This window comes from Microcystis sp. 0824 (assembly GCF_003112475.1).
Classification (GTDB): Bacteria; Cyanobacteriota; Cyanobacteriia; order Cyanobacteriales; family Microcystaceae; genus Microcystis; species Microcystis aeruginosa_C.
The window spans coordinates 57672-113974 of sequence record NZ_BDSM01000050.1; the positions used below are offsets into that span (position 1 = coordinate 57672).

The 56303-nt window shown below is 44.1% G+C and carries 59 protein-coding genes, 1 tRNA gene and 3 pseudogenes (1 of these 63 only partly in view); 38 read left to right on the forward strand and 25 right to left on the reverse strand.

Annotation, left to right across the window (positions count from 1 at the left end):
- Positions 1–177 precede the first annotated feature (177 nt).
- The 8 genes and pseudogenes from N0824_RS16460 to N0824_RS16495 all read left to right on the forward strand — a co-directional run bounded on the left by N0824_RS16460 (position 178) and on the right by N0824_RS16495 (position 7240).
- Entirely contained in the window at positions 178–1863 is a 1686-nt protein-coding gene (locus N0824_RS16460) for an iron uptake porin (RefSeq protein WP_108937533.1), read from the forward strand.
- Between the two features lie 151 nt (positions 1864–2014).
- Complete coding sequence (gene pyk, locus N0824_RS16465) at positions 2015–3790, forward strand: pyruvate kinase (RefSeq protein ID WP_069474005.1); 1776 nt, start codon at positions 2015–2017, stop codon at positions 3788–3790.
- Positions 3791–4096: 306 nt separating this feature from the next.
- Positions 4097–4909: a HEAT repeat domain-containing protein gene (locus N0824_RS16470; protein ID WP_108937534.1), complete on the forward strand. Its 813-nt coding sequence runs from the start codon at positions 4097–4099 to the stop codon at positions 4907–4909.
- Positions 4910–4922: 13 nt separating this feature from the next.
- Positions 4923–5039 (forward strand): annotated as a pseudogene (locus N0824_RS16475) (DUF29 family protein); the annotation flags it as partial.
- 917 nt (positions 5040–5956) lie between these two features.
- A complete protein-coding gene (locus tag N0824_RS16480; RefSeq protein ID WP_233256470.1) occupies positions 5957–6193 on the forward strand; it encodes a BrnT family toxin in 237 nt (78 codons plus the stop codon).
- Complete coding sequence (locus N0824_RS16485) at positions 6174–6461, forward strand: BrnA antitoxin family protein (RefSeq protein ID WP_108937536.1); 288 nt, start codon at positions 6174–6176, stop codon at positions 6459–6461. Before N0824_RS16480 ends, N0824_RS16485 begins: the two co-directional genes overlap by 20 nt.
- Positions 6462–6549: 88 nt before the next feature.
- Complete coding sequence (locus N0824_RS16490; RefSeq protein ID WP_108937537.1) at positions 6550–6888, forward strand: UPF0175 family protein; 339 nt, start codon at positions 6550–6552, stop codon at positions 6886–6888.
- Complete coding sequence (locus N0824_RS16495; protein ID WP_108937538.1) at positions 6881–7240, forward strand: type II toxin-antitoxin system RelE/ParE family toxin; 360 nt, start codon at positions 6881–6883, stop codon at positions 7238–7240. Before N0824_RS16490 ends, N0824_RS16495 begins: the two co-directional genes overlap by 8 nt.
- 119 nt (positions 7241–7359) lie before the next feature.
- Here N0824_RS16495 and N0824_RS16500 read toward each other — a convergent pair whose 3' ends face one another.
- The 3 genes from N0824_RS16500 to N0824_RS21465 all read right to left on the reverse strand — a co-directional run bounded on the left by N0824_RS16500 (position 7360) and on the right by N0824_RS21465 (position 8689).
- A complete protein-coding gene (locus N0824_RS16500) occupies positions 7360–7599 on the reverse strand; it encodes a hypothetical protein (protein ID WP_002751846.1) in 240 nt (79 codons plus the stop codon).
- Between the two features lie 2 nt (positions 7600–7601).
- Entirely contained in the window at positions 7602–7838 is a 237-nt protein-coding gene (locus tag N0824_RS16505) for a hypothetical protein (protein ID WP_004161776.1), read from the reverse strand.
- Positions 7839–7963: 125 nt separating this feature from the next.
- Complete coding sequence (locus N0824_RS21465) at positions 7964–8689, reverse strand: PEP-CTERM sorting domain-containing protein (RefSeq protein ID WP_233256471.1); 726 nt, start codon at positions 8687–8689, stop codon at positions 7964–7966.
- Positions 8690–8933: 244 nt separating this feature from the next.
- Here N0824_RS21465 and N0824_RS16515 point away from each other — a divergent pair, with 244 nt between their 5' ends.
- Together N0824_RS16515 and N0824_RS16520 are read left to right on the forward strand one after the other, a co-directional pair.
- Positions 8934–9218 (forward strand): type II toxin-antitoxin system Phd/YefM family antitoxin, encoded by a 285-nt coding sequence (locus tag N0824_RS16515; RefSeq protein WP_002771558.1) that lies wholly within the window; start codon positions 8934–8936, stop codon positions 9216–9218.
- Positions 9208–9531 carry a Txe/YoeB family addiction module toxin gene (locus N0824_RS16520; protein WP_108937539.1) on the forward strand — a complete coding sequence of 108 codons (324 nt, stop codon included), beginning with the start codon at positions 9208–9210 and terminating at the stop codon, positions 9529–9531. The genes N0824_RS16515 and N0824_RS16520 overlap by 11 nt, the downstream gene beginning before the upstream one ends.
- Positions 9532–9693: 162 nt before the next feature.
- On the opposite strand, the gene asnS is transcribed toward N0824_RS16520, so the two are convergent.
- Entirely contained in the window at positions 9694–11058 is a 1365-nt protein-coding gene (gene asnS, locus N0824_RS16525) for an asparagine--tRNA ligase (protein WP_108937540.1), read from the reverse strand.
- Positions 11059–11259: 201 nt separating this feature from the next.
- Here asnS and N0824_RS16530 point away from each other — a divergent pair, with 201 nt between their 5' ends.
- Positions 11260–11655, forward strand: a complete 396-nt coding sequence (locus tag N0824_RS16530) for an NINE protein (RefSeq protein ID WP_002777830.1) — start codon at positions 11260–11262, stop codon at positions 11653–11655.
- Positions 11655–12185: a ComEA family DNA-binding protein gene (locus tag N0824_RS16535; protein WP_108937541.1), complete on the forward strand. Its 531-nt coding sequence runs from the start codon at positions 11655–11657 to the stop codon at positions 12183–12185. The genes N0824_RS16530 and N0824_RS16535 overlap by 1 nt, the downstream gene beginning before the upstream one ends.
- A gap of 219 nt (positions 12186–12404) precedes the next feature.
- Here N0824_RS16535 and gyrA read toward each other — a convergent pair whose 3' ends face one another.
- Positions 12405–14957 carry a DNA gyrase subunit A gene (gene gyrA, locus N0824_RS16545; RefSeq protein ID WP_108937542.1) on the reverse strand — a complete coding sequence of 851 codons (2553 nt, stop codon included), beginning with the start codon at positions 14955–14957 and terminating at the stop codon, positions 12405–12407.
- Between the two features lie 367 nt (positions 14958–15324).
- On the opposite strand from gyrA, the gene N0824_RS16550 reads away from it, so the two are divergent.
- Both N0824_RS16550 and N0824_RS16555 read left to right on the forward strand, forming a co-directional pair.
- A complete protein-coding gene (locus N0824_RS16550; protein ID WP_108937543.1) occupies positions 15325–15849 on the forward strand; it encodes a hypothetical protein in 525 nt (174 codons plus the stop codon).
- Entirely contained in the window at positions 15849–16661 is an 813-nt protein-coding gene (locus N0824_RS16555; protein ID WP_108937544.1) for an urease accessory protein UreD, read from the forward strand. The genes N0824_RS16550 and N0824_RS16555 overlap by 1 nt, the downstream gene beginning before the upstream one ends.
- A 204-nt stretch (positions 16662–16865) precedes the next feature.
- On the opposite strand, the gene ispE is transcribed toward N0824_RS16555, so the two are convergent.
- A complete protein-coding gene (ispE, locus tag N0824_RS16560) occupies positions 16866–17807 on the reverse strand; it encodes a 4-(cytidine 5'-diphospho)-2-C-methyl-D-erythritol kinase (RefSeq protein WP_016516845.1) in 942 nt (313 codons plus the stop codon).
- 17 nt (positions 17808–17824) lie between these two features.
- Positions 17825–18631: a 16S rRNA (adenine(1518)-N(6)/adenine(1519)-N(6))-dimethyltransferase RsmA gene (rsmA, locus tag N0824_RS16565; RefSeq protein WP_108937545.1), complete on the reverse strand. Its 807-nt coding sequence runs from the start codon at positions 18629–18631 to the stop codon at positions 17825–17827.
- A gap of 124 nt (positions 18632–18755) precedes the next feature.
- On the opposite strand from rsmA, the gene crcB (N0824_RS16570) reads away from it, so the two are divergent.
- A complete protein-coding gene (crcB, locus tag N0824_RS16570; protein ID WP_108937546.1) occupies positions 18756–19145 on the forward strand; it encodes a fluoride efflux transporter CrcB in 390 nt (129 codons plus the stop codon).
- Between the two features lie 40 nt (positions 19146–19185).
- The gene (gene crcB, locus N0824_RS16575; RefSeq protein ID WP_108937547.1) at positions 19186–19590 is read left to right on the forward strand and encodes a fluoride efflux transporter CrcB; all 405 of its coding nucleotides are present in this window, start codon (positions 19186–19188) and stop codon (positions 19588–19590) included.
- Positions 19591–19661: 71 nt separating this feature from the next.
- Here the strand turns inward: crcB (N0824_RS16575) and N0824_RS21775 are convergent.
- Positions 19662–19836: pseudogene (locus N0824_RS21775) on the reverse strand (dihydroflavonol 4-reductase); the annotation flags it as partial.
- Between the two features lie 215 nt (positions 19837–20051).
- On the opposite strand from N0824_RS21775, the gene N0824_RS16585 reads away from it, so the two are divergent.
- The gene (locus N0824_RS16585) at positions 20052–22586 is read left to right on the forward strand and encodes a glycogen/starch/alpha-glucan phosphorylase (RefSeq protein WP_108937548.1); all 2535 of its coding nucleotides are present in this window, start codon (positions 20052–20054) and stop codon (positions 22584–22586) included.
- Between the two features lie 268 nt (positions 22587–22854).
- Here N0824_RS16585 and N0824_RS16590 read toward each other — a convergent pair.
- A tRNA-Asp gene (locus tag N0824_RS16590) sits at positions 22855–22928 on the reverse strand.
- Between the two features lie 349 nt (positions 22929–23277).
- Between N0824_RS16590 and N0824_RS16600 the strand changes: the two genes are divergently transcribed.
- Positions 23278–23493, forward strand: coding sequence for a hypothetical protein (locus tag N0824_RS16600; RefSeq protein ID WP_108937550.1), 216 nt, complete (start codon positions 23278–23280; stop codon positions 23491–23493).
- A gap of 23 nt (positions 23494–23516) precedes the next feature.
- A complete protein-coding gene (locus N0824_RS16605) occupies positions 23517–24029 on the forward strand; it encodes a TolB family protein (RefSeq protein ID WP_108937551.1) in 513 nt (170 codons plus the stop codon).
- A 7-nt stretch (positions 24030–24036) separates the two neighbouring features.
- Here N0824_RS16605 and N0824_RS16610 read toward each other — a convergent pair whose 3' ends face one another.
- The gene (locus N0824_RS16610; RefSeq protein ID WP_108937552.1) at positions 24037–25380 is read right to left on the reverse strand and encodes a DUF3370 domain-containing protein; all 1344 of its coding nucleotides are present in this window, start codon (positions 25378–25380) and stop codon (positions 24037–24039) included.
- Between the two features lie 312 nt (positions 25381–25692).
- Here N0824_RS16610 and moaA point away from each other — a divergent pair, with 312 nt between their 5' ends.
- The gene (moaA, locus tag N0824_RS16615) at positions 25693–26688 is read left to right on the forward strand and encodes a GTP 3',8-cyclase MoaA (RefSeq protein ID WP_108937553.1); all 996 of its coding nucleotides are present in this window, start codon (positions 25693–25695) and stop codon (positions 26686–26688) included.
- A gap of 4 nt (positions 26689–26692) precedes the next feature.
- Here moaA and N0824_RS16620 read toward each other — a convergent pair whose 3' ends face one another.
- A complete protein-coding gene (locus tag N0824_RS16620) occupies positions 26693–26878 on the reverse strand; it encodes a PCP reductase family protein (protein ID WP_002771508.1) in 186 nt (61 codons plus the stop codon).
- 240 nt (positions 26879–27118) lie between these two features.
- Positions 27119–27706, reverse strand: coding sequence for a Uma2 family endonuclease (locus N0824_RS16625; RefSeq protein ID WP_108937554.1), 588 nt, complete (start codon positions 27704–27706; stop codon positions 27119–27121).
- A gap of 225 nt (positions 27707–27931) precedes the next feature.
- Between N0824_RS16625 and ftsY the strand changes: the two genes are divergently transcribed.
- The 4 genes from ftsY to N0824_RS16645 all read left to right on the forward strand — a co-directional run bounded on the left by ftsY (position 27932) and on the right by N0824_RS16645 (position 32123).
- Positions 27932–29287 carry a signal recognition particle-docking protein FtsY gene (gene ftsY / locus N0824_RS16630; protein ID WP_108937555.1) on the forward strand — a complete coding sequence of 452 codons (1356 nt, stop codon included), beginning with the start codon at positions 27932–27934 and terminating at the stop codon, positions 29285–29287.
- Positions 29288–29381: 94 nt separating this feature from the next.
- Positions 29382–30182, forward strand: a complete 801-nt coding sequence (locus N0824_RS16635; protein ID WP_108937556.1) for a metal ABC transporter ATP-binding protein — start codon at positions 29382–29384, stop codon at positions 30180–30182.
- 39 nt (positions 30183–30221) lie between these two features.
- Entirely contained in the window at positions 30222–30638 is a 417-nt protein-coding gene (locus tag N0824_RS16640) for a DUF3119 family protein (RefSeq protein ID WP_108937557.1), read from the forward strand.
- A gap of 201 nt (positions 30639–30839) precedes the next feature.
- Complete coding sequence (locus N0824_RS16645) at positions 30840–32123, forward strand: DUF3086 domain-containing protein (protein WP_108937558.1); 1284 nt, start codon at positions 30840–30842, stop codon at positions 32121–32123.
- Between the two features lie 4 nt (positions 32124–32127).
- Here N0824_RS16645 and N0824_RS16650 read toward each other — a convergent pair whose 3' ends face one another.
- Both N0824_RS16650 and tsaE read right to left on the reverse strand, forming a co-directional pair.
- Positions 32128–33213, reverse strand: coding sequence for a tRNA (guanine-N1)-methyltransferase (locus N0824_RS16650; RefSeq protein WP_108937559.1), 1086 nt, complete (start codon positions 33211–33213; stop codon positions 32128–32130).
- Between the two features lie 358 nt (positions 33214–33571).
- Positions 33572–34042 (reverse strand): tRNA (adenosine(37)-N6)-threonylcarbamoyltransferase complex ATPase subunit type 1 TsaE, encoded by a 471-nt coding sequence (gene tsaE / locus N0824_RS16655; protein WP_108937560.1) that lies wholly within the window; start codon positions 34040–34042, stop codon positions 33572–33574.
- A 339-nt stretch (positions 34043–34381) separates the two neighbouring features.
- Between tsaE and N0824_RS16660 the strand changes: the two genes are divergently transcribed.
- Positions 34382–35581 (forward strand): lipid-A-disaccharide synthase-related protein, encoded by a 1200-nt coding sequence (locus N0824_RS16660; protein ID WP_108937561.1) that lies wholly within the window; start codon positions 34382–34384, stop codon positions 35579–35581.
- Here the strand turns inward: N0824_RS16660 and N0824_RS16665 are convergent.
- The 4 genes from N0824_RS16665 to N0824_RS16680 all read right to left on the reverse strand — a co-directional run bounded on the left by N0824_RS16665 (position 35578) and on the right by N0824_RS16680 (position 38874).
- A complete protein-coding gene (locus tag N0824_RS16665) occupies positions 35578–37158 on the reverse strand; it encodes a glycoside hydrolase family 3 N-terminal domain-containing protein (protein WP_108937562.1) in 1581 nt (526 codons plus the stop codon). The two genes, N0824_RS16660 and N0824_RS16665, sit on opposite strands and share 4 nt — an antisense overlap.
- Positions 37159–37251: 93 nt before the next feature.
- Positions 37252–37644: a 30S ribosome-binding factor RbfA gene (gene rbfA / locus N0824_RS16670; protein WP_002751761.1), complete on the reverse strand. Its 393-nt coding sequence runs from the start codon at positions 37642–37644 to the stop codon at positions 37252–37254.
- Between the two features lie 41 nt (positions 37645–37685).
- A complete protein-coding gene (locus N0824_RS16675) occupies positions 37686–37883 on the reverse strand; it encodes a DUF751 family protein (RefSeq protein WP_002737592.1) in 198 nt (65 codons plus the stop codon).
- 88 nt (positions 37884–37971) lie between these two features.
- Positions 37972–38874, reverse strand: coding sequence for a hypothetical protein (locus N0824_RS16680; RefSeq protein ID WP_108937563.1), 903 nt, complete (start codon positions 38872–38874; stop codon positions 37972–37974).
- A gap of 12 nt (positions 38875–38886) precedes the next feature.
- On the opposite strand from N0824_RS16680, the gene N0824_RS16685 reads away from it, so the two are divergent.
- Together N0824_RS16685 and N0824_RS16690 are read left to right on the forward strand one after the other, a co-directional pair.
- Positions 38887–39279 carry a hypothetical protein gene (locus N0824_RS16685; protein WP_108937564.1) on the forward strand — a complete coding sequence of 131 codons (393 nt, stop codon included), beginning with the start codon at positions 38887–38889 and terminating at the stop codon, positions 39277–39279.
- A 107-nt stretch (positions 39280–39386) separates the two neighbouring features.
- The gene (locus N0824_RS16690; RefSeq protein ID WP_108937565.1) at positions 39387–39926 is read left to right on the forward strand and encodes a hypothetical protein; all 540 of its coding nucleotides are present in this window, start codon (positions 39387–39389) and stop codon (positions 39924–39926) included.
- A 25-nt stretch (positions 39927–39951) separates the two neighbouring features.
- Here N0824_RS16690 and N0824_RS21780 read toward each other — a convergent pair whose 3' ends face one another.
- A complete protein-coding gene (locus tag N0824_RS21780; RefSeq protein ID WP_306438776.1) occupies positions 39952–40257 on the reverse strand; it encodes a hypothetical protein in 306 nt (101 codons plus the stop codon).
- Between the two features lie 13 nt (positions 40258–40270).
- On the opposite strand from N0824_RS21780, the pseudogene N0824_RS21785 reads away from it, so the two are divergent.
- From N0824_RS21785 to N0824_RS16715, 4 genes and pseudogenes are all read left to right on the forward strand, one after another.
- Positions 40271–40342: pseudogene (locus N0824_RS21785) on the forward strand (DUF2283 domain-containing protein); the annotation flags it as partial.
- 66 nt (positions 40343–40408) lie between these two features.
- Entirely contained in the window at positions 40409–40633 is a 225-nt protein-coding gene (locus N0824_RS16700; RefSeq protein ID WP_080600713.1) for an AbrB/MazE/SpoVT family DNA-binding domain-containing protein, read from the forward strand.
- Between the two features lie 4 nt (positions 40634–40637).
- Positions 40638–40853 (forward strand): type II toxin-antitoxin system death-on-curing family toxin, encoded by a 216-nt coding sequence (locus N0824_RS16705; RefSeq protein ID WP_233256472.1) that lies wholly within the window; start codon positions 40638–40640, stop codon positions 40851–40853.
- A 170-nt stretch (positions 40854–41023) separates the two neighbouring features.
- Positions 41024–44230: a tetratricopeptide repeat protein gene (locus N0824_RS16715; protein ID WP_108937567.1), complete on the forward strand. Its 3207-nt coding sequence runs from the start codon at positions 41024–41026 to the stop codon at positions 44228–44230.
- A gap of 380 nt (positions 44231–44610) precedes the next feature.
- Here the strand turns inward: N0824_RS16715 and mnmG are convergent, their stop codons facing one another.
- Positions 44611–46518 carry a tRNA uridine-5-carboxymethylaminomethyl(34) synthesis enzyme MnmG gene (gene mnmG, locus N0824_RS16720; protein WP_108937568.1) on the reverse strand — a complete coding sequence of 636 codons (1908 nt, stop codon included), beginning with the start codon at positions 46516–46518 and terminating at the stop codon, positions 44611–44613.
- A gap of 232 nt (positions 46519–46750) precedes the next feature.
- On the opposite strand from mnmG, the gene N0824_RS16725 reads away from it, so the two are divergent.
- Together N0824_RS16725 and cydB are read left to right on the forward strand one after the other, a co-directional pair.
- Complete coding sequence (locus N0824_RS16725) at positions 46751–48178, forward strand: cytochrome ubiquinol oxidase subunit I (RefSeq protein ID WP_108937569.1); 1428 nt, start codon at positions 46751–46753, stop codon at positions 48176–48178.
- 8 nt (positions 48179–48186) lie between these two features.
- Complete coding sequence (cydB, locus tag N0824_RS16730) at positions 48187–49200, forward strand: cytochrome d ubiquinol oxidase subunit II (protein ID WP_002792975.1); 1014 nt, start codon at positions 48187–48189, stop codon at positions 49198–49200.
- A gap of 82 nt (positions 49201–49282) precedes the next feature.
- Here cydB and N0824_RS16735 read toward each other — a convergent pair whose 3' ends face one another.
- Complete coding sequence (locus N0824_RS16735) at positions 49283–49777, reverse strand: phosphoribosyltransferase (protein ID WP_043998939.1); 495 nt, start codon at positions 49775–49777, stop codon at positions 49283–49285.
- A 22-nt stretch (positions 49778–49799) separates the two neighbouring features.
- Positions 49800–50033: a hypothetical protein gene (locus N0824_RS16740; RefSeq protein WP_002771307.1), complete on the reverse strand. Its 234-nt coding sequence runs from the start codon at positions 50031–50033 to the stop codon at positions 49800–49802.
- Positions 50034–50113: 80 nt separating this feature from the next.
- On the opposite strand from N0824_RS16740, the gene N0824_RS16745 reads away from it, so the two are divergent.
- From N0824_RS16745 to N0824_RS16760, 4 genes are all read left to right on the forward strand, one after another.
- Entirely contained in the window at positions 50114–50803 is a 690-nt protein-coding gene (locus tag N0824_RS16745) for a lecithin retinol acyltransferase family protein (protein WP_108937570.1), read from the forward strand.
- Between the two features lie 90 nt (positions 50804–50893).
- Positions 50894–51130, forward strand: a complete 237-nt coding sequence (locus N0824_RS16750) for a hypothetical protein (RefSeq protein ID WP_108937571.1) — start codon at positions 50894–50896, stop codon at positions 51128–51130.
- 82 nt (positions 51131–51212) lie between these two features.
- Positions 51213–52376, forward strand: a complete 1164-nt coding sequence (locus tag N0824_RS16755; protein WP_045359907.1) for a GuaB3 family IMP dehydrogenase-related protein — start codon at positions 51213–51215, stop codon at positions 52374–52376.
- A 188-nt stretch (positions 52377–52564) separates the two neighbouring features.
- Positions 52565–52906 (forward strand): DUF760 domain-containing protein, encoded by a 342-nt coding sequence (locus N0824_RS16760; protein WP_108937572.1) that lies wholly within the window; start codon positions 52565–52567, stop codon positions 52904–52906.
- Positions 52907–53252: 346 nt separating this feature from the next.
- On the opposite strand, the gene N0824_RS16770 is transcribed toward N0824_RS16760, so the two are convergent.
- On the reverse strand, positions 53253–53804 hold the full coding sequence (locus tag N0824_RS16770; RefSeq protein WP_108937574.1) for a TolB family protein: 552 nt from the start codon (positions 53802–53804) through the stop codon (positions 53253–53255).
- A complete protein-coding gene (locus N0824_RS16775; RefSeq protein WP_108937575.1) occupies positions 53788–54069 on the reverse strand; it encodes a helix-turn-helix transcriptional regulator in 282 nt (93 codons plus the stop codon). Before N0824_RS16775 ends, N0824_RS16770 begins: the two co-directional genes overlap by 17 nt.
- Positions 54070–54605: 536 nt before the next feature.
- Here N0824_RS16775 and hisA point away from each other — a divergent pair.
- Complete coding sequence (hisA, locus tag N0824_RS16780) at positions 54606–55367, forward strand: 1-(5-phosphoribosyl)-5-[(5-phosphoribosylamino)methylideneamino]imidazole-4-carboxamide isomerase (protein WP_108937576.1); 762 nt, start codon at positions 54606–54608, stop codon at positions 55365–55367.
- Here hisA and N0824_RS16785 read toward each other — a convergent pair.
- On the reverse strand, positions 55364–56303 hold the 3' portion of the coding sequence (locus tag N0824_RS16785; RefSeq protein ID WP_108937577.1) for an HlyD family efflux transporter periplasmic adaptor subunit. The gene runs 830 nt beyond the window's last position; only the last 940 of its 1770 coding nucleotides appear in the window; the start codon falls outside the window, past its right edge; the stop codon is at positions 55364–55366. The genes hisA and N0824_RS16785 overlap by 4 nt on opposite strands.

Consider the following 56303-nt stretch of genomic DNA (forward strand, 5'->3'; position numbering starts at 1 on the left):
TGCGTAAGTTCCAATTCTAATAAGCTGAGACAGAAATTTTTCTGTCATATCATAAAGTTAACTTAACCTAGGCAAGAGGGAATTAGCATAAAATGTGAGTATAATACAGGCTAAACACATAGTCTGTTTGTATTCATAGTCCATTCAATCCATAGAATAAGGTGTGAGGATTGACCCATGTCAAAACTATTCAAGAATTTAGCAAAGGTAACTCCTTTAGTATTAGGTGCTTCCGTAGCGGCTGCTGGCAGCGCAGTGGCTCAAACTATGCCGGGGACACCTCAACTTAAAATTGATCCAGCTGCGCAACAGCAACTTGATCGTATTCAACGGGGCCAAAGTAGTCAGCAGATTAATACGGGTGTCTATCAAGGTTCCATGTCCCAGGTGACTAGCGTTAACCAACTGCGGGACGTATCTCCCACCGCTTGGGCCTACGAGGCATTAAGAAGCCTTGTAGAACGTTACGGTTGTATCGTTGGTTATCCCGACCGTACCTTCCGCGGTGATCGCGCCACCACTCGTTGGGAATTTGCCGCAGGTTTAAACGCTTGTTTAAACGTCATGGAACGTTTAATTCAAGATGGTGTCGGGGTACTCAGAGAAGATATCGATAAATTAAAACGTCTTGTTCAAGAATTTGAAAGCGAACTAGCGGCCTTAGGGGCTAGAGTAGATAACTTGGAACAGCGCGTTGCTTTCTTGGAAAACAATCAATTTTCCACCACCACCAAACTCAGAGGTGAGGTAATCTTCAGTATCGCCGATAGCTGGGGTGGTCAAGCTTCCGTTACCAATACCGACGGTACGGTGACTGAGGGCAGCAATCAAGATCAGACCCAAGCAGTGTTTAATAATCGGGTACGACTCAACTTTGAAACCAGCTTCACCGGTAAAGATTTGTTGAGAACCCGTTTACAAGCAGGTAACTTTAACACCACTTTCAACCAAAACGGTCCGACGAGAACCAACATGACCCGTCTAGCATACGATGATGGCCGGGACAATGACGTAACCATCGATGACTTGTTCTACCGCGCTCCCATCGGTACTCCCTTCGGTAACATCACCGTTTGGGTTGGTGCTAACGCCCTTAACCTTGATGACGTTTTCCTCACTGCTAACCCCTTCCTCGCCGATAGCGGCACCGGTGCTTTATCTCGCGGTCAACGTTATAACAACATCGTCTTCCGCGGTCCTTCTGGCACGGGTGCAGGGGTTCGATTCAAGATCGGTGATGTTTTCCAAGTTACAGGGGCTTATCTGGCGGGCAGTGGTGCCTCTAATCCTAGCGAAGGAAACGGTTTGTTCAATGGTTCCTTCAGTACTGGCGCGCAAGTAGGTTTCTCCTTCATCAAATTTGCCGATATTAACTTCGTTTACGTTCACAGTTATCAAACTGCTGCCGATATTCGCTCTGGTTTATTCGGTAACGTCAGTAGCCCTCTGACGGAACGTCCCTTCGGTAACGTTGGTACTACTGCTAACCGTTTCGGTTTGCAGGGTAGCGCCCAGGTTATCCCAGGAGTCTTAAATATAGCGGCATGGGGTGGTTATGCTGATGCCTCGGCCACGGGAGTTAATGATGCGATCGGAGACAATAACACTGGTATCTGGTCTTGGAACCTGAATCTTTCTGTCCTCGATCTCTTTGCCGAAGGTGCGGCCTTGTCCATCGGTGGTGGTCAAGTACCCCGTTCCGACAAGGAAGATGGCACTTCCTACATGGTAGAAGCTCAGTATAAGTTCCCAGTCACCAAAAACATCCTGATTACCCCTGGTGCCTATGCGATCTTCAATGCTAACAACCGTAATAACGACACCATTTTTGTCGGTGTCCTCCGGACAACTTTCCGTTTCTAAGCTGAGTTGACGGACTTGAAAAAACGGTGGGATTTGTAGATCTCACCGTTTTTTTACTTTGAACTTTTCACTGGATATAACCATTTATGAGAAGATGATCGGAGCGTCCCAAACGCTGCTATATTTACTTCGCCTATTTAGTTGCTTATCTATGCACTCTCTGTCTTTCCCCCGTCGCACTAAAATTGTGGCCACGATTGGCCCAGCCTCGCAAAATAAGGAAACATTACGTCAGATGATCAAGGCGGGGGCGACGACATTTAGATTAAACTTTTCCCATGGCGATCACGATTACCATCGTCACAGCATTAACCTGATCCGTCAGTTAGCCTTTGAACTCAATCAACCGATTGGCATCCTTCAGGATCTGCAGGGACCAAAAATTCGTTTAGGTAAATTTGCCTGTGGGTCGATTACCCTGAAACCCGGGGAACCCTTTATCCTGACTTCTCGGGATGTGGAATGTAATCAGGAAATCAGTTCCATTAGCTATCCCTCTCTGGCGCAAGAAGTCCCAGAAGGTTCGAGAATTCTCCTCGATGATGGTAAGGTCGAAATGCGGGTGGAATCAGTGGATCGTTTGAAAGGAGACCTGTCCTGTCGCGTGGTGGTTGGGGGTGTCTTATCCAGTAATAAAGGGGTAAATTTTCCCAACGTTTATCTGTCGGTGAAAGCTTTAACCGATAAGGACAAAAAAGATTTAATGTTCGGACTGCTGTGGGATGTGGATTGGATCGCCCTTAGTTTTGTGCGTAATCCCCAAGATATACTCGAAATTAAAGAATTAATCGCCAGCGCGGGTAAATCTATCCCCGTGATCGCTAAAATTGAAAAACACGAAGCGATCGAGGAAATGGAGGCAATTTTATCCCTCTGTGATGGTGTTATGGTGGCCAGGGGAGATTTAGGAGTAGAATTACCAGCCGAAGACGTGCCAATCCTGCAAAAACGCCTGATTAATACTGCTAATCAGCTAGGCATCCCGATTATCACCGCCACTCAAATGCTTGACAGTATGGCCAGTAATCCTCGTCCCACCCGCGCCGAGGTTTCGGACGTGGCTAATGCGATTTTAGATGGCACTGATGCGGTCATGCTTTCCAATGAAACGGCTGTGGGTCATTATCCCATCGAAGCGGTGGCAACCATGGCCCGCATTGCCGAAAGGATCGAACGGGAACAGATCAATAGTGCCGCTCGCTCTAACAATAAACAATCGATTCCTAACGCTATTTCCTCGGCAGTTAGTCAAATTGCCGAACAATTGGGGGCAGCGGCAATTATTACCCTGACAAAAACCGGCTCTACTGCCCGTAATGTCTCCCGATTTCGCCCCAAAACCCCGATTTTAGCCGTTACTCCCCATCGAGAAGTGGCACAGCAGTTACAGCTAGTTTGGGGCGTAAAACCGATGTTATTACTCGATTTACCCTCCACCAGCCAAACTTTTCAAGTGGCGATGAATCTTGCCCAGGAAAATAACCTCCTCGCAGATGGTGATTTAGTGGTGATGACGGCGGGAACTCTGCAAGGGGTGGCCGGTTCCACGGATTTAATTAAGGTGGAAGTGGTAAAATCCCTTTTGGGCAAGGGTACAGGTATCGGCCAGGGTGTGGCTAGTGGCCGGGCGCGAGTGGCCCATAATGCCCGGGAAGTGGGTAGTTTTAGCAGCGGGGAGATTTTAGTCGTTCCCACCACCAGCGCCGAATATGTGGATATGATGCGGAAAGCTGGCGGAATTATCACCGAAGATACGGCGATGAATAATCACGCCGCTACTATCGGTTTAAAATTGGGTATTCCGGTTATTGTCGGGGTTAAAGATGCCACGAAAATTATCCGCGAAGGGGTGATCATTAGTCTCGATGCTCAACGGGGTTTAATTTATTCTGGTATTGGCAAGGGTGCGGCAACTATGAAAAACTGAGTCGGTCGTCAGGAGTCGGTAGTCAGGAGATTATTTTTATTTATTCTACCTACTCCCTGCTCCCCACTTCATTAGAGTTCTTGCATAATTAATTTTTGAGAGGGCAAAAATGAGAAAAATAGACATAAAATTGCATAAAAGCCCTAAATAGAGCATTTAATTGATTAATGCTCATTCTTAATTCTCCTGACTCCTGAATACTGGCTCGGAGACTCCTCACCTAAGGTCAGATTTTTGATTTTTGCAAGAGGTCTATAATTCATAATTCATAATTCACAATTCCCCAAAACCCATTTTCACTTGTCTATGAGCGATTCTTACTCTCCTCCCGTCGATAATCCGGCCTATACTGTTGAACAAGCGATCGCTAATATCCAGCAAAGAGAAGACCTAGGAGCGCGTTATTATGCCGCTTGGTGGTTGGGTAGATTTCGTGTTCGTCAACCGGAGGCGATTTCGGCGTTAATTGCCGCTTTAGAGGACGAAAGCGATCGCACTCCCGACGGCGGTTATCCCCTGCGACGCAATGCCGCCAGCGCTTTAGGGAAATTAGATGATCTCAGTTGTGTTCCCGCCTTGATTGCCTGTCTCGACTGCGAAGATTATTATGTGCGCGAATCCGCTGCCCAGGCATTGGAAATGCTTCAGGATCAAAAAGCGATCGCACCTTTAAGGAAACTATTAGAGGGCGGCATCGAAGGGGCTGTTTTAGTGGCGGGAAAACCCCATTTAGTCCAACCCTACGAGGCGATTATCGAAGCCTTGGGAACCCTGCAAGCGACGGAAGCGATTCCCCTGATCGAACCATTTTTAAAGCATTTCGTCGAAAAAGTCCGTTATGCGGCTGCTCGCGCCCTCTATCAACTCACAGCTAACTCCTACTATGGCGATATTCTGATTAAGGCTTTGCAAAGGGAAGAATTACAGCTGCGTCGTTCTGCTTTAATGGATTTGGGCGCTACGGGTTATCTGCCGGCTGCTCCTGCGATCGCTAATACTTTGGCGGAAAATAGTCTGAAACTGGTTGCTCTCAAGGAACTTTTAGAAAACCATCTAAAAACCAATTCTAGCGGCGAAAATATCTCCGGAATTCTCACTTTAATGGATAGTTTATTGTAATCAATAATTGCTTATTTTTTATCTAATTCAAACCGATTATGTTGGGTGGCTGAACGAAACAATCACTCTGTTAAAACCAAAAAACTTTGATAAAGTTGACTGGGAAAACTTGATCGAGGAGATAGAAAGTTGGGTAGTCTTAGGCTAAGTTTCTACAGGGCAAGCGCATCTTAACAATCCTTGACAAAATAAACTTTGTGTGAGCTGCTTACCCAGAGGGCGATTCTGGCATATTTGAGGATAATTTGCTATCTCAATTGTTAAGCAAAAATCGACCAAATGTTAAGATTTCGTAACTATTCTGATTGACTGGTATCATCTGAAATGCCCATGCGGATCACAAAATTAGCCAATTGTCAATAGCTTTTGAGATGCTCTCACCCTGCATCCAAGACAAAGACATCATTAATAAGTTTGACAATTTTTAGAAGTATTAATAGATGCCAAAAATACACCCCCTCAAGATTGAATGAAGGGGCATTGATGGTATTTTTAGAGGCAATTTAGCCGACTTTTGTGGTTTCTTTTTCGATGAATTGGCAGGGTTTTAGTTGGTGCTTGAGGGGTGAAGCTGTGGCGGAGCCGAAAGGGATGATAATTAACACATACCGCTCAAACTGTTATCTTTTGATGATGACTAATTTGTTTAGCTTGCTCTTGCTGCTAAATCGGTAGTGATACTGGCATTATATCTGGATAATGTTATCATCTCGACAGGGGTAAATTTTATTGCGATTGCGTTAGCGCAAATACAATGTTGATAAAAATTAATGTAGTAACCATAATAGACCTCTTGCAAAAATCAAAAATCTGACCTTAGGTGAGGAGTCTCCGAGCCAGTATTCAGGAGTCAGGAGAATTAAGAATGAGCATTAATCAATTAAATGCTCTATTTAGGGCTTTTATGCAATTTTATGTCTATTTTTCTCATTTTTGCCCTCTCAAAAATTAATTATGCAAGAACTCTAATATAGCTACATTTGGAGAGTAAAATTGAAATGGACATGGGACGACAACAAAAATCGGACAAACAAGCGCGATCACGGCTTGAGCTTTGAAGCCGCTCAATATGTTTTTACCGCTCCTCTCGCTGTCAGCCGTCCTGATCCATACCCAGAGGAAGAACGCTGGCAGACTATCGGACTGATCGGTAAATTGACTGTGTTTGTGGTGCATACTTGGCCGGAGTCTGATTCAGTGACCGGAGAGGAAACGGGACGAATTATTAGCGCACCCAGGGCAACAGCCCATGAAAGGAGGGCTTATGAAGAAGGGAGATTCTAATCCAGTACCGCCAGAGATACAGGCTGAAATTGACGCTCTAGACGCATCACAAGAGCCTATCCGCACAGATCTGATCCCAGAGGCTACGGGAGATTGGAGCAGGGCGCGGCGTGGTGTATTTTGTCGTCCGCTCAAACAGCAGATCACTCTAAGCCTTGATGCTGACCTGATAGACTGGTTCAAAACCCAGGCCACACAAGAGGAGGGGTATCAGACCAGTATTAATCGCGTCCTGCGAGAATATGTGGAAACACGGGCAAAAAAATAAACCCCTTCAAGATTGATTGAAGGGGCATTGATGGTATTTTTAGAGGCAATTTAGCCTACTTTTGTGGTTTCTTTTTAATGGCGATACAATGAAGTTACTGCCACTTAATGAAACCTCTATGAGCCTCATCCTTCCCGCTGAACTTCTGCAAACAGTCCAAATGACTGAAGCTCAAATGCTCACGGAAATCGCTATCATGCTCTATCAGCAGCAACGCCTTCAATTTGAACAAGCAGCCGAACTAACGGGAATGGCGCTCGATGATTTCTACCAATTGCTAGTATCGCGTAATATCCTCACTCCACCCACAGATCCCGACGACGAACCAAAAGAACTCATCCTCACCAGTCTTCGTATTTCTCTTCAGCAAGCTAAAGAGGGCAAAGTACATCCCATCTCTGAACTGTGGGATGGCATAGATGACTGAAAAAATTCCCCCCATTAAGCTTCTTTTCTCCGATCAATTCAAGGATCGACTTCGCATCCTCGCCAAACGCTATCGGAGCATTCGTACTGATATACAACCCCTAATTGATGACCTTCAGATAGGCAAATTCATCGGCGATAAAATACCAGGAATAGGCTACACTGTCTTTAAAGTTCGCCTCAAAAACAGCGATATTCAAAAGGGCAAAAGTAGCGGCTATCGTGTTATCTATCAACTTAAAGACAATAGTTGTGTTTTGATGCTCCTCATCTATGCCAAATCTGACCAAACAGACATCACAGCGCAGCAAATTCAAGACATCATTAATAAGTTTGACAATTTTTATTTTTAGAAGTATTAATAGATGCCAAAAATAAACCCCCTCAAGATTGATTGAAGGGGCATTGATGGTATTTTTAGAGGCAATTTATACTATTTTTGTGGTTTCTTTTTCGGTGAATTTAGAGGGTTTTAGTTGGCAACTGATAATAAAGCCTCTTCTATTGGCTTTGGTAACTCAATAGCATGAAACCGATTCACAGAAAAAGCGTAATCTTCACCACTTTCATCAATAACCCGAATTAGACTGTTTATTTCTGCTGTCTCATCAGGGATAACGCGGTATATTTTGCCAACTTCTAGTGAAGCTTCGTAGCCTTCATTATTGAGACAAACTGCGAACTTATTTGTGGGAGATGACTCTATTTTCATGGTCAATCTAGAAACGGTAACTTGAGCTTAAATTCTTTTTTGCCGATGCCATGAGCTTCATACCAATGGACTTCAGCTAACCTTACTATACCATTGGGAAGCTGAACTTGGGCTATGCCCTTTAATTTTCTCCATTTACCTTTGCCATACTGTTTTTGCAACCGTTCCCGATTACGAATTCCTGTTCCTGTGGCAATAATCTCGATATTCGTAATATCGCTGATAATCTCAAAGTCCACGATCGATCAATCAATCTTAAAGAGTGGCCTTTCATTATAGCATCTATTGCCAAAAAAGAGATATAAAAAAACAAAACCCCCTCAAGATTGAATCAAGGGGTATTGATGGTATTTTTAGAAGCCATTTAGCCTACTTTTGTGGTTTCTTTTTCAGTGGATTTAGGGGGTTTTAGTTTGCGCTTGAGGGTTGAAGCTGCGCCGAGAGTGCCGAGGGCTGCAAGACCAATAATAGAACTGGGTTCGGGAACTGTGGCAGTAACTTCATATAAAGAACTTACCGTTACTGTATCGCCATGATTTCCCCCTTCCCATTGAAAAAATAACACCTTCGACAATCTGTGATCACCCTTTGCAAGATTTTTTATGATTTTGCTCTCATCCCATTTGACATTCTGAAAGTCAGGGGGATCTGAAGCTTTTATCTCCTTTGTAAAATTTGCACCATTATCAGTGTCGGCGTCGATATTGCCGCTCATTATCAGCGTTACTGTTCCGTTTGGTACTTTTACTTTTGTTTCCCCAGAAATCCTAACTAACACATCCCCCATAGCACCGTGATTAAACTCTCGGTGAAAGCCCCACGGTATTTGGATTGGACCCACACCCGTCCTTTTCACGGTATATTCTAGTCCGATTATTTGTTGGCCATTCTTCAGTTTTTGTCGTTTAGGTTCCTTTGAGACTGCGACCTCGGCTGGTACTAAAGTCATATCTCTGGGTTTCTGAAAATCAATAGGATTATCACCAAAATCTATTCTAGCTGCCTGAGCCGAAGAAGTGAACCCAACAGCGAGGGCCAAGTAGCAGATAGAAACTGTTCCTAAAGGTACAGCTAAATTAAAATTTTTCATTTCTTGTTACCTCTTCCATAAGTGCGATCGCCCTCTCGCAGCTAGGTAAAGCAACAACCCAACCCAGTACAGAAGGCGGATAGTAAGACAATACACATTCCCCCCCCCATAACTGTATCAAAAGCTACATTTTAATAAATCTTTATATTTCTCTCCCTAACTAGCGATCGATATTTTGGGGTTTTTGGGGAGTTCAAGAGCTTGGACTTGTACAATAAGGTTGTACAAGTCTCCCCTAAAAATCATGTTAAGCAAAGAAACCACCTACTCTCAGGCGAGAATGAATTTAGCCAGTATCTTAGATCAGGTGTGTGACGAATCTCAAATTATCGTCATTAAGCGTCGCAATCAGAAAAATGTGGCGTTAATTGCTGAAGATGAGCTTTCCAGTTTATTAGAGTGTGTTTATTTATTGCGATCGCCAGAAAATGCCCAACGCTTATTTCGCTCTTTAGCATGGACCCAGACAGAAGATGCAACTCCTCAAACATTAGCTGAATTGAAAGGAGAGTTAGGAATTGAGTCCTAAAAGAGAAAATAAGCCAGATAAACCTAAAAAAAATCCTATTCATGGTTATTTGCCCGTTTTTAGTCCTGATTTCAAAGCAGATTTAGCTTGGTGGTATCGAAACGAACCGAAAAAAGGCGATAAAATTTTAGACTTAGTGGCAGATATTTTGGATGGCGATCCGTTTACAGGATTGGGTAAACCCGAACCTCTTAAGTATATTGCTGCCGACACTTGGTCACGACGGATCGATTTAGAGCATCGTTTGGTTTATAAAGTCACAGGAAATAAGGTTTATTTTTTACAAGCTCGCTATCATTATCAATCAGGCTAAACTCAGACAAACCCATTAAGAACTGTTACAGGAGAAAGGGGACAAAGAACGTAGAGGGGGACAGTGAAACAACAAACATTTTCTACTCCAAGTCTGTAGCCTAAGCTACAATTTAATAAATATCTACATTCCTCCTTTCTCCCGTCGATCCTAGACATCATTCTAAAAGTCGGCACTTAAAGGGGTACGGGGGAAAGGAATCACATCGCGAATATTGGTCATTCCCGTCATGAATTGTACCAGACGCTCGAATCCTAAACCAAAACCGGCGTGGGGAACGGAACCGTAGCGACGCAGGTCTAAATACCACCACAAATCATCGGGATTCATTCCCTGTTCCTGCATTCTTTGGATTAATACATCTAATCGCTCTTCCCGTTGGGAACCGCCGATAATTTCGCCGATCTTGGGTGCTAAAATATCCATAGCGGAAACGGTTTTATTACTGTCATCTAGACGCATATAAAAAGCTTTGATTGTCTTGGGATAATTAGTGACAATCACGGGTTTTTTAAATAGTTCCTCCGCTAGATAACGTTCGTGTTCTGACTGTAAATCTACGCCCCATTCTACCGGAAACTCGAACTGACGATCGGCTTTTTCTAATAACTCGATCGCTTCGCTGTAGGTAATCCGGCCAAACTCGCTATTAACGATATTCTCGGCCGTACTTAACACCGTTTTATCGATACGTTCGTTAAAAAACTGCAAATCTTCGGGACAATTTTCTAAGACGAATTTAAAGATATATTTCAGAAAAGCTTCTGCTAAATCCTGATCCCCTTCCAGATCACAAAAAGCCATTTCCGGTTCCACCATCCAAAACTCGGCCAGATGACGGGAAGTATTAGAATTTTCAGCGCGAAAAGTCGGGCCAAAAGTGTAAACATTAGATAAAGCCATGGCCATTACTTCCGCTTGTAATTGTCCACTGACGGTTAAATAGGCCCGTTTACCAAAGAAATCCTCGGCAAAATTGGCGGGTTTTTTTAAATCTAAACTGGTGACAGTAAATAATTCTCCCGCACCTTCGCAGTCGTTAGCGGTAATAATGGGAGTATGTACCCAAATAAAGCCCTTTTCTTGGAAAAAAGTGTGTATAGCGGTAGCGCAAGCGTTTCTAACCCGCATTACTGCTCCTAGGGTGTTAGTTCTTGCTCGCAGATGGGCAATGGTTCTTAGGAATTCAAAGGAATGACGTTTTTTTTGTAGGGGATAATCCGCAGGACAGTCACCATAAAGGGTGATTTCGGCCGCTTTTAACTCGATATTTTGCCCTTTACCCGGGGAAGGAACCAAATTTCCCGAAACAGCGATCGCCGCTCCTGTACTAATTGTTTTTAGTACATTTTCATAGTCGGGTAAAGTCGGTTCGAGGATAACTTGTAAGTTGGCCAGGGATGAGCCATCATTAACTTCCAGGAAAGTAAATTCTTTTAATTCTCGTTTTGTTCTCACCCAACCCTGCACGGTGACGGATTGATCCGGTTGTCCTGTCTGAAAGATTTCCTTGATTCTGCTAGTCATTGCTTATCCCTATGTTAAGTGGCTGAGTGGAATTAAATATAAGATGAACGTAGGTTGGGTTGAAGCATGAAACCCAACGCCAGATTATGTTACGCTACCGCTAACCCATCCTACAAATAATTGTGTCTCCCTACTTAGAACCAAAGAGTATTTTAGGATAGAAGGTTCAGATCAGGCTAAAATCAATCTCGAACAGGTCTCATGCTTCTGGTGGAAAAATTATTAAGTAAGCCCAAAAGCCGTAAATTAGCGATTTTTTTGGCTTTTATCGGCAGCATTCTCGCTTTACCCTTTCCTATCGCCGGTATTCATAAATTCTATCTCGGTCAACCTCTCTGGGGAATTATTTATCTTCTCCTTTGGCAAACTCCGATTCCCCGGGTGGCTTGCGCGATCGATGCGGTGTGGTATTTAATCCAAGATAACCAATTTTTCGCTAACTATTTTCCCACTGCCACCGCTGCTGCCACTGTCCCCAGTTTAGAGCCTAAACAAGTAGAGGCGATCGGGGCAGCTTTAAGGGAATTAGAGCGCCTCCGGCAAGAAGGATTAATTTCTGAGTACGAATTTGAAGAAAAACGGCGACAACTACTATAATGACACCGCAAAACTGGTTAGGGCGCACTTTTAACCCTTTAAAAGCCAAAATTAGCAATGATCCCTATTATCGCTTTCGTTCCCTCGATGAGATCGCTATGGCGGCGCAATTGGGCATTAAAATTAATGTCAGTCAAGCGGGTGTGGATGATTGGCTGCGATTGCCGGGGATATCCATCCATCAAGCGCGGATGTTGGTGGAATTGCTGGGTATGGGGGTAGAATTGCTTTGTCTTGAAGATATAGCCGCTGCTTTGAGTGTTCCTGTGGCTAGATTGAAAGCTTGGGAGCCGATTCTAGAATTTGCCTATTATAGTCCCGAAAGTCACCTCGCACCCCCTAAAATCAATCCTAACACTGCTTCGATCGAGCAGTTAACCACCCTGCCCCTGATCGGCGATAATTTGGCAGCTGCCATTATTAAAAATAGAGAAGAACAGGGATTATTTAAGAATATTGTGGATTTTAAAGGGCGTTTATCCCTAGACGCTCAGGAAATCTCCCAATTAATGCACTTTTTTCAGTTTTAATCCCAAATACTCAGGAAAGGAGATAGGAGTCAGGAGTCAGGAGATAGGAGACAGGAGACAGGAGACAGGAGTCAGGAGTCAGGAGTCAGGAGTCAGAAGGCAGAAGATTATTTTTATTTATTCTTCCCACTTCATAATTCATAATTCATAATTCATAATTCCCACACCCCACACCCTACACCCCACTCCCCACTTCCCACACCCCACTTCCCAGCAAATCTAAATGTCTTCAGATTCCTCGCCATCACTAGGGGGAACTAGGGCGACAGCAGCGATCGCATCGTCCTCATCGAGTTTTTGCACCCGGATGCCTCCGGCCGATCGCGATTGGGGAGTAATAGCATCGACGGATTGACGGATAATAATACCCCGTTCGGTGATAATCATAAATTCCTCGTGGGGGTTAACAACGTGCAGAGCCGCTAATTTATCGTTCTTTTTGCGGAATTTAATCACTCTGACTCCTAATCCCGCCCGATTTTGCAGACGTAGGAGGGTAACGGGAACCCGTTTTCCTAGTCCTGCCATGGTAATCGCTAACACCCAGGGGCCATTATTAGCCACTTCGGGGTTAATTTCTTCGCTTTCGTCCTCGGTTTCTTCTTCGTTAGATTCAGCGATTTGGGCGACAATTTGACTAGGCAGGATGTCCATACTAATTAATTCGTCACCTGAGCGCAATTTCATCGATTTTACGCCTTTAGTTGCCCTTCCCAAGGAGCGCAATTGTTGACTATCGGCCTTAAAATGAATGGCCATCCCCTGACGAGAACCGATAATGACGCTATCTTCCTCTTTAGCCAAGCGAACCCAACGTAGTTGATCACCGTCTTCGAGAGAAATGGCGATTAAACCGTTCGATCGAATATTACTAAAGGCAGCGAGGGCGGTTTTCTTGATAAATCCCTTTTGTGTGAGCATAATCAGGTAATTATCCTCGCTGAACTCGCTGACTGCCACCACCGAGGTAATTTTCTCCCCTTTGGGAATCTCTAACAGTTGCACGATGGGAACCCCGCGAGCGGTACGCGAACCGGTGGGGATATGATAGGCATTGAGACTATAGACAACCCCGCGATCGGTGAAAAAGAGGACGCTATCGTGATCGCGGCAGGTGATAAAGTGATCGATGCCGTCGTCGTCTTTCATTTTTGCGCCAGCTTTGCCCCTTGTTGCCCGATTTTGGGACTCAAAGGTATTAACGGGCATTCTTTTGATGTAACCCTGTTCGGTGACGAGAATTAAGGCCTGTTCGTTGGCAATCAGGTCAGTTTCGGCGATTTCTCCTTCCCGTTGTTCAATATGAGTGCGACGGGGGGTAGAGTGAATCGTTTTGATCTGTTGCAGTTCTTCCTCGATAATGCTGTCGATGCGTTCTTTTCTGGCTAAAATATCCTGAAGATCGCCGATTTTTGTCAGTAATTCCCCGTGTTCTTGCTGAATTTTCTCCGATTCTAGGGCGGTTAACCGTCGCAGCTGCATTTGTAGGATTGCGTCCGCTTGCACCTCTGAAAGACCAAAATTCTGCACTAATCCCTCTTTTGCACTAGCTGTGTCGGCAGCACTGCGAATCAGGGCAATGACTGCATCGAGACTAGCGAGGGCAATTAGTAAACCCTGAAGGAGATGATCCCTTTCCTCGGCCTTGCGGAGTTCATAACGGGTGCGACGGGTGATAACTTCTAGGCGAAAATCGAGGAAAACCCGGAGAAACTCCCTTAAAGTCAGTAATCTCGGTTCATTATCGACTAATGCCAACATATTCGCCCCAAAATTGGACTGGAGGGGCGTTTGTTTATAAAGATTGTTGAGGACGACGCGGGGATAGGCATCTCGTTTCAGTTCGATCACCACCCGGATGCCGTCGCGATCGCTTTCGTCCCGCACATCGGAAATACCGTCTATTTTGCGATCATTGACCAAATCGGCGATTTTTTCGATTAATGCCGCTTTATTGGTTTGATAGGGCAGTTCGGTGATGATAATAGCATCTCGATCGGGTCTTCCCCTTTGTTCGATGGTTTCAATGGTGGCCACTCCCCGCAGGGTAATGGAACCGCGGCCGGTGGTGTAAGCTTCCTGAATACCGTCTCTACCAAGGATATGCCCCCCGGTGGGAAAGTCCGGCCCCGGGATATAACGCTGTAATTCCGTATCGGTGAGATCGGGGTTATGGATGAGGGCAACGGTTCCATCGATAATCTCGGCCAGGTTGTGGGGGGGGATATTGGTGGCCATCCCGACGGCGATGCCCGATGAGCCATTAATTAGCAGTTGCGGGACTCTAGAGGGTAAAACCACGGGTTCCTGTTGGGAACCATCGAAGTTATCGGCAAAATCGACGGTTTCTGACTCTATATCCTGTAGTAGGGCGTTGGTGGCCAGGGTGTGCAGACGACACTCGGTATAACGCATGGCCGCTGGGGGATCGTTATCGATCGATCCGAAGTTACCATGGCCGTTAATCAGGGGATCGCGCATGGAGAAATCCTGGGCCATGCGGACGAGGGCATCGTAAACGGCAGTATCCCCGTGGGGGTGGTATTTTCCTAATACTTCCCCGACGACTCTAGCGCATTTCCGGAAGGGGCGATCGGGGGTTAATCCTAGTTCGTACATCGCATAAAGAATGCGCCGGTGTACGGGTTTCAGTCCGTCCCTAGCGTCGGGCAAGGCTCGCCCAACGATGACGCTCATGGCGTATTCTAGGTAGGAACGGGACATTTCATTGCTTAAGTCTGTGGGGACGACATGATCCTGGGCGGCGGTCATAGGGGGGTTAACTCCAATAACGAGGCAAAAAAAGCGTTTTTGTGATTAAATTCGCTAAAAATCGGGCTTTTACCCTTTTGATGTGCAGAATATGCCCATTTGTACGTCTATTTTACCATAAAATCCCTCTTTTTTGGGGTTTAGAATAGTGTCAAGTTAGCAGCGATCACAAGAGGAAAAAGCAAATGGTGAAGACTACTTTTAGCAGTTTTTCCCTCGATAATTTAGGATAAAATAAAAATGCGATCGAGAGTTAATATTATGGACTGATCGGCAGCTCAAGAATCGATGATAATTGAGATTAATGATCCCTTAACTCCAGCGAAGACTATTAACCTGATTTTCCCAGCGCAAAAATTCCCCGAAAATGCTTACTCCTCTCCTCTGGCAAAGTGCCAATCCCCACCCCGATAATCTGGAGAATTTCCAAATTATTAGCCAATGGTGGCAAGATTTAAATCTTAAGGAAGTCTTCTGGCAACAGCGTTTAATTCCCGATACTGGCTCTCTGGAAGATATTAATTGGGAGCAGCAAGGTTTTGATGAAAAATTTAGCCTCCAAATGCCTCAAATTCGGGGTATTACCCTCTATTGGCATAAATCAACTTTTGCTGACGAAAGAAGCATGACACCTAAACAATTAATTTTAGATCGGGAACAGGAGCAATTATACATTTATCCCCAATCCCAACCTAGTTTAGTTGTTCGGGTGACGAAACCCCATCTGGTTTATCAAAAATTCGAGCTAAAAAATCCTCTCCTGGTCGGCAAAAAAGCGGAAAGTGAATATATTTTACTGATCAGGGATAAAGAACAGCAAATAGAAGTTAAAATTAATCTCAGTCCCGAAAATTATCGGCAATTTCTAGAAACCATGACTGAGGAACAATAATGTGGCAGGGAAACCTAGAACTAATTTACAAGCAAAAAAATCTCGCAACCGAGATTAATCACGTCTATGCTACCGCCCCTTTAAAAGTACAAAGACCTTTTTATCCGGAGGGAAAAAACCTTTGTCATACGGTGATTTTACACACTGCGGGGGGAATAGTTGGTGGTGATGTTCTTCAACAAAAAATTCATCTCCAAGCCGCTACTAATGCCCTGATTACCACTGCTTCTGCTGGAAAAGTTTACCAGAGTAACGGTCAGATGGCACAGCAATTAATCGAGATTAAAATCGATGACAATGCCAGTTTAGAATGGCTACCCCAAGAAACAATTATCTTTAATGGTGCGGTATTTCGCCAACATTTACGAGTGGATTTAGGGGAAAATAGCAGTTGGTTGGGATGGGAAATTACCCGTTTTGGCCGCAGTGCGCGAGGCGAGAAATTTTTAGCGGGAGAATGGCATTCTAATTGGGAAATTTGGCGATCGGGACAACCTTTATGGCTTGATCGCTCCTTCCTGTTAGGTGGTAAAATGATCGAGGGATTTTCTGGTTTAAATAATAGCGCCATGATCGGTACTTTAGTTTATATCGGTCAACCGGTGGGCAGAAATTTAATCGAGAAAGTGAGAGATTTTTCCCTAGAAGGAGAGATGGGAGTTACTAGCACTTTAGGAGATGGTCTTTTATGTCGTTATCGGGGCAATTCTAGCGGTGAAGTGCGACAATGGTTTCAGCAGGTTTGGCAAATTTTAAGGCGAGAAATGAGCGATCGAGAGGCAATTATTCCGCGAGTTTGGTTATCTTGGTAAAGGCGGTCAATTAAACCTCTTGCATAATTAATTTTTGAGGGTTCAAAAACCTCAAAAATAAGGATTAAATCGCATAAAATCTGTAAATAGACCATTTAACTGATTATCATTCATTCTTAATTCTCCTGACTACTGACTACTGGCTACTGACTCCTAACCCTAACAACAATTTTTGATTTTTACAAGAGGTCAATTTTAATTTTTTCAAGTCACTTGAATGCCTGTATCGGTGATTGGGGCTATCCAAAATTGTAGATCGGGAGCGACGAGAATTTCCCGGGCCTCTTTAACGATAGTTTCCGCCACTTCCTGAGATGAACAGAGAGTAAAAACCGTCGGGCCAGAGCCTGACATCATCGTTCCCAAGCCGCCTAAATCGCCCAGAACCTGTCTTAACTCGGCTACGAGGGGAAATTCGGGTAAAACCACCTTTTCGAGGTCATTGTGGATAAATTTGCCGATAGCGGCTGGTTTTTTTTGGGCGATCGCTTGTACCAAAGCCCCGGAACTCACCTGCTGACGGCGGTGATGAAAGTCCTCTGGAGAAGACAGATAGGTATCTTGAAATTTTTGCCGATAGCTTTGGTAGGCCCAGGGTGTAGAAACGGATAAATGATCGTATTTAGCTAAAATCACCCATAATCCGGTTAGAGGAGCGATAGGATCGAGAATTTCTCCCCTTCCCGTACAGATAACCGTTCCTCCTGTCACACAAAAGGAAGTATCGGACCCCAATCTTGCCGCTAAAGTTTCTAATTCCGGACGGGTTAAGCCTAATTCCCAGATTAAATCGATGCCAACTAACACCGCCGCCGCGTTGGTGGAACCCCCCGCTAAACCAGCAGCCACGGGAATATGTTTCTCGATGGTGATATCGATACCGCCGTAATTGGCAAAGAGGCGGGGGAATTCCTTCGCCATCAAAGTGGCGGCCCGATGGGCGAGATTACTGCTATCTTGGGGGACGAGGGGATGAGAGCAAAAGAGACGGAATTCCTGCAATCCATTGGGCCGGAGAGTGATGCGATCGCATAATGCCACCGTCTGCATCACCATCACTAACTCGTGGAACCCATCAGGGCGATCGCCAACGATTTCTAGATATAAATTAATTTTAGCGGGGGCTAGAAGGGTATAACTGTGCATTTGTCAAGGAAAAAAATCTAAAATTTTGGCAATTGACCTAATTTTTCCGCCAAGTCAATCCATTGCGATAAACTGAGATCTTCGGCGCGAGCGAGGGGATTAATTTCTAATTGTGTCAGGATTTGGCTTAATCGATCGCTATCTAGACAATTTTTTAGATTATTGCGTAACATTTTGCGCCGGTTGGCAAAACCCCAGCTAATTAAAGTGGACAAAAAGGCTGGATTACTGACATTATTCGGCAAAACACGGGGTAAAAGCTGAATTACCGCCGAATCTACCCGGGGAGAGGGGGAAAAGGCCCGCCGGGGTACGTCACAAATCCATTGACAATCGGCAAGGTATTGAATGCGGACGCTGAGAGCGCTGTAAGCTTTGGTGGAGGGGACAGCGACTAATCTTTCGGCGACTTCTTTCTGTACTAAGAGGGTAATACTCTGATAAGGGGGGGTGAAGGGATGGGCGATCGAACCGAGCAGCTTTTCGAGGATCGGACCGGTGATATTATAGGGAATATTAGCCACTACTTTATTAACCGGCGGCAGTTGCTCCAGTTTAAGGCTAAGAAAGTCGCCCGGGATGAGATGAAAGTTATCTTGTTGGCCAAATTTTTTATTTAAAATTGTCCATAGATCTCGATCGATTTCTACAGCGACAACCAATTGAGCGCCATCGAGAAGACGACGGGTTAAAATGCCTGTACCAGGGCCGATTTCTAATACCCGATCCTCTGATTGTAAATTAGCGGCTCCGATGATGCGATCGAGTATCGATTCATCTTTTAACCAATGTTGTCCAAAACGTTTACGCGGTTGAATTTTCATACCTCTATTTTAAAATCAGAGGGTTGTTCTCGACAATAACACCCCTGAAAATATGGGCAATGCGATCGATAACCGCATCAATTATGATAGAGCCTAGGCAAAGATAGCAAAAAAATTAGAGACAATGTCAGATTTGAACGATGTTTTCGCAATTGTAGCCGGAGCGGTTCCGGGGGCGTTATCTCGTTATCATATTACCGAATGGACAAAAGCAAAATTCGGCTTGCGCTTTCCCTATGGAACCTTTATTATTAACTTAACCGGCTGTCTAGCTATCGGTTTCTTTTTGGCTATTTTACCCAGTGTTCCCTTTTATTCCCACGCACTAGATTTAATGGTTAGAACGGGATTTTTAGGAGCCTATACCACCTTTTCTACCTATAGTTTAGATATCTTGCTCCTCTGGCGCAATCAACAAAATTTTCTCAGTCTTTTTTTTGCCGTTGCTAGTATCATTTTCGGATTGATTGCCGTGAGAATCGGGGCAGCTATTGCCCAAGTTTTTCTAGGTTAATTCTCTAATTTATTGACTATTTAAGGCTAGGAAAGACAGCATGGATTTTTTCAGGGGTCGTTATGGTTTATTCGTGGCAATTGGGGCTATTTTTGGCGCTTTAAGTCGTTTTTATATCGCAGAATTAATTGACAGCATCTTCGGTCAAGAATGGGGATTTTTGGGAACATTTTTTGTTAATATTTCTGGCTGTTTAATTATTGCATATATTTTTACTATGGTTAAGGAAAATATTCGCATAATTGCCCCAGAATTAGGATTGATGCTTGCCACGGGTTTTTGTGGTTCCTATACAACTTTTTCCACCTATAGTTTGGAGGTTAACAAATTTTTAGATCAGGGAAACTTAACTTTCGGTTTAATTTATTGGTTGGGCAGTGTTTTTGGGGGAATGATTGCACTTAAAATTGGAGTTATTTTAGCAAGAACAGGTTTTCCTAGATGAGTTATTAAGGGCGCAAAAATAGATAAGTATCTAAGCACAATTGAGGACATTTTTTCCTTTCCTACCCAGTCTTAATAAGTAATGTCTCCATTGGTTTGAAACCAATTGATGGCATCGGCTAAAGCTTGTCTAATCGGCGATTGCGGTAAGCCCAGTTTCTTGCACTGCCTTCGAGTAATCTTAGTATATGGACTGTTTTGACATTTTCACGCCATCAAGGGGTATAGAGGGCAATTTTCCCAAGATTATCGCCCCGATAAAACCCGCTCCACCCGTCATAAAAGCACCCATTGCTCAAACTTTTCCCTGTCCTGACTTCCCCTCGGTAATTGAAATTTAATCACCTTAACTCTGTCATTACTATACCTTAAATCTTAGTCAAGATTTAAGCTTTTCTTGATAAAATTTGAAGACAGATTATTTTAGACTAGGAGCAGTCAATCTTCAGTAAAAACACTCCTATGGATCCATCTACAGAGTCAACTTTTGTTTGTCCGATTATCATCGAAGATGATAGAACAGGATTAGACACAGAAACTATCCGACGGGCTTTAAGGGATAATTTACTCTATATTCAAGCTAAATTACCGGAATTAGCCAGCAAAAACGATCTTTACATGGCCTTAGCTTATACCATCCGCGATCGTTTATTGCAGCGTTGGTTAACCACCCAACAAACCTATCTAAAAAAAGATGTCAGAACCGTTTGTTATCTCTCGGCCGAATTTTTAGTCGGTCCCCATTTGGCCAATAATTTAATTAATCTCGGCATCTACGAACAAGTCCAGAAAGCTGTCAGCGAATCGGGATTAAAACTAGAAGAATTAATTGCCCAGGAAGAAGAACCGGGGTTAGGAAATGGTGGTTTAGGTCGTTTAGCTGCCTGTTATTTAGATTCCCTTTCTACCCTAGAAATTCCGGCTATTGGTTACGGTATTCGCTACGAATTTGGTATCTTTGATCAAGAAATTCACGACGGTTGGCAGGTGGAAATAACCGATAAGTGGTTACAGTATGGAAATCCCTGGGAAATTGCCCGACCGGAATCATCGGTAGAGGTAAAATTTGGCGGTTATACCGAATCCTATACCGACGAAAATGGTAATTATCGCAGTCGTTGGATTCCCGATTATGTAGTCAAAGGAATTCCCTACGATACCCCAATTCTCGGCTATCGAGTTAACACCGCTAATACCATGCGTTTATGGAAATCAGAAGCTTGCGAATCTTTTGATTTTGGTCGCTTTAATCGTGGCGATTATTATGGTGCGGTGGATAATAAAGTTCACTCGGAAAATATCAGTAAAGTTCTCTATCCTAACGATGAACCAATTCAAGGCAAAGAACTACGTTTAGAACAGCAATATTTCTTTGTTTCCTGTTCCCTACAGGATATGATTCGTATTCACTTACATGAAAACCCCAGTCTCAATAATTTTCATCAAAAATGGTCAGTACAATTGAATGATACTCACCCTTCCGTCGGGGTAGCTGAGTTAATGCGCTTGTTAATTGATGTGCATCATTTCGATTGGGATAAAGCTTGGTTTATCACTCAAAATACCTTCGCTTATACCAATCATACTCTTTTGCCAGAAGCTTTAGAAAAATGGCCTTTGAGTATTTTTGGTCGTCTTTTACCCCGATTAATGGAAATTATCTACGAAATTAACCATCGTTTCTTGGATAAAATTCGCATTATTTATCCCCATGATGACGGCAAAATGTCCCGTTTGTCTATAATCGATGAAAGCGGCGAAAAATACGTCCGTATGGCTCACCTCGCCTGTGTGGGTTCCCAGGCAATTAATGGGGTGGCAGCCCTCCATACAGAATTACTGAAAAAAGATGTTCTGCGCGACTTCTATGAACTCTTTCCCGAAAAGTTTAGCAACAAAACCAATGGAGTTACTCCCCGGCGCTGGATAGTTTCTAGTAATCCCCGCTTGACTTTTGCAATTACCGAAAAAATTGGCGAAAATTGGATTAAACATCTGGAGGATTTACGCGGTTTAGAAAACTATGTGGATGATGGGGGATTTCGGGACTCTTGGCGACGAATTAAATACGATATTAAGGCAGATTTAGCTAATTATATCGATAAAAAAGTCGGCATTAAAGTTGATCCTAGTACCCTCTTTGATGTGCAGGTAAAACGCATTCATGAATATAAACGGCAACATCTCAACGTTTTACATATCGTTACTCTCTATCATCGCCTCAAAAATAACCCCAATCTTGATATTACCCCCCGTACCTTTATTTTTGGTGGTAAGGCAGCCCCGGGTTATTTTATGGCGAAATTAATCATTAAATTGATTAATTCTGTGGCAGAAGTGATCGACAATGATCCGACAATTGGAGGAATTTTAAAAGTGGTTTTCCTGCCTGATTATAATGTCACCTTCGGTCAACGGGTTTATCCAGCTGCCGACTTGTCCGAACAAATTTCCACGGCTGGGAAAGAAGCTTCGGGAACTGGTAATATGAAATTCTCTATGAATGGGGCCTTAACTATCGGTACTCTCGATGGGGCAAATATCGAAATTCGTGAAGAGGTGGGGGCGGAAAATTTCTTTCTTTTTGGCTTGACAACTGAGGAGGTTTATGCTAAGAAGGCCGCCGGTTATAATCCCCAAGAATACTATTACCATAACGAAGAATTGCGGGCAGTATTAGACCTCATTGGTTCGGGATTTTTTAGCCGGGGTGATAGTAGTTTATTCCGCCCGCTTGTGGATAATCTTATCTACAATGATCCCTATATGTTACTGGCCGATTATCAATCCTATATCGACTGTCAGGAAGGAGTCGGTCACGCTTATAAAGATCAAGAACATTGGAGTCGTTTAGCGATTCTTAATCTGGCCCGCATGGGAAAATTCTCTAGCGATCGATCGATTCGGGAATACTGCGAGGAAATCTGGCGGGTACAACCGGTAAAAATTGAATTACCCGATTATATTCAAGCTAATGCTGGTTTATCGGTAAATTAGAACAAATCTAGGCAGTAGGATCGTGTTTATTTATCCTACTGCCCACAGGATGGAACTCTTGTAAAAATCAAAAATTGCTGTTAGGTTTAGGAGTCAGTAGCCAGGAGCCAGTAGTCAGGAGAATTAAGAATGAATAATAATCAATTAAATGGTCTATTTACAGATTTTATGGCATTTAATCCTTATTTTCGCCATTTTTGAACCCTGAAAAATTAACCATGCCAGAGGTTTACTAACTGGCCTTGGGTGACTTTAACCTAAATTTCTACGGGATTGACGGGGCTCGAACCCGCAACTTCCGCCGTGACAGGGCGGTGCTCTAACCAATTGAACTACAATCCCATTTTTGCGACAATTCTAATTGTAACTTCATCATCAGGGTTATGTCAAGCACCTCTGGGAAAATTTTTTTGAGGGAGAGGGAATTATGAATTATGAATGATGAATTATGAAGTGGGGAGAGGAGGAATTATGAATTGGGGAGTGGGGGGAGACCACTGCGAGCCGTTGCGGGGGGAGTGGGGAGAATAAATAAAAATAATCTCCGGCCTCCTGCCGACCGCCTGATCTCAACAAGCAATTTAAATTACGAACAGCTTATCAATCCTGAATTAAAGCCAAAAAATCCCCAATTAGGGACCGGACCCTCTTTACAATGGGATTGTAATTAAGCTTGTTGGGAGCCTGAGCTATGACTAACCCGAATTCGATCGAACAGCTATCGCAGGAATTACTCGATCTAGACCAAGTAGATGCCGATACCGGGGCAGATTTGCGGCAAAAAGCCCAAGAAATCCTCGCTGAAACCAGTATTGACCTCCTGATTCGAGAAGCGATCGCCGATAGTCTCAGTCAAGGCAATCAACTACTTACCCTCAAAACCGTCGGCAAGGAAGAAAGTTACTAGCACATTTGGGGTCAAAAGTCAAGATGAAAGAAAAAATTTTTTTTATCTGGCTGGGGCGGTTTTTGGCCTCTTTTGGGCTGTTATCGGGGATAAGTGCCTGTAATTCCCCTCTTTTGATCACTCCTCAAGTTCCCGTCGGTGGTTTAAATAGTTTTGCCCCCGATCAATTTCCCAGTTATAGTGCTGATGGTCGCTATTTAGCCTTCGCTTCCGATCGCTCCGGTCGTCGTAGTATATATTTATTCGATCTGCAAGAAAAGCGCTTAGTTAATCTCCCTAACCTAAATCGTGGCGATTCTAGCCAAGATCAGCCATCTCTAAATGCTGACGGTCGTTTAATTGCCTATATCTCCAGCGAACGCGGTAAAAGTGATGTCATGGTTTATGATCGTTCCCAGTCCCGTGCAACCCTATTAACCGCTAACCTGCGGGGAAGCGTCCGCAATCCCACCATTAGCGGTGATGGTCGCCAAATTGCCTTTGAAACCAACCAAGACGGTCAATGGAATATTGCGATCGTTAACGGACAATTTTAAACTTGTTCTACTCGGTCTTAATCGTTAAAACCTGCGGAGGAGTTGCATCGGGTGGATATAAAAAATTTACCTGTACTATATGCCAATCCCCGGGAGGAATAGTCAGAGTCACTAAAGGTTGCCCCTCTTGTCCGCGTCTTTGGACGAGATGGAAAAATCTGCTTTGTGCCTGTCCCTGGTCATCGCTATAATTGACGGCTACTGTTCCCCGAAAAAACACTTGTGGGGCAGCCGGATCGAGAAAACGCAAACCCTGCCCAATAATATCCTCTTTAATCGGTGTTTCTAGCGCAATAGTCACCGTTTTCGCCTCATCACTTCGATTAAATAGAGGTAAACTTAACCTATATTCCACACCGTAATTACCATGAGCTTGATAGGCCGTATCGGGATAGCGAACTAACATACTAGCACTTTGATTTTGTTCTGTTCCCAATTTGCCCCCGGGTAGGGTGCTAATCCCATAGGCTATAGATTGACCAGAATCAGGAATATTTAACCATAAAGAAGCTCGATCGACCAATCGGGCTGGCCAAGCTGAACCTTGGGACACCCCCGCTACCCGTCCATAAATTATCTGTCCTTGACTATGGGGAGGAGTGGGCGATCGATCGCGCGGAGTCGATAAATCGCCTTTTTCCAGCAAATTTTGCCACTCTGTCAGATTTGGGGGTCTTTCCTGCCCATTTTCGTCTAGGGCTGCATAAAGAGCTAAACTAGCAGCGTAGAGAAGACCGTCACTTTCCAGACGGAGATAACTGGATCTACCGTTTAAAGGGGGAGTTAAATCGCGGACGGGAATCGCCGCATTTAAGACCATAAAACTCTCCCCCGCCGGAATAATAATCCTATCGGGAAAAATATCCTGACGCTGCCCCATTAAAATATCCCCCATTACCCGACTTCCCGGCCCAGCAAAAACCGTCCCCTGATTATTTTCCACTTGTGCGGGTAAATCGATAAAAGCTGCATCGGGTTGACTCAAATAACTGGCCCCTTGCAGAATTTTAACGGTCACGGGATTAGAACTAGGATTGTGGAGTAATATACCCAGATAAAGGGTGCGTAAATTATCGGGAAAATTCCCCCTGGCTACATGGTGGGCAAAAATATCAAAGCGTCCCTGAAAAGCATAATTTAAATGGGCCGAGGGAAAACTTTTCTCTTGGGGGGGAAAAGTGGAAAGCAAAATCCCTTCTCCTAGCAATAATTCGGGACTATTGCTATTAAAAACGGGAACTTTATCTAGTTGATTCGGCAAAGGACGCACCTGCGCCGGTCGAATTATTTCTACAATAGGGGGAGTTTGGGCAATGGGTAGTAAAAAAGGTAACATCACACAAATTACCATCTCAAGATAATTAATTTTTGATCATAGCATTACTGGCTCGCTCAATTTAGATAGTATTCTGTTTGTCCATATCTAGAGGATTGGTTAATATTTCTTTCTGGTGTTAGCTGACCTTTTTAGTTAAGTACAATCAAGAAAAATTATCAAATTTCCCAATCGTTATTGGCTCTTGCCATTGACCAAATCTATTGTCATCATAGACTAAAATCTAGATTTAACCGTGGTTTTCTGGAAACTTAGCCCGATGTCTAGATATCGATCGAGCCGGAATTGTTATGATAAATTCATGAAGTTTTATAACAGTGTTTGCCCGTGAACAGGAACCAAATCGACTATCTCAGGATTAGTTTAATCGATCGCTGTAACTTTCGCTGTCAGTATTGTCTGCCTGAGGATGCAGAATTGGCCTATGTTCGACCGCAAGATTTACTCACCCGGGAGGAAATTCTTACTTTAGTCAAAAATGTCTTTATTCCCCTCGGTTTCCGCAAATTTCGCCTTACTGGTGGGGAACCTCTCTTACATCCCGAAGTAGTGGAGATTGTGCGCGATATCGCCTCTTTATCTGCCACTAGCGATTTAGCCTTGACCACTAATGGCTATTTACTTGACAATTTAGCCGAAATGTTGTATGAAGCCGGACTAAGACGGATTAATATCAGTTTGGACTCCCTCGACCCCGACACTTTCGATAAGATTATCGGTAATCGCGGCCGGAGTCGTTGGCAAAAAACTTGGGCAGGTATTCAAGCAGCCCAGAGGGTGGGTTTTGACCCCTTAAAATTGAATGTGGTGGTGATTCCGGGGATAAATGAGGCAGAAGTGGAAGATTTAGCGGCTTTGACCATCGATAAGCGTTGGCACGTCCGTTTTATCGAGTTTATGCCCATCGGTAACGGTGATTTATTTCAAGAAAAAGCTTGGATTGCGAACGAGGAATTAAGGGGGCGAATTCGGGCAAAATGGGGCTTAAATGAGGGTCAAGTGCGGGGAAATGGTCCGGCCGATGTTTTTCAAATTCCGGGGGCTAAGGGTACAATCGGCTTTATCAGTCAGATGTCGGAGTGTTTTTGCGATCGCTGCAACCGCCTACGTCTCTCGGCCGATGGTTGGTTGCGTCCCTGTCTCCTCAACGAAACTGGACAAATCGACCTAAAAACTGCCCTCCGTCAGGGAATTTCGCCGGCAGAAATCCGGGAAAAAGTCTGGGAATTAATAGAACTGAAAGCAGAAATAAACTTTAAACTGCGTGATTCCGGCACATCAAGTGGCATTTATACCCGTACTATGTCCCAAATTGGCGGCTAAAAATCTACTGTCCGAATTCTACTCTAGCCTGTTCCACCATTTCCACGGTAACTCGATCGGAACCGGCATGACGAGCTAATTCTTCTATCCTTTGACGCGCTTGGGAACGAACAAAATAGGGAATATTTTTCAGCTTTGCTTTTGCTTCTGCGGTCCATTGTAGTTGATCGGAAAAATCTAGAGCTTCCATAGATTTAACAATAGTAGTCCGTCCATTATACCAAAAAAGATTAGCTATTTATTGGAAAGCTGATTAAATGATGAGTTTCTTGATAGTGACTTTTTCCTGTCTGCTCAATTAGTTAGGGGCGATAATAGGCAATAAGCTAAGACTCATTTTACTGTTGCCTCTTGCCTTATCTCAACAAGTAATTTAAATGCACGGGCAGCTTATTTTTGCCAATCTCTCTTTTTTGAATTTCTTTTAATTTTAGGTTTCTGCTAGGTTGAAATTGACTCTTTGATATAAATCTTGCAAAGAAATCTGCCAATCCACCGACAGCAATTGTAAAACCGCATTTTGCCCCGTGACGAAATCAACTAACCATTGATCATCTTTTTGTTTATAGTAACGTTCCACACTATAACTAGATTGTTCGATCAGAATATATTCCTGAAAAGTTGCCAGAGAACGATAGAATTTAAACTTATCCCCTCGATCATAAGCTTGGGTGGAATTAGAGAGAACTTCGACAATAATTAAAGGATTGATCACGTTAGATTGACTACTCCCTTGATAGAGAGGTTGACCTTTAATCACCATCACATCGGGATAGGTGTAAATGCTATAATCTGACAGCCATAAACGCACCGTTTCCATATAGGTATAGTAATCTTGATTATTGATATTTAAGGGAAAATTACGGCAAAAATTTAGACAAATCTGATTGTGATTAGTTGTTGCTCCTACCATTGGGATAATTTCTCCTTGACGATATTCATTTTTATCTTCGGATGTTTCCTCCAGAGCTAGATATTCTTCGGGAGTATAATATTTAGTTTCGGTAGTGCTTAACATTTTTGACTCTCCTTCCTATTCTATTTTCTAGGATACAGCATTTCTCTAAAAAGAGACAAAGTTATCCTTGAGCAAGGTTATCAATTGAGTGACTCGGATCATATTTTTCCCTTAATCTCCGGCAAAAAATGCTGAGAAATCCACAATTAAAAATCTAACTATCAAAATTGCTCACGCCAAGGGTTAAGATAAACTAGATAAATAGTTTTATGTTTAGTTTCTCCTATGTTTAACTGGTTCCGTCGTCAGAAAGTCCAACCCGAACAAGAACAAGCACCCCCCGCACCCGTAGAGGAAACCCCCAGCGAGGCAACCCCGACGACTAGCGAGGCAACCAGTCAGGAAGAGTATTTAGATTGGGCCAAAAAAGCCTTTAAAAATATTCAAGAGAAAAAAGCCACGGCCGAGGCCGTCGTGAGCGAAACCCCTGAAACATCCATTGCTGAAACAGAACCTCCGCAAGAGGAAGAACCAGTTAAAGAAGAAGAAACCGAGGATAATACCCCCGCCTGGCTGAAAAAATCCGATCGCCTCGAAATTCTCAAAGAAACCGCCATCGAAACCCCTACAGAACCAGATGAGGATTTTATCTGGTCGGCCAAAGTTTTAGCCAATCAGGGACGACAAGCAGAGGACGTTTCCGAAGAAGAAATCACCTGGTTAAAAAAATTGCGTCAGGGTTTAGGCAAAACGCGCCGCAGCTTGGTCAATCAGCTTAAGGCCGTGGTCGGTCAGGGTCCCCTCAATCAAGATGCGGTGGAGGAAATCGAAGCTTTATTGCTTCAGGCCGATGTGGGGGTAGATGCCACCGATTATATTATCACTACCCTCCAAAATAAGCTAAAACAGGAAGCTTTGCCCCCCGAAAAAGCGATCGAATATCTCAAAGAAATTATCCGCGAGATTTTAGATGCACCTTTAGCCAATTATAGCAACCCCGGTTTTGAGCCAGAAAAAGGTAAATTAAATATCTGGATGCTCACAGGAGTTAACGGAGTCGGTAAAACGACGACTATCGGCAAATTAGCTCATTTATCTAAACAATCTGGCTATAGTTGTATAATTGCCGCTGCCGACACCTTTCGCGCTGCCGCCGTGGAACAGGTGAAAGTTTGGGGAGAGCGATCGCAAGTCGAAGTAATTGCCAACCCGGGCAAAAATACCGACCCAGCCGCCGTGGTGTACGATGGCATCGAAGCCGCTAAATCCAGGGAGGTAGAATTACTCTTAGTGGATACGGCGGGAAGATTGCAGAATAAAAAGAACTTAATGGCAGAATTAAGCAAAATTCGCCGTATTATCGACAAAAAAGCCGAGAGTGCCGTGGTGGAATCCCTTCTAGTTCTCGATGCCACTTTAGGACAAAACGGGCTGCGACAGGCAGAAGTTTTCTCGGAAGCTGCCCAATTAAGCGGCGTGATCCTGACTAAAATCGATGGTACAGCTAAAGGGGGTGTTGCCCTTGCCGTAGCGCGTCAGCTTAACCTACCGATTCGCTTTGTTGGCGCTGGGGAAGGAATCGAGGATCTGCGGCCTTTTTCCAGTTACGAATTCGTGGAAGCTTTACTAAGTGGCGATTAATCTCACCCTAGCTATCTTTCATAATCTTTTCATGGTTGCTTCATAATTGTCTCATTTTTAGTTATTCTAGAAATGGAGACTCAGGGTAACAACTATGCAAAGGACAATTACAGTTAGTCATCTAGGAGTATATTATCGCGGCGTGGAAGCCCTGCGGGATATCACCCTGAAAATTTATCCCGGACGATTAACCGGTATTATCGGTCCCAACGGCGCGGGCAAAAGTACCCTGATCAAAGCCATGCTAGGATTAATTCGCGTACAACAGGGAAGCGTTAACTATCAAGGGCAATCTCTACAGGAACAACTGGATAAAGTCGCTTATGTTCCCCAAAGATCTCAAATCGACTGGACCTATCCCGTCACCGCTTGGGATGTGGTGATGATGGGGAGAGTCAGGAAAACGGGTTGGTTTCGCCCTTTTTCCCATATTAGTCGTCAACAGGCTTTAAATGCCCTAGAACGGGTGGAAATGGCTGATTTACGCCATCGTCCCCTCGGTCAGTTGTCGGGAGGACAACAGCAAAGAGTCTTTTTAGCCAGATCTTTGGCCCAAGAAGCGGAGATTTTCTGTTTTGATGAACCTTTCGTTGGGGTAGATCAAAAAACCGAGGGGATTCTTTTTAATATCTTTGGTGAGTTAGCCCAAAAAAATAAAATTGTCCTGGTGGTTAACCATGATTTAGGCGAATCTATCACCCATTTTACTGATTTAATCCTCTTAAATAAAGAATTGATCCTCGCCGATCAACGATCTAAGGTCTTAACCGATTTTAATCTCCGGCGTGCCTACGGGGGTAAAGTCTCTTTCTACGATGCCATGACACCACCAGATTATCTCCGATCGAGTCTCGATTATCTCGATCGCTTCTCGAAAAACAATGCGATAAACTAGAAGCGAAGATATTTTGGCTGACTGCCGATAGGGACACCAATGACAACTATTTCCCCGCAAGAAGTAACAGGAACGATCGAACTGGCTCCTAACTATCGAATTCCCCTGTTTTTGGTAATTTTATCGCTGCCTTTACTCTTTTTACAGGTCTGGCTCGGAATAATTTTCTCCCTGTTAGGCCTATTCTTGATGTTCCAGACTACCCGCATTCGTCTCCAGTTTACCCCCACCTCCTTAGATGTCTATCTGTCCGGGCAACAAATTCGCTCCTTTCCCTACCAAGAATGGCAAAATTGGCGGATTTTCTGGAATAAAGTCCCGATACTATTTTATTTCAAAGAAATTAACAGCATTCATTTTTTGCCCATTATCTTTGACAGCGCAACCCTGAGACTGTGCCTCGAAAAATACTATCCTTTAGCAGCATCGCCAGCGATCGACTCAGAAGCGAACTAAGATTGAGTTAAAATTAAATCTAGCAATTAATAGCGTCTTAAGTGGGTAGGTGTTAAAAATTGTCAGATCCCCCCGCCTATCGGCACCCCCCTTATTAAGGGGGGCAGGGGGGATCAAAGGCAATATCTATCGTCTATTAATCAGAACCACTTACTTAATTGCCTGCCTTGGCCCTCTGTTCGCTCTGCATTTCTAAAGCCGATGACTTCAGAAGATTTTAATGTTTTACCCCTTGACAAAATGACAGACTTACCCAATGAATCTGTCGAAGAATTTAGTTTTGATGATCTCTGGAACGATCGCCCGGTAGAGAATTCCCTGCCATCGGAAACCGCCCCCGAAGGCGAATTAGTTCCCACAGCGCACGCGCAACCCCTACGAGCAGAAATCGAGGCTCTAGAACGGCAAAAACAGAGCCTAGCGGCAGAAATCTCGGCGTTAAAAGCGGAAAAAGAACGCTTGATCGCCGAGGAACTAGGGGATATCAAAGCTCAAATCGAAAGAATGCTCAAGGAAGGCGTAAAAGACCTAGAACAACGCAAACAGGCTTTAGAATTGGCGATCGAACAGTTAGAACGCCGTCGTGAGCGCATTCGGCAGGAAATGCGGAGTAATTTCGCCGGAGTCTCCCAGGATCTAGCCGTGCGGGTTCAGGGATTTAAAGACTATCTGGTGGGCAGTTTACAGGATTTGGCCGCGGCTGCCGAACAGTTGGAATTACCCCGTTTTGAAACCCCCGAAAAATCCCCCCGACCTGTGGAACCTCCCCTGCGGACCGAACGGGAGGAAACCCCGCGTCCATCCCGTGGCAGTCAAGGCCGGGATTATCGCGAAGAAAGTCCCCGTCCCCCCCGTACCAGTAACCAGGGCCGGGATAATTGGCAAGAACCCCGTCGTTCTAACCGTTCGGGTTATGAATCGGAACCGGTGGGGCAATCCACCCCTAGACAGGGCTTTTCTGACCAAAATCAGCGCATACAAACTCTTTTAGACCGTTATCGCAGTCGCCCTGACTATTACGGTCCGCCTTGGCAATTACGGCGCACTTTTGAACCAATTCACGCCGAACGGGTGCAACAGTGGTTCTTTAAACAGGGGGGCCGGGGTACTGTTCGCGGTATGGGTAGCCGTCTCCAAAATATTCTGGTGGCTTCGGCAATTATCTCGATTATGGCGGAATTACAGGGCGATCGCTTCCGTTCTCTCGTTCTGGCTAATAGTCCCGAACGTTTAGGCGAATGGCGGCGCGGTCTCCAAGATTGTCTCGGCATTTCCCGCGCCGATTTTGGACCGGACCGCGGCATCGTTCTCTTTGAGTCTCCCGAAGCTTTAATTCAAAAAGCGGAACGTTTAATCGAGGATAAGTATTCACCGCTCATTATCATCGATGATACCGAAGAAAGGCTGAATTTCGCTCTTTTACAATTCCCCTACTGGTTAGCTTTTGCCCCTGAACCCCAACAAACTTCTAGTTATTGGTATTAACTAATTAGTCCTTGAGTATTGCGATACATTGGGCTAAAGAAGCGTTAGTTTTCACCGCTTGCGGGTTAATATGGGTGGCAGCGGCTCGATAACCTTGTTCTAAGAGAGCCGCAATTAAATCTTCTCTTTTGGGTAGATCTAATTTGCCCCTTCTCCCAATTTCCCGAAAGCTATAAAAATAGGGAGGAAAATCGTTTTCTTCCCTCATTATTTCTAACAATTTGACTACCTTTTTCCACTGCCATTGTTCGGCTAAATCTGCCATTTTTTCTAGATAAAAGCGATCGTGTAAACTGCCTAACCACAAGGGTCCGGTTAAGGTTAAAGGTTGCCCGTCCCCAGAACAAACCATCTTGCCTAACTTCGGCCAAGGCACTGATTGATATTCCCCGCAGCTATGACAATAACCGAGAAAACCGTAGTTATGACTATTTAATTGTCTATTAGCTGTTAACCGCACCATCACCCGATAACTTTGACCAAAAAAGAAGGAAAAAATCGGCGTAATTCCTAAACCTAACCGGGCCGATTCTAATTGCAAACCGCCGATAATTAATCTTAATCCCTGTTCGTGGGCAGCTGGATGATTGCGAGCATAGGCTCCATAATCAGCTAAACTATTTTCTAGATTATGACCCGTCAGCGTTCGTCCATCGGTATTAGTCAGATAAATTAAACCACCGATTTTAGTGGCTAAAGGAATAGCACTAAACAGAGATGCAGGAGAACCAAAAGCATCAATATCAACTAGATCATAATAGTCTTTTTCAAGATAACATTCTAGGAGAACTTCTTGAGCAGATTTATAGGTTATTTTGCCTTGTTTCTGTTGTAATAAACTCTCTAAATTAGCCGCTAAAGTTGGCTTAATTTCTGGATTACCATCATTAACCCACAGCCAATCCGCACCACTTTCTAACCAATACCTGAGCGCTCGCACACCAGAGCCGCTCATCACCTCTAAAACCCGCAAACTTCCCCGCTCTTTTTGGGCAATTGCCGCCCCTAAAACTCCTAAATCTCGGACGATTTTACTCTCCGGTCGATAAAAAGTATTGTTGATATTAAATATCGCTTTTTCTTCCTGCATCGCTCATCTCATAATTAGCACTCGATCGCTACTTTTTTTCTTTCCACGATTCCCTAGGAGAGGAAAGGGTCAACCACTGCCAAAACCGATCAGACATCAAGATAGAGGATAAATCTAAAGATAGTGTGAAATTAGCAAAAATTGCCGATTTTTTTAGTATTATATCTCTGAAAAGCTGATATTTTCTCCGTGGGAAGGGCAAATTAAAGGTGAAAAAATAGTTATTTTTTTACATCTTATAAGTAGTTAGGTGTTAAAAACTATCAGTTCCCTTATCAAGGGGGGATTAAGGGGGGATCGACCCCAACATCTATCTTAGATGCCCAGAGTTACCGCTGAAGTTTGATTGCTTAAAGAGTCAAGTGCCGATAGCGATTCCTGTGGGGTCGTTATTTTTTTCGTCCCCACCGACAAAATTGAGCAGCGCTCGTCGTCCCTGCTCACCTCGATCGAGTAAAGTAATCTCTAGATAATTTTCCGGCAAAAAAGTTAAACGTTCCGACCATTCGATCGCCACTATCCCTAAATCTACCTCGATTCCCTGCCAATAATTTTCTAGGTACAGCGCCTCGATATCTTGACCCTGCAAACGATACAAATCCAAATGATACAAAGGAAGGCGGCCTTCGTTATATTCGTTAACGAGGGTGAAGGTAGGACTAGCTATCGGCTCTTGAATACCCAATCCTAAGCCAATTCCCTGTACTAAGGTGGTTTTTCCCGCTCCCAAATCGCCTTTTAATAAAATTACACTGCCAGAGGCCAAGGTTTGCCCCAGTTTTTCGCCTAAATTGACAGTAGCTTCTCGATCGGGTAAGTCGATAATCATTTTTTCCCGTTAGGATGCCCATTAACCACTGATTTTAATATAGCGATCAGAGCAGGTTTCTGACCTTCTTGGCTCTGGGGGGCAAAATTTGGTCTTTATGATCGAGAAAAATAAAAGCAGTTAAACTCATCTCTTATCTCTTAGTCTTGCCTTGGGTCAAATGGTCGTTATCAAGACAGAGATAAGCGATCGGCGAAACCTTCCGGTAGATTAGACTAAATGGGAGTTGGTTAACTGCTTTTATAAAATTGATTGTTCCCTAACCATCAGCATTGTCTAGGGTCGAAGGGAATAAAACAACCGAAGTTTAGGACTTTAAGCCAGAAGTTAAGGGGAACAGTGAAATTATTATTTTTGAGTAATGGCCACGGTGAAGACGAGATCGCGATCCGGATTATCAAAAGACTGCAATCATCTCCCCACTGTCCCGGTATTACTGCTTTACCCCTAGTGGGTAACGGTTATGCTTATACTCGTCTGGGGATTCCCCTTCTCGATCGAGGTCAAAAAATGCCCTCTGGGGGTTTTATCACCGGGGATGCCAAACAATTATGGCGAGATCTACGGGAGGGATTATTAGGATTAACCTCCCGTCAATACCGTCTGGTCAGAAATTGGGGCCAAGAAAAGGGAAAAATTGTCGCGGTGGGAGATATCTTACCCCTTGCCCTTGCTTGGTTGAGTGGGACAGATTATGCTTTTGTGGGAACGGCTAAATCGGAATACTATCTCCGGGATGAGCAGGGATGGTTAGATAGTAGCTCGATGATCGATCGCCTCTGGGGTTCCTACTATTATCCCTGGGAACGCTGGTTAATGGCTCATCCTCGCTGTCGGGGAGTTTTTCCCCGGGATAGTTTAACTAGCAAAATTTTACAACAGTGGTCAATTCCCGTTGTCGATGGGGGTAATCCGATGATGGATGACCTTTTACCCTCGATAACGGGCGATTTTCCCCAAGATTGCCTAAATATTCTGCTGCTACCCGGTTCGCGCTTTCCCGAATCTCTCCACAATTGGCAGAAAATTATCGAGGCTGTGGCGGCCATGATTGGACGTTTTCCCGATTATAAGCTGGAATTTTTGGCAGCGATCGCTCCTTCTCTCCCCCTAGAATCTTTTACGGCTGCTTTAACTTCCCAGGGTTGGGGAGAACATAGCATAAATAAGTTTATTTGTCAAGAAGTATTTATAACTATTTCTCAAAGGGATTACGCCGAATATTTAGGCCGTTGCCATTTAGCGATCGCCATGGCGGGAACTGCCACGGAACAGTTCGTCGGTTTGGGTAAACCGGCGATCACAATTGCGGGATCTGGACCACAGTTTACTGCTCATTTTGCCACACTGCAACAGCGTTTATTAGGCTGTTCAATTCTCTTAGGCGATAGTGCCGAGTCAGTGCCAGACAAGTTAGAATATTTATTACAAAATCCCCCAAAGTGGCAAGAAATCGCCTTTAATGGTCGTCAGAGAATGGGTTCAGCCGGGGCCTCCGATCGCATTGCCCAATGGTTACTAGGCAATTTTTGCCCTTAAACGAAAGTATCGGTCTGATTTTCGCCGCTAGTGGTCCCCTCAAAAATAGTTTCTAGGGCAATTTTTTGGGCGCTTGGTTGTTGTCCGTAGCTGAAAAGATGGGGAATTTCTCCGCTTTGTTGACGAAACCACTGGAAAACGTAGGGACTACCATAAACAATCAATGCTTGAATTTGTCCGGTTTTCAGCAAAGCTTGATAGATAGCTTTCGTTTCCTCCCCTAATCCGGCACTACCCCGAAAAGGATTACCACGGATAAATACTTGTAGGAGAGTCGTTTCTGGGGAGACGAGGGACTGATTAAAGGTGCTACGGTCGATTATTTGGGTTTGATAACCCCATTGTCGGGGAATTGTCACCGCCGGACAAGAGCGATCAAGAAAGTCACAGTTGAGCAAATCATCGATAATGATTAAATTGCGGCCTTGAGTGGCTTTAATGGGTAAATTAGCGCTAACTGTTTGGGAATCTTTTAAAATATCCCTGACAATCTCTAGAGCTTGCGGTGCCGCTAAACTGCTTAAGGATTCTAAGGATGGCTGTCTTTGCCCTAATTTCTCTTTTGCTCGTTGAATACGTTGCCAAGAATTATTAATTCTCGCTTCGCTAATTGTACCCGCTTGCACGGCACTATACACCGCTTCGATCGCTTCGATCGGATCGGGAGGCATTAACAGTATATCAGCCCCCGCCTGTACCGCCCTCACTGCTATGGCGGCAGCGCTGGCAATTTTGGTTACTCCTCCCATAATCAGGGCATCGGTGACGATTAAACCCTGAAAACCGAGATTTTGGCGCAGTTTTTCCCCGAGAATTTTCGAGGAAAGAGTGGCGGGAAATTCGGCATCCCAAGCGGGAATTAACAGATGGCCTGACATAATACTATCAACCCCCGACTCGATCGCTGCTTGAAAGGGCGGCAATTCGATCGCTTCTAGGCGATCATGATCGTGGTTGATGATGGGAAGATCGAGATGGGAGTCATTGCTGGTGTCACCGTGGCCGGGAAAATGTTTGGCCGTGGTCAAAACTGGATAGGAATCCGCCCCTAAAATAAAAGCTTGAGCTAGATTAGCGACGATTTCGGGAGTTTCAGCGAAGGAACGAATATTGATAACCGGATTGTCGGGATTATTGTTCACATCGACAATTGGGGCTAAAATCCAGTTAATCCCGATCGCTAGAGCCTCCTTAGCGGTAATTGCTCCCATTTCCCTAGCATATTCTGTGGCTTTTGTCAAGCTTTTTTCGGCTATTTTTCCTAAAGCCATCGGGGGGGGAAACCAAGTAGCGCCAGAAAACCTTTGGCCGACTCCCTCCTCGATATCGGCAGCAATGAGGAGAGGATTATCCCCGGACCAACTTTGTAATTGTTGGCTGCGGAGAGCGATTTCGGCGGCGCTACCTCCCAATAGAATCACCCCACCGAGGTGGAGGGTTTCTAACCAATGTTTTAGGGTAGCGTTGACAGGTTCCCAGACAGGATAGCGGATTTGTTGGTCAAAGAGATAGCCGGAAGCGCGGACTACTATCATCTGACCAATACGTTCTTTTAGGGATAAAATGCGATCGCTCACTATTCAGTTATCAGTTATCAGTTATCAGTTATCAGGTTTAAGTTTTAAGTTCCCAGTGTTGTCTAAATTTAGTTATCCTCTACTGATCACTGTTCACTGGTCACTGATAGCGGAATCGTCATCTTCTGGGGGTCGATCGCTTTTAATATGATCAAGAAGGTGTAACATTCGATCGCCGCGTTCGAGGGAAGAATCTTCTAGGAAGACCACTTCGGGGGTACGTCTCAGACGGATGCGTTGACCGAGTTCACGCCGGACGAATCCCGCGGCCGCTTTTAACCCGGCCATAGTTTCGGCCTTTGCATCTTTGTTGCCGTAGATAGACACAAAAATCCTAGCGTGTTGTAGGTCATGGGAGAGGTCCACATCGGTAACGCTCACCATACCGGCACCGACGCGATCATCTTTAATTTCCATTAATAACATTTGGCTGACCTCGCGCTTAATTAGCGAGGACACGCGAGATACTCGACGATCATTGGCCATAATTTTCGTCCCCTAAAAACAGCGAAACCTTTACCATTGTATCAAGCTAATCCGAGCATGGCTTTGAGGGTGAAATAAAGAAAGGCGAAAGTTCCCCCCAGAAAGCCCACAAGTGCGATCGCTGTGAGGGGATTTTTTAATAAAGGGGCTAACCAGCCAAAAAAGGCGAAGAAAATCCCTAAACTAAAGCTAATCAGATAGCGGGGGTAACGGCTCACGTTATCAAAAAAGTCGCCCATAAATTTTATTTATTATCTTTGTCCGTAAGTAATTATAGCAGTAAGCTTCGATGTTCAAGGGTAATTCGATAATCTCCCCGATTGAGTTTCACTGGGATTTTGGGACATCCGGCGCGAGAATCATCAATTGTCCCTCCTTATCCTCGCGAATGGCTAGAATCGCCGGACGTTCATTTTCTGCCGACTGAGGGGATAACCCGCGAAAAACATAAGTCCAATTGTTATTTTGGATTAATAACCGCCAAACTCGCGGGGGATTAACTTTACTATCATTCGTTTCTTTTCCCCGCAGCTCTTCGAGTAATTTAGTCTCACCGATAATTCGATAACCTTTGAGAGAAGGATCGGTAAAAACATCCTCCGGATTCCGACCGATCGCTATCTGTTTTTCCGGTAAAACTAAAGTGATAACCGGTAAGGTAGAAGTATCATTAACTGCATCGCGACGGGCATCGATCGATCCCTGAGTTCGGGCTAACCAAAAAAGGATAATTAATAGCCAAATAACAGCGATCAAATCTTTTCGGAGAGCTTCGGGAATTCCCCGGACTAATACACTTAGGGGTTGAAATTTTTGATGAAATTTCCGTTGAGATTGACTGACAATTGCATAGGATGGCAGGGGAGACAAAATCCAGAGGGTAAATTGAATCGCAAAGGCAACGGCAACCAGTGCCAGAAACGTTCGCAGCAACGCACCGAAATCGCCACAGAAGACCTGTATCGGCACAAAAAGGAAGGAACGCAAGGGCAAGTCCAAACGGTTAATCTCAAGGCTAAACCAGCCGAAATAGGCCCACCGATAAATCCATCCCGTAAAATAGAGAAAAATCCCCAGCAAACCGAGAAGACTGGCGAAGGTTCCTAGTATCTGTGTTCCGGGAGGGGGAGAATTCGGAGCGCTCACGGCAAAATGTCCCTGATTGGCGTTTTCGATCGCTATCCTACTCGATCGACCGGGTTCTATCGCCAGTTCTTTGTATTTTATCAAGGAGAATAACCCATGTCGATCGACGATCCCCGACAAGTTCGTTTGTTAATTGAGAAAATGGAAGCGAGTTTACCAATCCCTGTGCGTGCAACTCCCGAAACGTTAAAAATAGCTGAAACAAAAGGCGAGCGATACAAACCCGATCACCAGTTTTCGATCGATAAAATTTTCTACACGGGAGACGAGGGGGGAATTATTTGTTCCCTAAAAAACGAATCGGGAAAACAAACGATTCTTGTCTGTTCTTTAACCCATCTACGGATCGATAACGATCATCCGTTAGCGGCGGATATTCAATCCTACCAGAAAAAGCGATCGATGCGGATTGCACTACAGGATGGCAAAACTGGAAAAGCCCTCCGTATTGCCAAACAAAACCGCCCGAACAAAGGTTTCGGAAAGTAAAAATATATTGACAAAAACCGCAGGTTGGGTTACTGTTACTCCTAACCCACCGCATCCAAGATCGAAAACAGAACCAACTAAATCCCGATCATTCAGGCAAGGTAAAGATGAAAAAACTCTACCCAATAATAACCGCAACTAGCCTAGTTTTTATCGCCTCTCTTGCTGGCTATCATCTACCAGCCACCGGCGATCTATCTCCCGTCAAGAAAATTCCCGTATTTATACCGGATGATACAAAAGTATCTTTAAAAAATGGCACTTCTCTATCTGGGAGATTAATCAAGTTCGATTCTCCAACAAAAACGATCGCTTTAGGGAGAGAATCAAAAACAAAAGAAGTAGCAATGAAAGAGATAGAACAGATAGAGTTTCAAGGGAAGATTATTATCAAAAGCGGAACGCTTGTTATTCGTGGGGAAGGGGGATCAAGCAATCCAAACCAGAATAGAGAACGCTGGACGGAACCCCTACAGAACTTCAAAATTATTGATGTTAATCAAGGAAAAGCGGAAGTAACTTTAACCTCGCTAGATTCTCCAAAAATAAGAGGAATCGAGCGTGTAGCCCTTAACAGTTCCTATGTTGTTGAGGAAATTAAATTCAACCCCTCGGACAAAATTGAGATTCAAGTAAACCCCCATTAAAATTCACAAAGAAGAAGCCTATTTTTTAGGCAATTAAGGAAGACTTTAAATGGGAAAGTTGGCTGATGTATTGTTCGATTGTTTTTGGTGATAGTGGATAGTTTAAGGTTGGATTAGCGAGGTAAAAGATGATGTCATTGATGAGATATTCCTCATCTGTTTCATAGGCGATATCTTCTCTGCATTCGATGGCATCGGCCCAGTTTTCTAAGTCGGTGGCAGATAGAGCGTTATTAAGATAGCGATCGAGAATATCGATCAGATGCTCTTTTTTTAGGGTGATAATTGCTTCGCTACTGTCCCAAGGAAAGGTTTTTAGGATAGGGAGGATAGTTGATAGGGATGATTTTCCGTTGGAAGAGAGTGAAAAACAAGAGATTAGACAATGGTTCGGAAAGTTAATACTAAATTGTTAAGTGATGTGAGAAATTCAGGAAATATGGGAGGTGCTATAATTGATATATTTACTCAGTCAAAAAATGATGATTAAGTTAAAAGTCACAACGGTAGGAAACTCTATGGGGGTGATTTTCCCGAAAGAGTTGGTGGAGAAGCTGCGCCTTAGTAAAGGCGATATGCTCTACCTCTTGGAAACGCCGAATGGCTTTGAGCTTACACCCTACGACCCCGAATTTGTCCAGCAAATGGAAGTGGCGGAGGAAGTGATGCGCGAAGACTGGAATGTTTTGAGAAAGCTGGCAACTTAGGCTCATGAACCAGCTAATCTGGATAGCTGATGGGGTAGCTCTCGCGATTCATCACCGCCAAATAGCCGAGCATGGTGGATTAGAGGGTATTCGAGATGAGGGGTTGCTAGAAAGCGCACTTTCCCGACCGCAAAATCTTCTGGCTTATTCTGAGTCGCATCCTGACATGGCTTCTTTGGCAGCAGCCTACGCTTACCCAGGGAACAGCAAGAAATGTTAATCGAGTCAGGGGAGAATATCAGGAATTGAGAGCTTGTTCCTGTAGTTATGATTGCCGCATCATTTTCTATTTAGAACGAGACGAAAAAAATCAAACAGATAGGATAGTTTTGATTAACATTGGAACTCATGATGAGGTGTATTAACTAATAACTGATAGCGGAAATAACTATGAATCCCAAATTTTACGCATTACTTACTCTTTCCCTAGTGGCTACCGTCACCCTACCAGTTGTTAACGGGAAACTCTCCTCTCTCGTCCCTGCGGTAATAGCGCAAAATACGGATGCGAGGAAAGCGGAAGCCGATCAGCTTTTACAATTATGTCGCCAGAATCTTGATAATAATCAAGTAAAATTGGCGATTCAATCCTGTCAACAGGCGGTGATAGCCTACCGGCAAATTAAAGATCTTTCAGGGGAAGCTAAATCTACCGTTAATTTAGGCAATGCCTATGTTAACGACGGTCAATACCGTCAAGCTATTTCTGTTTTAGAAAATGCGGTTAAAATAGCACAAGAGTCAAAAGAACGTCGTCTAGAAGCCCTCGCCTTTTTAAATCTCGGTGGGGCTTACTATGAGTTAGGAGAATTTAAGGAGAGCATAGAATTTTTTCAGCAGACTTTAATAATCGCAAAAGAAATTAAGGATGCTGATTTAGAAAAAAGTGCTGAAAAACTTTTAGTATTAATGGAAGCAGAAAAACAGCGAAAAGAAGCGGATAAGCTTTTCGAGCAAGGCGCTCAACAATATAAAATAAGTCAGTTTCGAGAAGCCTTGCAATCGTGGGAAAAAGCCTTACAAATTTATCAAGAAATCAAAAATCGCCAAGGAGAAGCCGCTTCTTTAGACAATTTAGGAAGTGCTTATCTTTCCCTCGGACAATATCAAGAAGCGATCGATCTCCACAAAAAGTCTTTAGTCATTAACAGGGAGATAGTTAATCGCCAAGGAGAAGCCAATTCTTTAAACAATTTAGGAAACGCTTACCAATCGCGTGGAGAGTATCAAACAGCGATCGATTACCATCAGCAGTCTTTAGACATCAGGAGGGAGATTAAAGATCGACAGGGGGAAGCGGCCTCTTTAAACAATTTAGGAAACGCTTACCAATCGCGTGGAGAGTATCAAAAAGCGATCAATTACCATCAGCAGTCTTTAGACATCACGAGGGAGTTAGATGATCGTTCTGGGGAAGCCAGTTCTTTAAACAATTTAGGACTTAATTACCACTTACTAGGACAGTACCAAAAAGCTATCAATTACCACCAGCAGTCTTTAGCCATCGCAAGGGAGATAGGCGATCTAAAAGGGCAAGCCAATGCTCTCGGCAATTTAGGAAACGTTTACCAATCCCTCGGACAATACCAAAAAGCGATCGATTACCACCAGCAGTCTTTAGAAATCGCTGAGAAAATAGGCGATCAAGGAAGTAAAGCCAGATCTTTAGGCAATTTAGGAAACGCTTACCAATCGCGTGGAGAGTATCAAAAAGCGATCGATCTCTACGAAAAGTCTTTAGTCATCACGAGGGACATAGGCCTTCGGCAAGAGGAAGGGTCTTTTTTAAACAATTTAGGAGTTGCTCACTACTTCCTCGGAGAGTACGAAAAAGCGATCGATTACCTTAAACAGACTTTAGACATTGCGAAGAAAATAGGCGATCTAAAAGGGGAAGCCGATTCTTTAGGCAATTTAGGAAGTGCTTATCTTTCCCTCGGACAATATCAGAAAGCGATCGATCACCATCAAGAGAATCGAGCCATAGCGAGGAAAATCGGCGATCTACAAGGGGAAGCTAATTCTTTAAATAATTTAGGAGTTGCTTATCAAAAGATAAATCAACCCGCAGAAGCGATCAAGAATTTGGAAGAGTCCCTCAACATTATCCTCAAGATACGGGGAGATATTTCGAGGGAAAATATTGCAGGTCAAAATCGAAAATCGTTTTTAGCCTCTAAGGAGAAAACCGTCATCACCCTCGCCACAATCCTCATCCAGCAAAACCAACCAGAAAAAGCCTTTCAATGGCTTAACCTCGCCACTACCGCCGATCTCGCCGATTACAATCGCCTGATCGATGCCAAAGTTGCTGATCCCGATGCACAAAAAGCACTTGATAACTGGAACACCGACAATCAACAACTCGAAGGAATGCGCCGACAACTACAGGATAAATTCTCTGAAGAACTGGCACAACAGATCCGACAATTCGAGGAAAAAGTCTATAAAAATGCGGAAAATATCGGAGATAAATATTCTGAAATTGCTGAACTTTTTGAAAGTAAACCCACCGACATCGCCCAACTCCAGAAAAATATCGCTCCTGATACCCTCGTTATTCAACCCGTTCCCCTCCGCGATAAAGTCGCCCTATTTCTCGTTACTAGAGAAAAATTAATCGTTATTCAAAGTGATACAAAACGCGAGGAATTGAATAAACTCGTCAGCGAATACCGTACCCAATTAGCCGATCATAAAAATAGCGATGTGGATGTTACCGGTGGCAAACTCTACGAGATTTTAATCCGTCCCATTGAATCACAAATCGCCACCAGTTCCCCGAAAAATATCGCTATTATCGCCACTGGACAACTGCGCTATATTCCCTTTGAAACCCTCTACGATGAGAAAAATGAGCAAGTTCTCCTAGAAAAATATCCAATTTATTATTTAACTCGTATCTCGACCTCTTCTCTTGCTACTCAAAAAACGAAAACAGATCGCTCCACTCTCAAAGCCTTAGCTCTAGCTAATCCCAAACCTTTTCTATTTGACACGGAGAAAAAAGAAAAAGTTGATCTTAAAGGCACAGAAATAGAAGCAGAAACTATCAGCAAAATCTTTCCGGGAAGTGAAAAATATCTCGGGACAAACGCAACCTTAGATATATTCAAAAAACAAGCCTTTCGCTTCTCGATTTTACACCTCGGAACTCACGGCTGTTTTGACCTCGCTGGCTGTCCTAATTTGGGTATGCAAGCTAATACTATTCTTTTCGCCAATAAAGAGCAATATAAAATCGCCGATGCCGCATTATTAGGCTTAAAAAATACCGAATTAATTACCCTGAGTGCTTGTCGAACCGCCAAGGAAGCCAACGCAGACGGCCAGGAAATTTCAGGACTTGCTTACGTCTTAGAAAGAGCCGGCGCTAAATCAGTAATAGCCAGTCTTTGGAACGCGCCTGATGGCACAAAATTTGAAGACAAATCCTATGAGGCAATTAATTCGATTATGATGGCTGAATTCTATCAAAATCTCCAGAAAGGAATGAGCAAAAGCGCATCGATGAGAGAGGCAAAATTAAGCCTGATCGAAAAGTATCCCCACCCTTATTTTTGGTCGCTATTTATTTTGATTGGGGATGCCAATTAGGTAGGCGTTAAAAATTATCAGACACCCCCCTTATCAAGCTATCCCTTATAGGGATCTTTCTTAACATTTTTTTCAGTAAGCACTCCAACCCTTATCCTGACTTGATTTCAGTTTTTTCTTTGTCAGTAAGGGTGTCAACAAGGAATATTACCAATTGTTAACCGAGTCTTGAAAGCCTTGTGCTACAAAGGTTTGAAATGTTAAGAAAGATGTGACTAAAGGACAGCTTATCAAGGGGGGGAGGGGGGATCGACACCCCCCTTATCAAGGGGAAACTAAGGGGGGATCGAACATAAAATCCATTTTTAATTTAATTATAACCAGCTACTTAATTAAGCAGCCGATAAGAATTCTCGATCACTGATAATTAGGATTATTTCCTAACTTTTAACTGCCGACATCTGCCGCATTTCTAGATACACTAATAAAGCGTTAATATCGGCGGGATTGACTCCGCCAATTCGCGAGGCTTGACCGATGGTGGCGGGTTTAATTTTTGTTAATTTTTCCCGGGATTCCATTGACAAAGTTTCGATTTTCATGTAGTCAATATCGGGGGATAAATGACGGTTACTGTGGCGACTAATTTGGTCGATTTGATTTTGTTGTCGTTTCAGATAACCGGAATATTTAATTTCAATTTCTACCCCTTCTCTTTCGGCTAAATTTATATCGGGATTACCTAAACCATAACGATCAAGATCGAGATAATGCAAGCTAGGACGACGCAGTAAATCCGCTAAAGAGAGAGAACCTTTGATTTTTTGTTCTGTATCCTTAACGATGGCAATTGCCACCTGATCCCGTTCTTTAATTCTCGTTTCGTGTAGGCGTTCTTTTTCAGCGATAATATTAGCTTGTTTGCTCTGGAATAATTGCCAACGCCGGTCATCAATTAAACCAATTTCTCGCCCTACAGGTGTTAATCTTTGATCGGCATTATCCGATCGCAATACTAAGCGATATTCGGAACGACTGGTTAACATTCGATAGGGTTCCCGCAGATCCTTGGTACACAAATCATCGACCAAAGTTCCTAGATAACTTTCCTCCCGGGGAAAAACAATTAACTCTTTTCCTAAAGCAAACCGGGCCGCATTAATCCCCGCCACCAGTCCCTGGGCTGCCGCTTCTTCATAACCGGTTGTCCCGTTAATTTGTCCCGCACAAAATAATCCCTCAATCTTCTTCGTCATCAGGGTTGGATAACACTGAGTTGCCGGTAAATAATCGTATTCCACTGCATAGGCAGCCCGCAACATCACACAGTTTTCTAAACCGGGTAAAGTCCGCAGCATTGCTAATTGAACATTTTCCGGCAGTCCCGTTGAAAAGCCTTGAATATAAAGTTCGGGAATATCGCGCCCTTCCGGTTCAATAAAAATTTGATGACTTTCTTTATCGGCAAAACGGACGATTTTGTCCTCAATACTAGGACAATAACGCGGCCCTTTGGAGTCAATAAAACCGCCATAAATGGGGGATAAATGTAAATTATCTCTGATTAATTGATGAGTTGCCGCCGTGGTGCGGGTGAGATGACAGTTCATTTGTTCTCGTTCGATCCACACCTCCGGATCAAAACTAAACCAACGCACCTCGTCATCGGGCGGTTGCGGTTCCATGCGGGAGTAATCCACTGAACGCTTATCCACACGGGCAGGAGTGCCAGTTTTTAGGCGACCGGTCTCGAATCCGAGACGATTTAGGGTTTCTGTTAAACCCACCGCCGCAAATTCGCCCGCGCGTCCAGCTGCCATAGACTTGCCGCCGATCCAGATTTTGCCGCCTAAAAAAGTGCCAGTGGTTAAAATGACGGCTTTAGCGGCGAAACAAGTGCCGAAATAGGTTTCTACCCCTAAAACTTGCTCATTTGCCCCTAAAATCAGGTCTGTGGCCATGCCTTCCCGAATAACCAGATTGGCTTGGGTTTCGACGATACCTTTCATCACCGCCGCGTATTCCCGTTTATCGGTTTGGGCCCGTAGGGCCCAGACTGCCGGTCCGCGAGAGGCATTAAGAACCCGTTTTTGCAGATAGGTGCGGTCGGCCATTTTGCCAATTTCGCCGCCTAAAGCGTCCACTTCGTGGGTTAATTGGGATTTAGCTGGACCACCGACGGCGGGGTTACAGGGTTGCCAGGCGATTTTATCGAGATTAAGGGTGAGGAGAAGGGTACGACAACCGAGACGGGCGCAAGCTAGGGCCGCTTCACAGCCGGAATGGCCCGCCCCGACGACGATGACATCAAATTCATCTTGAAAGTCTGCGGCTGAGGAGAAAGTCATACTCGATCGAGGGGAAAATTAATTAATCAGGCTAATATTCTAGCAATTTTTCTGAGTTTTCCCTCAAATACAATACAAGAATACTAACTGAGTCATTGAATAACACCAAAGCGATCGCATAAATCTAAAAACAATCTGTATAATCCCTATTTAACCTTGCCTTTTCAGGGCATTACTGGCTAAGTATTATAGGTGCTTATCATATCTTGACGATCGTTTAAAGATTGTAATCATGGATTTACTTGCCAATCCCGTTGCTTTGTCGCGGATACAATTCGCCATCACCGCTATTTTCCATATGCTTTGGCCGGTGTTAACCACTGGTATGGGCATTTATCTAGTCATTGTCGAAGGATTATGGCTAAAAACCCGCAATCCTGACTACTATCATCACGCTCGCTTCTGGGCAAAACTCTACATTCTCAATTTCGGCATTGGAGTTGCTTCTGGTTTACCCATGGCTTTTCAGTTTGGCATGAATTGGGCGCCTTTTTCGGAAGCGGTGGGGGACTTTTTCGGAACTATCCTCGGTTTCGAGGGAACCATGGCCTTTATGCTAGAGGCTAGTTTTCTAGGAATTATGCTGTTTGGTTGGGGACGAGTTCCCCCGTTAATTCACTTCCTAGCGACAATTCTCGTCGCTTTCGGGGCTAATCTTTCCACTTTCTGGATTTTAACCGCTAATTCTTGGCTGCAAACCCCCGCCGGCGGCATTTTCGTGGATGGTAAATTTATCGTTCAGGATTACCTACAAGCGATTCTCAATCCCTTCATGGTTAATAGTTTCCTGCATATGTTTTTCGCTACTCTGGAAACTTCTTTATTCGTCATTGGTGGGATTAGTGCTTGGTATTTGCTCAATAAACGTCACATTAGCTTTTTTAGTCGTTCTCTCAAAATTGTTCTTACTCTAGCGATTGTTATTGCTCCCTTGCAAATTTTTGTCGGTCATCTTAGTGCCGAACAAGTGTATCACTATCAACCGGCTAAATTAGCCGCCATGGAAGCGCAATGGGAAACTATTCCTGCGGGAGAAACTGCCGGTTGGAGTTTGGTCGCTTTACCCAAGGATAAAGCGGAGACAAATAGCTGGGAAGTGAAAATTCCTAATGCTTTGGGTTATCTTTTGGAATTAAAACCCAAGTTATCGGAACCTGTTCTGGGCTTAAAAACGTGGAAATACGAAGACAGACCGCACATGGTGGGGCTAATCTATTATTCCTTCCGGATTATGGTCGCTATCGGTCTTTTTCTCGCGTCTTTAATGGCTGTAACTGTCGGGCAATGGCTGCGCGGTCAATTATCTAACGAAAAAATCGACAGTCAAAAATGGTTACTACGCGCTTGGGTTTTTGCAGCCCCTCTGGGTTATCTTGCGGTTGAAACCGGTTGGATTGTCCGTTGTGTCGGTCGTCAACCCTGGACGGTTTACAATCAAATCCGGACAGTGGATGCTGCTTCTAAACTGCCCGCAGGCGAGATTTTAACTTCTTTAATCGGAATTACGGCGATTTATGTCGTTTTCTTGGTTTCTGCTCTCTATTTCGGTAGTCTTATTATCCGTCAGGGACCCAATCTTAACTTACCACTGCCGGGGACTCAACAGGAAACAGTGACCTCACCAGAACTAAATCCTCGTTCCCTAGAAGCGCAACAATAGGAGGAACTATGGAACCGTTACAGTATTTTTTGCCGCAAATTTGGTTTTTTATTCTGGGTTTATTCCTGTTTCTCTACGTCCTCCTCGATGGTTTTGACTTGGGAGTGGGAATTCTTTCCCTGACTTCCTCCTCCGAGAAGCGTCGCAGTATTTTAATGACCAGTTTAGGCAATGTTTGGGATGCTAACGAAACTTGGATTGTCTTGATGGGGGGTTCCCTGTTTGGGGCGTTTCCCCTAGCTTACGGGACAATTTTAAACGCTTTATACCTGCCAGCAGTGATTATGGTGGTGGGGCTGTTATTTCGGGCTGTTTCCTTCGAGTTTCGTGAACATTCTCGTCGCAAGTTGTTCTGGAATTATGCCTTCGGACTCGGCAGTTTTTTGGCCGCTTTGGGGCAAGGATTCGCCCTCGGTGCGGTTTTTGAGGGCATTAAAGTGGATGAATTGGGTCATTTTGCCGGCGGCCCCTTTGATTGGTTAACATGGCGATCGATTCTAGTTTCTTTAACTTTAATCCAAGCTTATGTTTTAGTGGGTTCCACTTACCTGATTCTGAAAACTACGGGGAATTTACAGGAAGTTCACTATAAAACGGCAAAAATTGCCGCTATTACCACTTTTATCGGTGCTATCTTTATCACCATCAGTACGCCGCTGCTTTCTGACCATATCCGTCAGCGTTTATTTGACCCTCGACTAATTTACATCTTTATCCTCATCCCGATTCTAGCTGTGGTCTTACTGGGTTTATTACTGCGGAGTTTGCAACTAAAGGAAGAAAACACCCCGATGGTCTGGACAGTATTGCTGTTTATGCTCTCTTTTATCGGTTTGGGATTGTTGATTTTTCCCGATATTATTCCCCCGTCCGTGACAATTTATCAAGCGGCGGCCGCTCCCAGTTCTTTGGTGTTTATGCTGACTTTTGTGGGTTTTTTAATCCCAATTTTACTAGCCTATACAGTTTATAATTACATCGTTTTTCGGGGTAAAATTACTGCTGAATCCTACGGAGAATAGATGGCGTTGCCGATTTCAGATATGAATCTTCTTTGGTGGTATTTTTAAGGGGAAACTCTCTACCGCTGATGCTAAACTGAATTTATTCTAGGAGGTCTTTGGGTGTAATTAACTCGTAACGCTCGAAGGGTTGATGAATCCAAGGATTATCGGGGTAATATTCCACATAATAGTCAGGTTTGATTCTTGATGCCGCTTTGTACCAGATCACCGCAGTTTTGATATTGGTAATCCCGTATTTTTCCTGTAACAAAATCGAGGTTTTTTGGAGAGTGATTCCCGAATCGACTAAATCATCCACTAATAACAAGGGACTCTTTAATTTGGGTTCGATCATGGCTAAATTCGAGGAAATAGTTAATTCTCCCCGAATTTGATGATTTTGCCCCCCGTAGGAAGCAGCATAAAGAATGGCTAGGGGTTGACGAAAAAGACGACAGAGAATGTCACCGACGCGCAATCCTCCCTTAGCTAAACAGACAATCTGAGCAAATTGCCAACCAGAATGATCGATTTTTACTGCTAATTTTTCGATCAGACGATGGTATTCATCCCAAGAAACATAGACATCGGCCATATTTTACATTCCCGATTGAGAATTACTTATTTTCCGCAGGTCGATCACTACTCCAGGCCCACCAAACTCGATCGCATTGACAATGATAGAATTCCTGCCATTTACGACGGGAATCTTCTCCTAAAACGGGAGCGCGGCGATTGATCCAAACGGCCTGAGCTTCTTTAGCTTTTGCCCCACAGTAAGGACAACAAAAATTGTAGGCGTGAACAGCATTCTCTGTCCAGTCAGGAGGAAAGGGACTAAAAGCATCCATAATCTCTAAAATATAAGAGTAATAACTAGAAAAACTGGGTCAATAGATAATCTCCTTGTTTACTTTATCACTAAAAAAATATGGCTAAAGGGGATCAAATATACGCTTATCGGGAATTGCTCAATCTTCAGGGTGTTTATGCTCATCATGGCATCGATTGCGGTGATGGTAGCGTCATTCATTACCGAAAACCGAGCGAGATTGTCGAACGAACTTCCCTAGAAACCTTTGCTAGGGGCGGTAAAATCTATGTGGTGCGCTATGTAGAGGTGGGATTTTCCTTTATCCCCGATGTGGTGGTAGAAAGGGCGCTAAGTCGTCTGGGGGAGCAGAAATATAATCTTCTTTTTAACAACTGCGAACATTTTGCCACTTGGTGTAAGACCGGTATTAGCAAAAGTCAACAGATAGAAGAATTTATCCCGATTATTACCCATTTACAAGCGGTGGGACTCTACGAACCTCTGAAAAAATCTCTCATCGGAGCCGACCCCAACAATGCCCAAACCCTATTAAAAGGGGCTTTAAGCAATCTTAAGGTGAGTTGGGATGAAATTCAACCCCAGTACAAAAAAGCCATTCAAGAAGCAGAAACATGGAATCGAGTAGCGATCGAAGCTTTAAGCAGAAATCGCGATGATTTAGCCCGGGAAGCCCTGAAACGCAAGGTAGAAGCCAAAAAACAGGCAAAACGCCATCAGGAACAATTGGATCAAATAGCGGCCATGACCGAAAATGTTCTTAAAAGTCTGGTGATTGCTAACGGTTAGTCTGGATGTCAGTAAACGGTTCAGTATCTAACCCTCTGCCGATTGCCTCGGTTGATTCCTATCCAAATCAGGTAATTTTAGTTGTTCGCCATGGAAATCTGGATTATTTTACGTTTTTCAATCGCCTCTGCCATTATCGCTTTAGTTTGCTGGTCTTTAGCCAGTGCCGTGCGCGATAGTTGGCAAGTTGCCCGACGGATGCACTCCATCCCTTGCTCCCACTGCCGCTACTTTACCAACGATTATCGCCTCAAATGTAGTGTACAACCCAGGAGCGCCAACACCGAACAAGCGATCGACTGCGGTGATTATTTTCCTGGGGCCTAGTCGGCAATAATACCGAAAAGCTTTTCCAGATGGTGCGAAATTTGCTAGTCTAGGCTAAATAGGTCTGAAATAGTATAGAAACGTGGATACAATTATTGGTCGGGGCAAAACAGCCCGTAGAGCTTACGGTATCGATGAAATCGCACTTGTACCCGGAGTGCGAACCCTCGATCCTAGTTTAGCCGATACCCGTTGGTCTCTCGGCAATATCGAGCGGGAAATCCCGATTATCGCCAGCGCGATGGATGGGGTGGTGGATACTAAAATGGCCGTCCTTCTCTCCGAGTTGGGGGCGCTAGGGGTACTAAACCTCGAAGGTATTCAAACCCGTTACGAGGATCCTAACCCGATTCTTGATCGCATTGCGGCCGTCGGCAAAGCAGAATTCGTCGGTTTAATGCAGGAACTCTACGCAGAACCGATTAAACCGCAACTAATCGAGCTTCGTATCCAAGAAATTCAAGAAAAAGGCGGTATTGCAGCAGTTAGCCTCACCCCTGCCGGTGCCGTCAAATACGGTGCTATCGTTGCCCAAGCAGCGGCCGATATTCTCTTTGTTCAAGCAACGGTTGTTTCCACTGCCCATTTATCCCCTGAAGCTATCACCCCCCTCGATTTAGTGCAACTGTGCCAAGAAATGCCCATTCCCGTGGTTTTGGGCAACTGCGTCACCTACGAAGTCGCCCTTAACCTGATGAAAACCGGGGCAGCTGGGGTTTTAGTCGGTATCGGTCCGGGGGCTGCCTGTACTTCTCGCGGCGTTTTAGGGGTGGGAGTTCCCCAGGCCACTGCTGTGGCCGATTGTGCCGCCGCTAGGGACGATTTTTTCCAAGAAACCGGTAAATACGTCCCCGTTATTGCCGATGGCGGCATTATTACCGGCGGTGATATCTGCAAATGTATCGCCTGTGGGGCCGATGCGGTGATGATTGGTTCTCCCATTGCCCGGTCCGTGGAGGCCCCTGGCCGCGGTTTTCACTGGGGTATGGCCACACCTAGTCCGGTTCTACCCCGGGGAACCAGGATTAGTGTGGGCAGTACGGGAACTATTGCCGAAATCCTCGTAGGACCGGCAAAATTGGATGATGGTACTCATAACCTCTTGGGGGCGCTGAAAACCAGTATGGGAACTTTGGGTGCTAAGAACTTAAAGGAAATGCAACAGGTGGAAGTGGTGATTGCCCCCTCGCTGCTGACGGAGGGTAAAGTCTATCAAAAGGCCCAACAGTTAGGTATGGGTAAATAAAAGTTATCGGTGAACAGCGATCGGTTATCATCAGTGTTAGGTTTTCGATTTTTGCTGGAGATGGGTTTTCTGCTTGGGATTACCATCACCTTCAGGTTCGGTTCTACCGACTCCCACTATTTCAAAAAACTGTTAAATTGGAAGAACCAAAAGGATAATTTCAAAAAATTGAGTTAAGGAGATCAAAGGTGTATAGAGAAAACGATCGCCCTCACAATTTATTTGGTGCCGATAGTGAATTTTCTGAGAGTTTGTGGCAGTATGTGCAGACCTTAAGTCCGGAGACAATCGCCCAACTCTCGAAACCGGAGTCTCAAGAGGTTTTCCAAGTGATGGAACGCAACATTATCGGACTTTTGGGCAACCTTCCTTCGGAACATTTCGGGGTCACTATCAGTACCAGTCGCGAACATCTGGGCCGGTTATTGGCCTCAGCAATGATGAGTGGTTACTTTCTCCGCAATGCTGAACAGAGAATGAATTTTGAAAAATCCCTCGCTACTCTCCAGAGCGGTTCTAACGATTTTTAAAGTTTAGCGGTATTTATTTGGAAAGGGTTCTTCGGTTTGTCTTATGCAACGTACAGGATTATGAGGAATGAAACTCTTATAGAGAAAGACATTTGGCGATTTTTGTCAATTGTTTTCGATCTAGATCGAACTAATCAATTAAATCTCTTGCCAGATAAGGGTTTAGTCGATTTATGTCACCCTATCGAACCATACCAAGTAACGAAGAACCTTGGAAAGGGAAAAGGAGGCAATCAGTAATCAGCTATCAGTTGTCCATTTTTAGTTGTCTTTTATTGCATTAGTTAGCCATATAACTTTTATCTGACTAATAACTGATAACTGATAACTGATAACTGATAACTGATTACGGGGACGGGTAAGAATTGATCGAGGGTAAAGAAGGAGAAATTTCGCCACCTCGATCGAATATTTCCAGATTCCATTGACCGAAACGATTACTTTCAAAAGCAATAAAACGACCGTTCCCACTAATCGTCGGACGACGCACTTCTCCTAAAATATTTTCGGTGATATTTTTTGCTTGCAGAGTTTGTCGATCATAAATATATATATCGGGTTTACCTGACTGTTCCGACACATAAACAATATAGCGACCATCGGCACTAATATCCGGTTGATCTTGATAGGTTTTTGCTTGATTTAACCCAGGTAGGGGAACTAAACGATTAGCCACTCGATCGAATAAATAAATCGTTCGTTGACCCCTGCGATCAGAGGCAAAGACCAGATAACGACCATCGTAGTTAAAACGGGGATTATCTTCAGAGGAAGGGGTATTTAAAGTATTTCCTAAAAGCTGTTGGGGAGGGGTGACAAAACCCGCATCACTACATCCCCCCAGACTGATGATATTAACCGCAAGCAAAAGTCGAAGAAGTTTAGGAAACCTGATCATCGGTCGGCGCCGGGGAAGGAAGGATACAACAATTAATATCATCAAGACAAACTTTACCCCAATGCAATGCCCAACGCACCAATTCCACCCGATTATCGGTTTTTGTTTTCGTCAGGATATTACTAATATGATTATCAACGGTACGCTTACTAATCTCTAGCTTTTCCGAGATTTCTTGATTAGTTAAACCATTAGCCACTAAATCGAGTATTTCTAGCTCTCGATCAGATAATGAAGCGGCTGTTTGAAACTTCCCAGCAGACATGAGTATAATTCCTCTCGTATATGTACTTATTATTCTAGAAGAATTTTTCGCCCTAGGAATCGATAATCAGTAATCAGTGATCAGTAATCAGTAATCAGTGAAAAGACAGCACTGTTACTGCCATTTGATGATGCACACTTAATACATAGGGTTTGCGGCAAAAAGCTCTTCCCGGGGACAGGGTGTGGGGTGTGGGGTGTGGGGTGTGGGGTTTTACCCATTTTCAGGTGGTCAATTACCTAATTTTCAGGGAAAAAGTACCTGAATTTTGCCCCCGATCCCCGCAATGGCTGGCACTTTTTGATTGACAAAAAGTCTAAAAGTCTTATCCAACAAGGTTTTTAGATTTATTCAGCAAACCCTATCTATTTGTAATTGAGGAGCCTCAAAACTTTTGTGGACAATGCGTTGAGAGGGATTGTTCCCCTCTCAGACTGAAAATTGATAACTGATAACTGATAACTGATAACTGATTCAAGGCTGACGGCTGGTACTATATAATAAAAAACGCTCCTTAGTTAGATATTGAGAAAAACATGGAAGTTATCCCCGCTATTGATATTCTCGATGGCAAATGTGTGCGACTTTATCAGGGAGATTACCAACAATCGCAGGTTTTTAACGATAATCCCGGAATAGTGGCGCGAGAATGGGTCAATCAGGGGGCAACCAGATTACATTTAGTTGATTTGGATGGAGCCAAAGAGGGTAAATCGGTTAATTTGTCAACTATTGAAACAATTCTTAATGATATTGCCATTCCCGTACAGGTGGGGGGTGGACTGCGAGATGTAGAAACGGTGAGTAATCTCCTAAAAATCGGGGTAGAAAAGGCGATTTTAGGGACAGTCGCCGTAGAAAAGCCAGAATTAGTCAGCGAACTTTGTCAAAGCTTTCCGGGACAAATAATTGTCGGTATTGATGCTCGCGATGGCAAAGTAGCCACCAGGGGTTGGCTAGAAACTTCCGAGGTAGAGGCGATCGCTCTTGGGCAAGATATGGCAAAAAGAGGAGCCAGCACGATTATCTACACTGATATTCATCGAGATGGCACCCTTTCTGGTCCAAATCTCGCCGCTTTGCGAGAATTAGCCGAATCTGTCGAAATTCCCGTGATCGCCTCTGGGGGCATTAGTTCCCTGACAGACCTACTGAGTTTATTGTCTTTGGAACCTTTGGGAGTAACGGGAGTAATCGTGGGCCGCGCTCTTTATACCGGTGCGGTTAACCTCTCGGAAGCGATTAACGCCATCGGTTCGGGCCGTTGGCAGGATGTACCCCCGAATTTTTTCGTTTAACGGACTTGTTTGAGAGTATCCACCTGTTTATTGAACATATCGGTAAATAGTCCCAAAACGGTGCGATTTTCATTGACTTTGATGTTGACGCTCACGGACATCCCCGATTGCAGCGGTAGAGTGGATTGATCTTTCAAAACTAAATCTTGACTGTTCAAGCGTACCCGGACGGGGAACCGATAAAAACGGTGATTTTCGTCGGGAGGTAAAGCATCGGAACCGATCGAGATTACTTCTCCCTTAATATCGCCGTATTCACTGTAGGAAAAGGAATCAATGCGAATATCGGCCTTTTGTCCCACGCGCACAAAACCGATGTCTTGGTTAGTCACGTCCACCTCTGCCACTAAACAACCTTTAGCGGCATCTTTCACCTCGGTGGGACAGCCATCGGGAACAAGTTTTAATAATGCTTCCGCTTGACTCGGTTGGGGAACAAACCCGGGCCGTGCCTTGAGATCAAAGACCACACCATCGATGGGGGCGGTAATTTTTTGATATTTAATGGTCTGTTGTGCTTGACTAATTTGACTGTCTAGTTCGGCAATGCGCTTGTTGTTATCAATGATAATGCGACTGATCTGACTATCGATTTCAGCGATCCGTTTGTGATTGTCCGCCATTTTATCGCGCACATCTTTTTCCGTGATTACTGTGGTATTAATCAGCTTTTCTCCCGCTTGGGAGATCAACAGGGAATAACGCTTTTCTTCCTGTTCCAAACGGGAAATTTCGGCGATGCCGGTTTGTACTTCTTTCTCTTGTTTTTCTTGATCGATTTTGCCATTAGCCTCTTGCTGCAGCAGTTCATTTTGACGGTCAGTAACCGATTGTTTTTGCTTGTTGATCTGATAACGAGCCACTGCTCCTTCTTCTGCTAAGGGTTCAATATCGTTAAGAATATTGCGCTCGATATCCAAGCTTTCTTGGCCCTGT

What these genes read in the sequence shown, in the direction of transcription:
- N0824_RS16460 (WP_108937533.1), top strand. Translation starts at nt 178, where the DNA reads ATGTCAAAACTATTCAAGAATTTAGCAAAGGTAACTCCTTTAGTATTA.
- pyk (WP_069474005.1), top strand. Translation starts at nt 2,015, where the DNA reads ATGCACTCTCTGTCTTTCCCCCGTCGCACTAAAATTGTGGCCACGATT.
- N0824_RS16470 (WP_108937534.1), top strand. Translation starts at nt 4,097, where the DNA reads ATGAGCGATTCTTACTCTCCTCCCGTCGATAATCCGGCCTATACTGTT.
- N0824_RS16485 (WP_108937536.1), top strand. Translation starts at nt 6,174, where the DNA reads ATGAAGAAGGGAGATTCTAATCCAGTACCGCCAGAGATACAGGCTGAA.
- N0824_RS16490 (WP_108937537.1), top strand. Translation starts at nt 6,550, where the DNA reads ATGAAGTTACTGCCACTTAATGAAACCTCTATGAGCCTCATCCTTCCC.
- N0824_RS16495 (WP_108937538.1), top strand. Translation starts at nt 6,881, where the DNA reads ATGACTGAAAAAATTCCCCCCATTAAGCTTCTTTTCTCCGATCAATTC.
- N0824_RS16500 (WP_002751846.1), bottom strand. Translation starts at nt 7,599, where the DNA reads ATGAAAATAGAGTCATCTCCCACAAATAAGTTCGCAGTTTGTCTCAAT.
- N0824_RS21465 (WP_233256471.1), bottom strand. Translation starts at nt 8,689, where the DNA reads ATGAAAAATTTTAATTTAGCTGTACCTTTAGGAACAGTTTCTATCTGC.
- N0824_RS16515 (WP_002771558.1), top strand. Translation starts at nt 8,934, where the DNA reads ATGTTAAGCAAAGAAACCACCTACTCTCAGGCGAGAATGAATTTAGCC.
- asnS (WP_108937540.1), bottom strand. Translation starts at nt 11,058, where the DNA reads ATGACTAGCAGAATCAAGGAAATCTTTCAGACAGGACAACCGGATCAA.
- N0824_RS16530 (WP_002777830.1), top strand. Translation starts at nt 11,260, where the DNA reads ATGCTTCTGGTGGAAAAATTATTAAGTAAGCCCAAAAGCCGTAAATTA.
- N0824_RS16535 (WP_108937541.1), top strand. Translation starts at nt 11,655, where the DNA reads ATGACACCGCAAAACTGGTTAGGGCGCACTTTTAACCCTTTAAAAGCC.
- gyrA (WP_108937542.1), bottom strand. Translation starts at nt 14,957, where the DNA reads ATGACCGCCGCCCAGGATCATGTCGTCCCCACAGACTTAAGCAATGAA.
- N0824_RS16550 (WP_108937543.1), top strand. Translation starts at nt 15,325, where the DNA reads ATGCTTACTCCTCTCCTCTGGCAAAGTGCCAATCCCCACCCCGATAAT.
- N0824_RS16555 (WP_108937544.1), top strand. Translation starts at nt 15,849, where the DNA reads ATGTGGCAGGGAAACCTAGAACTAATTTACAAGCAAAAAAATCTCGCA.
- ispE (WP_016516845.1), bottom strand. Translation starts at nt 17,807, where the DNA reads ATGCACAGTTATACCCTTCTAGCCCCCGCTAAAATTAATTTATATCTA.
- rsmA (WP_108937545.1), bottom strand. Translation starts at nt 18,631, where the DNA reads ATGAAAATTCAACCGCGTAAACGTTTTGGACAACATTGGTTAAAAGAT.
- crcB (WP_108937546.1), top strand. Translation starts at nt 18,756, where the DNA reads ATGTCAGATTTGAACGATGTTTTCGCAATTGTAGCCGGAGCGGTTCCG.
- crcB (WP_108937547.1), top strand. Translation starts at nt 19,186, where the DNA reads ATGGATTTTTTCAGGGGTCGTTATGGTTTATTCGTGGCAATTGGGGCT.
- N0824_RS16585 (WP_108937548.1), top strand. Translation starts at nt 20,052, where the DNA reads ATGGATCCATCTACAGAGTCAACTTTTGTTTGTCCGATTATCATCGAA.
- N0824_RS16600 (WP_108937550.1), top strand. Translation starts at nt 23,278, where the DNA reads ATGACTAACCCGAATTCGATCGAACAGCTATCGCAGGAATTACTCGAT.
- N0824_RS16605 (WP_108937551.1), top strand. Translation starts at nt 23,517, where the DNA reads ATGAAAGAAAAAATTTTTTTTATCTGGCTGGGGCGGTTTTTGGCCTCT.
- N0824_RS16610 (WP_108937552.1), bottom strand. Translation starts at nt 25,380, where the DNA reads ATGGTAATTTGTGTGATGTTACCTTTTTTACTACCCATTGCCCAAACT.
- N0824_RS16620 (WP_002771508.1), bottom strand. Translation starts at nt 26,878, where the DNA reads ATGGAAGCTCTAGATTTTTCCGATCAACTACAATGGACCGCAGAAGCA.
- N0824_RS16625 (WP_108937554.1), bottom strand. Translation starts at nt 27,706, where the DNA reads ATGTTAAGCACTACCGAAACTAAATATTATACTCCCGAAGAATATCTA.
- ftsY (WP_108937555.1), top strand. Translation starts at nt 27,932, where the DNA reads ATGTTTAACTGGTTCCGTCGTCAGAAAGTCCAACCCGAACAAGAACAA.
- N0824_RS16635 (WP_108937556.1), top strand. Translation starts at nt 29,382, where the DNA reads ATGCAAAGGACAATTACAGTTAGTCATCTAGGAGTATATTATCGCGGC.
- N0824_RS16640 (WP_108937557.1), top strand. Translation starts at nt 30,222, where the DNA reads ATGACAACTATTTCCCCGCAAGAAGTAACAGGAACGATCGAACTGGCT.
- N0824_RS16645 (WP_108937558.1), top strand. Translation starts at nt 30,840, where the DNA reads ATGACTTCAGAAGATTTTAATGTTTTACCCCTTGACAAAATGACAGAC.
- N0824_RS16650 (WP_108937559.1), bottom strand. Translation starts at nt 33,213, where the DNA reads ATGCAGGAAGAAAAAGCGATATTTAATATCAACAATACTTTTTATCGA.
- tsaE (WP_108937560.1), bottom strand. Translation starts at nt 34,042, where the DNA reads ATGATTATCGACTTACCCGATCGAGAAGCTACTGTCAATTTAGGCGAA.
- rbfA (WP_002751761.1), bottom strand. Translation starts at nt 37,644, where the DNA reads ATGGCCAATGATCGTCGAGTATCTCGCGTGTCCTCGCTAATTAAGCGC.
- N0824_RS16675 (WP_002737592.1), bottom strand. Translation starts at nt 37,883, where the DNA reads ATGGGCGACTTTTTTGATAACGTGAGCCGTTACCCCCGCTATCTGATT.
- N0824_RS16685 (WP_108937564.1), top strand. Translation starts at nt 38,887, where the DNA reads ATGTCGATCGACGATCCCCGACAAGTTCGTTTGTTAATTGAGAAAATG.
- N0824_RS16690 (WP_108937565.1), top strand. Translation starts at nt 39,387, where the DNA reads ATGAAAAAACTCTACCCAATAATAACCGCAACTAGCCTAGTTTTTATC.
- N0824_RS16700 (WP_080600713.1), top strand. Translation starts at nt 40,409, where the DNA reads ATGATTAAGTTAAAAGTCACAACGGTAGGAAACTCTATGGGGGTGATT.
- N0824_RS16705 (WP_233256472.1), top strand. Translation starts at nt 40,638, where the DNA reads ATGAACCAGCTAATCTGGATAGCTGATGGGGTAGCTCTCGCGATTCAT.
- N0824_RS16715 (WP_108937567.1), top strand. Translation starts at nt 41,024, where the DNA reads ATGAATCCCAAATTTTACGCATTACTTACTCTTTCCCTAGTGGCTACC.
- mnmG (WP_108937568.1), bottom strand. Translation starts at nt 46,518, where the DNA reads ATGACTTTCTCCTCAGCCGCAGACTTTCAAGATGAATTTGATGTCATC.
- N0824_RS16725 (WP_108937569.1), top strand. Translation starts at nt 46,751, where the DNA reads ATGGATTTACTTGCCAATCCCGTTGCTTTGTCGCGGATACAATTCGCC.
- cydB (WP_002792975.1), top strand. Translation starts at nt 48,187, where the DNA reads ATGGAACCGTTACAGTATTTTTTGCCGCAAATTTGGTTTTTTATTCTG.
- N0824_RS16735 (WP_043998939.1), bottom strand. Translation starts at nt 49,777, where the DNA reads ATGGCCGATGTCTATGTTTCTTGGGATGAATACCATCGTCTGATCGAA.
- N0824_RS16740 (WP_002771307.1), bottom strand. Translation starts at nt 50,033, where the DNA reads ATGGATGCTTTTAGTCCCTTTCCTCCTGACTGGACAGAGAATGCTGTT.
- N0824_RS16745 (WP_108937570.1), top strand. Translation starts at nt 50,114, where the DNA reads ATGGCTAAAGGGGATCAAATATACGCTTATCGGGAATTGCTCAATCTT.
- N0824_RS16750 (WP_108937571.1), top strand. Translation starts at nt 50,894, where the DNA reads ATGGAAATCTGGATTATTTTACGTTTTTCAATCGCCTCTGCCATTATC.
- N0824_RS16770 (WP_108937574.1), bottom strand. Translation starts at nt 53,804, where the DNA reads ATGATCAGGTTTCCTAAACTTCTTCGACTTTTGCTTGCGGTTAATATC.
- N0824_RS16775 (WP_108937575.1), bottom strand. Translation starts at nt 54,069, where the DNA reads ATGTCTGCTGGGAAGTTTCAAACAGCCGCTTCATTATCTGATCGAGAG.
- hisA (WP_108937576.1), top strand. Translation starts at nt 54,606, where the DNA reads ATGGAAGTTATCCCCGCTATTGATATTCTCGATGGCAAATGTGTGCGA.